Annotated in this window: 52 protein-coding genes (1 of these 52 only partly in view); 25 read left to right on the top strand and 27 right to left on the bottom strand. The window is 58.8% G+C overall.

Features of this window, described 5'->3' with window-relative positions:
• Positions 1-201 precede the first annotated feature (201 nt).
• Together M0D67_RS30690 and M0D67_RS30685 are read left to right on the top strand one after the other, a co-directional pair.
• Positions 202-1113, top strand: coding sequence for a DUF4365 domain-containing protein (locus M0D67_RS30690; RefSeq protein ID WP_266240854.1), 912 nt, complete (start codon positions 202-204; stop codon positions 1111-1113).
• A gap of 79 nt (positions 1114-1192) precedes the next feature.
• Positions 1193-1471, top strand: a complete 279-nt coding sequence (locus tag M0D67_RS30685; RefSeq protein WP_266240853.1) for a hypothetical protein — start codon at positions 1193-1195, stop codon at positions 1469-1471.
• Between the two features lie 191 nt (positions 1472-1662).
• Here the strand turns inward: M0D67_RS30685 and M0D67_RS30680 are convergent, their stop codons facing one another.
• The gene (locus tag M0D67_RS30680; protein WP_266240852.1) at positions 1663-2736 is read right to left on the bottom strand and encodes a hypothetical protein; all 1074 of its coding nucleotides are present in this window, start codon (positions 2734-2736) and stop codon (positions 1663-1665) included.
• Between the two features lie 434 nt (positions 2737-3170).
• Here M0D67_RS30680 and M0D67_RS30675 point away from each other — a divergent pair, with 434 nt between their 5' ends.
• The 4 genes from M0D67_RS30675 (at position 3171) to M0D67_RS30660 (ending at position 5078) form a co-directional block, all read left to right on the top strand.
• Complete coding sequence (locus M0D67_RS30675) at positions 3171-3500, top strand: hypothetical protein (protein ID WP_266240851.1); 330 nt, start codon at positions 3171-3173, stop codon at positions 3498-3500.
• A gap of 64 nt (positions 3501-3564) precedes the next feature.
• A complete protein-coding gene (locus tag M0D67_RS30670) occupies positions 3565-3765 on the top strand; it encodes a hypothetical protein (RefSeq protein ID WP_266240850.1) in 201 nt (66 codons plus the stop codon).
• A 292-nt stretch (positions 3766-4057) separates the two neighbouring features.
• Positions 4058-4765, top strand: coding sequence for a hypothetical protein (locus M0D67_RS30665; protein WP_266240849.1), 708 nt, complete (start codon positions 4058-4060; stop codon positions 4763-4765).
• Positions 4728-5078 (top strand): hypothetical protein, encoded by a 351-nt coding sequence (locus tag M0D67_RS30660; protein WP_266240848.1) that lies wholly within the window; start codon positions 4728-4730, stop codon positions 5076-5078. The genes M0D67_RS30665 and M0D67_RS30660 overlap by 38 nt, the downstream gene beginning before the upstream one ends.
• A 130-nt stretch (positions 5079-5208) precedes the next feature.
• Here M0D67_RS30660 and M0D67_RS30655 read toward each other — a convergent pair whose 3' ends face one another.
• The 10 genes from M0D67_RS30655 to M0D67_RS30610 form a co-directional block, all read right to left on the bottom strand.
• A complete protein-coding gene (locus M0D67_RS30655) occupies positions 5209-5487 on the bottom strand; it encodes a hypothetical protein (protein ID WP_266240847.1) in 279 nt (92 codons plus the stop codon).
• 1379 nt (positions 5488-6866) lie between these two features.
• Entirely contained in the window at positions 6867-8027 is a 1161-nt protein-coding gene (locus M0D67_RS30650) for a replication initiator protein A (RefSeq protein WP_266240846.1), read from the bottom strand.
• A gap of 20 nt (positions 8028-8047) precedes the next feature.
• Positions 8048-8467, bottom strand: coding sequence for a TrfB-related DNA-binding protein (locus M0D67_RS30645; RefSeq protein ID WP_266240845.1), 420 nt, complete (start codon positions 8465-8467; stop codon positions 8048-8050).
• A gap of 64 nt (positions 8468-8531) precedes the next feature.
• Entirely contained in the window at positions 8532-9878 is a 1347-nt protein-coding gene (locus M0D67_RS30640) for a ParB N-terminal domain-containing protein (RefSeq protein WP_266240844.1), read from the bottom strand.
• Between the two features lie 18 nt (positions 9879-9896).
• Entirely contained in the window at positions 9897-10661 is a 765-nt protein-coding gene (locus M0D67_RS30635; RefSeq protein WP_266240843.1) for a ParA family protein, read from the bottom strand.
• Positions 10662-10674: 13 nt separating this feature from the next.
• Positions 10675-11076 (bottom strand): hypothetical protein, encoded by a 402-nt coding sequence (locus M0D67_RS30630; protein ID WP_266240842.1) that lies wholly within the window; start codon positions 11074-11076, stop codon positions 10675-10677.
• Between the two features lie 1261 nt (positions 11077-12337).
• Positions 12338-13372 (bottom strand): autoinducer binding domain-containing protein, encoded by a 1035-nt coding sequence (locus M0D67_RS30625; RefSeq protein WP_266240841.1) that lies wholly within the window; start codon positions 13370-13372, stop codon positions 12338-12340.
• Positions 13373-13389: 17 nt separating this feature from the next.
• Positions 13390-15366, bottom strand: a complete 1977-nt coding sequence (locus M0D67_RS30620; RefSeq protein ID WP_266240840.1) for a diguanylate cyclase — start codon at positions 15364-15366, stop codon at positions 13390-13392.
• A gap of 75 nt (positions 15367-15441) precedes the next feature.
• Complete coding sequence (locus M0D67_RS30615; RefSeq protein WP_266240839.1) at positions 15442-15948, bottom strand: hypothetical protein; 507 nt, start codon at positions 15946-15948, stop codon at positions 15442-15444.
• A gap of 838 nt (positions 15949-16786) precedes the next feature.
• Positions 16787-18280, bottom strand: coding sequence for a replication initiation protein (locus M0D67_RS30610; protein WP_266240838.1), 1494 nt, complete (start codon positions 18278-18280; stop codon positions 16787-16789).
• Positions 18281-19510: 1230 nt separating this feature from the next.
• Between M0D67_RS30610 and M0D67_RS30605 the strand changes: the two genes are divergently transcribed.
• A complete protein-coding gene (locus M0D67_RS30605) occupies positions 19511-20728 on the top strand; it encodes a ParA family protein (protein WP_266240862.1) in 1218 nt (405 codons plus the stop codon).
• Entirely contained in the window at positions 20725-21699 is a 975-nt protein-coding gene (locus tag M0D67_RS30600; protein WP_266240837.1) for a ParB/RepB/Spo0J family partition protein, read from the top strand. Before M0D67_RS30605 ends, M0D67_RS30600 begins: the two co-directional genes overlap by 4 nt.
• Positions 21700-22152: 453 nt before the next feature.
• On the opposite strand, the gene M0D67_RS30595 is transcribed toward M0D67_RS30600, so the two are convergent.
• The 4 genes from M0D67_RS30595 to M0D67_RS30580 are packed head-to-tail and all read right to left on the bottom strand — an operon-like array spanning position 22153 to position 25167.
• Entirely contained in the window at positions 22153-23370 is a 1218-nt protein-coding gene (locus M0D67_RS30595) for a tyrosine-type recombinase/integrase (protein ID WP_266240836.1), read from the bottom strand.
• Complete coding sequence (locus M0D67_RS30590) at positions 23367-23846, bottom strand: hypothetical protein (RefSeq protein ID WP_266240835.1); 480 nt, start codon at positions 23844-23846, stop codon at positions 23367-23369. The genes M0D67_RS30595 and M0D67_RS30590 overlap by 4 nt, the downstream gene beginning before the upstream one ends.
• Positions 23847-23877: 31 nt before the next feature.
• Positions 23878-24471, bottom strand: coding sequence for a hypothetical protein (locus tag M0D67_RS30585; RefSeq protein WP_266240834.1), 594 nt, complete (start codon positions 24469-24471; stop codon positions 23878-23880).
• A gap of 36 nt (positions 24472-24507) precedes the next feature.
• Entirely contained in the window at positions 24508-25167 is a 660-nt protein-coding gene (locus M0D67_RS30580; RefSeq protein WP_266240833.1) for a hypothetical protein, read from the bottom strand.
• Positions 25168-25378: 211 nt separating this feature from the next.
• On the opposite strand from M0D67_RS30580, the gene M0D67_RS30575 reads away from it, so the two are divergent.
• From M0D67_RS30575 to M0D67_RS30510, 14 genes are all read left to right on the top strand, one after another.
• On the top strand, positions 25379-25786 hold the full coding sequence (locus M0D67_RS30575; protein ID WP_266240832.1) for a hypothetical protein: 408 nt from the start codon (positions 25379-25381) through the stop codon (positions 25784-25786).
• Between the two features lie 82 nt (positions 25787-25868).
• Positions 25869-26252, top strand: a complete 384-nt coding sequence (locus M0D67_RS30570; protein WP_266240831.1) for a hypothetical protein — start codon at positions 25869-25871, stop codon at positions 26250-26252.
• A 26-nt stretch (positions 26253-26278) separates the two neighbouring features.
• On the top strand, positions 26279-26734 hold the full coding sequence (locus M0D67_RS30565; protein ID WP_266240830.1) for a hypothetical protein: 456 nt from the start codon (positions 26279-26281) through the stop codon (positions 26732-26734).
• Complete coding sequence (locus M0D67_RS30560; RefSeq protein ID WP_266240829.1) at positions 26731-26985, top strand: hypothetical protein; 255 nt, start codon at positions 26731-26733, stop codon at positions 26983-26985. The genes M0D67_RS30565 and M0D67_RS30560 overlap by 4 nt, the downstream gene beginning before the upstream one ends.
• A 9-nt stretch (positions 26986-26994) precedes the next feature.
• Entirely contained in the window at positions 26995-27324 is a 330-nt protein-coding gene (locus M0D67_RS30555; RefSeq protein WP_266240828.1) for a hypothetical protein, read from the top strand.
• An 11-nt stretch (positions 27325-27335) separates the two neighbouring features.
• Positions 27336-27737: a hypothetical protein gene (locus M0D67_RS30550; protein WP_266240827.1), complete on the top strand. Its 402-nt coding sequence runs from the start codon at positions 27336-27338 to the stop codon at positions 27735-27737.
• On the top strand, positions 27734-28534 hold the full coding sequence (locus M0D67_RS30545) for a hypothetical protein (protein WP_266240826.1): 801 nt from the start codon (positions 27734-27736) through the stop codon (positions 28532-28534). The genes M0D67_RS30550 and M0D67_RS30545 overlap by 4 nt, the downstream gene beginning before the upstream one ends.
• Entirely contained in the window at positions 28531-28845 is a 315-nt protein-coding gene (locus M0D67_RS30540; RefSeq protein ID WP_266240825.1) for a hypothetical protein, read from the top strand. Before M0D67_RS30545 ends, M0D67_RS30540 begins: the two co-directional genes overlap by 4 nt.
• Before the next feature lie 6 nt (positions 28846-28851).
• On the top strand, positions 28852-29709 hold the full coding sequence (locus M0D67_RS30535; protein ID WP_266240824.1) for a hypothetical protein: 858 nt from the start codon (positions 28852-28854) through the stop codon (positions 29707-29709).
• An 808-nt stretch (positions 29710-30517) separates the two neighbouring features.
• On the top strand, positions 30518-33763 hold the full coding sequence (locus tag M0D67_RS30530; RefSeq protein ID WP_266240823.1) for a helicase-related protein: 3246 nt from the start codon (positions 30518-30520) through the stop codon (positions 33761-33763).
• Positions 33760-34575, top strand: a complete 816-nt coding sequence (locus M0D67_RS30525) for a DUF4391 domain-containing protein (protein WP_266240822.1) — start codon at positions 33760-33762, stop codon at positions 34573-34575. Before M0D67_RS30530 ends, M0D67_RS30525 begins: the two co-directional genes overlap by 4 nt.
• Positions 34572-36608 carry a site-specific DNA-methyltransferase gene (locus M0D67_RS30520; RefSeq protein ID WP_302273663.1) on the top strand — a complete coding sequence of 679 codons (2037 nt, stop codon included), beginning with the start codon at positions 34572-34574 and terminating at the stop codon, positions 36606-36608. The genes M0D67_RS30525 and M0D67_RS30520 overlap by 4 nt, the downstream gene beginning before the upstream one ends.
• Before the next feature lie 15 nt (positions 36609-36623).
• Positions 36624-39737: a type III restriction-modification system endonuclease gene (locus tag M0D67_RS30515; RefSeq protein ID WP_266240821.1), complete on the top strand. Its 3114-nt coding sequence runs from the start codon at positions 36624-36626 to the stop codon at positions 39735-39737.
• A 63-nt stretch (positions 39738-39800) separates the two neighbouring features.
• Positions 39801-40607, top strand: coding sequence for a hypothetical protein (locus M0D67_RS30510; RefSeq protein WP_266240820.1), 807 nt, complete (start codon positions 39801-39803; stop codon positions 40605-40607).
• Between the two features lie 321 nt (positions 40608-40928).
• Here the strand turns inward: M0D67_RS30510 and M0D67_RS30505 are convergent, their stop codons facing one another.
• The 7 genes from M0D67_RS30505 to M0D67_RS30475 all read right to left on the bottom strand — a co-directional run bounded on the left by M0D67_RS30505 (position 40929) and on the right by M0D67_RS30475 (position 46661).
• On the bottom strand, positions 40929-41324 hold the full coding sequence (locus tag M0D67_RS30505) for a DUF6527 family protein (protein ID WP_266240819.1): 396 nt from the start codon (positions 41322-41324) through the stop codon (positions 40929-40931).
• Positions 41321-42496 (bottom strand): ThiF family adenylyltransferase, encoded by a 1176-nt coding sequence (locus tag M0D67_RS30500; RefSeq protein ID WP_266240818.1) that lies wholly within the window; start codon positions 42494-42496, stop codon positions 41321-41323. The genes M0D67_RS30505 and M0D67_RS30500 overlap by 4 nt, the downstream gene beginning before the upstream one ends.
• Positions 42471-42755 (bottom strand): multiubiquitin domain-containing protein, encoded by a 285-nt coding sequence (locus M0D67_RS30495; RefSeq protein WP_266240817.1) that lies wholly within the window; start codon positions 42753-42755, stop codon positions 42471-42473. The genes M0D67_RS30500 and M0D67_RS30495 overlap by 26 nt, the downstream gene beginning before the upstream one ends.
• Before the next feature lie 124 nt (positions 42756-42879).
• Positions 42880-43431: a helix-turn-helix domain-containing protein gene (locus M0D67_RS30490; protein ID WP_266240816.1), complete on the bottom strand. Its 552-nt coding sequence runs from the start codon at positions 43429-43431 to the stop codon at positions 42880-42882.
• A 27-nt stretch (positions 43432-43458) separates the two neighbouring features.
• The gene (locus tag M0D67_RS30485; RefSeq protein ID WP_266240815.1) at positions 43459-44559 is read right to left on the bottom strand and encodes a hypothetical protein; all 1101 of its coding nucleotides are present in this window, start codon (positions 44557-44559) and stop codon (positions 43459-43461) included.
• A 142-nt stretch (positions 44560-44701) separates the two neighbouring features.
• Positions 44702-45322, bottom strand: a complete 621-nt coding sequence (locus M0D67_RS30480) for a DUF2971 domain-containing protein (protein WP_266240814.1) — start codon at positions 45320-45322, stop codon at positions 44702-44704.
• A gap of 529 nt (positions 45323-45851) precedes the next feature.
• Positions 45852-46661: a hypothetical protein gene (locus M0D67_RS30475; RefSeq protein WP_266240813.1), complete on the bottom strand. Its 810-nt coding sequence runs from the start codon at positions 46659-46661 to the stop codon at positions 45852-45854.
• A gap of 76 nt (positions 46662-46737) precedes the next feature.
• On the opposite strand from M0D67_RS30475, the gene M0D67_RS30470 reads away from it, so the two are divergent.
• Complete coding sequence (locus M0D67_RS30470; RefSeq protein WP_266240812.1) at positions 46738-48276, top strand: hypothetical protein; 1539 nt, start codon at positions 46738-46740, stop codon at positions 48274-48276.
• 249 nt (positions 48277-48525) lie between these two features.
• Here the strand turns inward: M0D67_RS30470 and M0D67_RS30465 are convergent, their stop codons facing one another.
• From M0D67_RS30465 to imuA, 4 genes are read right to left on the bottom strand one after another with little or no spacing between them, the layout of a single operon-like run.
• Positions 48526-49485 (bottom strand): SOS response-associated peptidase family protein, encoded by a 960-nt coding sequence (locus M0D67_RS30465; protein ID WP_266240811.1) that lies wholly within the window; start codon positions 49483-49485, stop codon positions 48526-48528.
• Between the two features lie 46 nt (positions 49486-49531).
• A complete protein-coding gene (locus tag M0D67_RS30460; RefSeq protein WP_266240810.1) occupies positions 49532-52675 on the bottom strand; it encodes an error-prone DNA polymerase in 3144 nt (1047 codons plus the stop codon).
• A 6-nt stretch (positions 52676-52681) separates the two neighbouring features.
• Positions 52682-54151, bottom strand: coding sequence for a DNA polymerase Y family protein (locus tag M0D67_RS30455; protein ID WP_266240809.1), 1470 nt, complete (start codon positions 54149-54151; stop codon positions 52682-52684).
• Positions 54072-54773 (bottom strand): translesion DNA synthesis-associated protein ImuA, encoded by a 702-nt coding sequence (imuA, locus tag M0D67_RS30450; RefSeq protein WP_266240808.1) that lies wholly within the window; start codon positions 54771-54773, stop codon positions 54072-54074. Before imuA ends, M0D67_RS30455 begins: the two co-directional genes overlap by 80 nt.
• A gap of 450 nt (positions 54774-55223) precedes the next feature.
• Between imuA and M0D67_RS30445 the strand changes: the two genes are divergently transcribed.
• Positions 55224-56429, top strand: coding sequence for a hypothetical protein (locus tag M0D67_RS30445; RefSeq protein ID WP_266240807.1), 1206 nt, complete (start codon positions 55224-55226; stop codon positions 56427-56429).
• 515 nt (positions 56430-56944) lie between these two features.
• On the top strand, positions 56945-57526 hold the full coding sequence (locus M0D67_RS30440) for a hypothetical protein (RefSeq protein WP_266240806.1): 582 nt from the start codon (positions 56945-56947) through the stop codon (positions 57524-57526).
• 10 nt (positions 57527-57536) lie between these two features.
• Here M0D67_RS30440 and M0D67_RS30435 read toward each other — a convergent pair whose 3' ends face one another.
• Positions 57537-57671: the final stretch of a hypothetical protein gene (locus M0D67_RS30435; RefSeq protein ID WP_266240805.1), read on the bottom strand. Its footprint extends 1515 nt past the window's final position; 135 of the gene's 1650 nt are visible here — the last part of the coding sequence; its start codon lies off the right edge, out of view — the gene reads right to left on this strand; its stop codon occupies positions 57537-57539.

The raw sequence follows: 57671 nt of genomic DNA, 5'->3' as shown, positions 1-57671 counted from the left end.
CTAGAGTCGATACTCGGTCGCTGCCCCGGCGGCCTGCTTGCCGCTGGTCAACGACGGGCAAGGACCGGCCAGTTGCGGACGGTCGGAAACGCCGCCAAAATCCCCGAGTAGCTAGTCGCCTATCTGTGAGACTTCCGGTCGGCAGCATGGTTGCCGTTCTACCTTGGCGCTACCATTACAAAAGCATAGGCGGGAGGGCGTATGGCGCGATTCAATGCAACTGAACAAATAGGCGTTAATGCTGTCCAGCAGATAGTTCTCAAAGAGCTTGAGTGGATCTTCCGCGAGCAGCCGGTGATCGACATGGGAATCGACGCCCATATCGAGTTGGTGGACAAGCAACCAACCGGCAAGCTGATTGCCGTCCAGATCAAAACCGGCCCAAGCCACTTTGCCGAAGCTGGCGACGCATACATTTTCCGCGGAAAGCTCACACACCTGGATTACTGGACGAATCATTCACTGCCGGTAATCCTCGTTGCCCATTTCATTGAGTCGGGCCAGACGTTTTGGGTGCAAGTCGACGAGAATCTGGTAAAACGCACCGGCAAATCGTGGACCATCCCGATTCCAAAGGCGAACAAGCTAGGGGCCGGGACTCGCGAGGCTTTGATGTCGGTTTTCGATGGATCACCCTCGCAGCAGCGCATGCGGAAACTCGCTATTGACGAACCGCTTATGCGGCACATCAGTGAGGGAGGAAAGGTTTCCGTCGAACTCGAAGACTGGATGCACAAGAGCTTGGGGCGTAGTACCGTACAGGTGTTTATCCACGATGAACACGGAAGAGAAATACTGAAACAGGAGTGGCTCCAGTACTTCACTGGTTACAACATGAAGGCCCTAGCAGAAGCGCTGTTTCCATGGTCCGTCGCCAGCGTTGATGAAGACTTTTACGAGGAGAACAATGAGTTTGACGAGGACCCACGTCTTGCGCTTATGCGCGCGACCGACGAAGACAACGGATATTTCGCCATTTCCAACGACCCCGACGAAGTCTACCCATACGCAAATTCCGGTGGAGAAGTCGACTGTTACCGCCTTAAACTCGAATTGAACGATCCCGGCAAAGCATTTTTGTTGGTGTCCGACTACACCGCCGGTGCGGAGTGATCCGCGATGTACAATCGACCCGCTCGTGTAGGCCGAAGAAATCGGGCAAAAAACGATACGAAAGCGATCGGGGGTAAAAATGAAAAAGCTCGTGGCGGTCTTCGCAGTTACGATTTTTGCGGGATGCGCTTCCGATTCCGGCGTTATTGACCAAGGCGGCGGTACGTACTTTGTTTCCAAGCAGGCCGCCACTGGTTTCCCTGGCCTCGGGAATCTGCGCGCTGACGTGACCACTGAAGCAAGACAGTTCTGCGCGCGCTCCGGCAAGGACCTACGGGTGCACAGGACAAACGAAACGCAGCCACCCTATATCCTCGGTAACTATCCTCGAGTCGAACTCGAATTCACCTGCTCGTAACTCTGTTGTTAGAGAGGCGGAGCGACTTGCGGCGGTGCGGTTTCCGAGTAACCCGCTGTTTCTGGCGCAGCTAGGCCGCGTCGTTCGCCTACCGCCTGCTGCCGGCCAACTTCGGACGCTCGACACTGTCTCAGAATTTCGCGACAATCAGGTGGGCGTTTCAAGCGGCCTTGCGTAATCTACTAAGCCCCCTACATCAGTGACGACTGAATGATTCGCTCTTCGCCCAAGCCGTATTTTGAGCATATACTAGAAATGACTTGGTGAAACCAAGTAGGTGTGTAGGGATTGATATACACCTTATGCACCAGTCGTTCTAAGTCGACTCCAACCTTAACAACGGATTTTTTAAAATCCCAAACAACACACCTGAGTTCGCGCTCATACGTGAATTCTCTTTTTTTATGCATTATCGGCCAAAAACCGTTATTCGCCGGGATAATATAATTATCCCAGTCAACATAACTAACTTCCCCGACGTACACCCTGTTCGTTTTACGGTAGAAGCCGTACTCTCCATCGTTGAAGCAATTGGTCAAGCTGTCGTAAGTTGACTGAATGCAGACCCCGAATGGCTCCGAGTATATTTTCCACATTGCGAAATTCTCGTGCTCGTTCATGTGCCAACAATTGACAAAATAGCGTTTCAACATCTCTTCCTGTGCGCGATCACTCTGCGTCAGCATGTTGAACATTTGAGCTACGGTAATGCCTGGTTGATTGGGGAAAGGTAATTCGCCGTTTATTGCCGCGATCTCTCCAAGTGCCTTGATAGCAGCGCGCCCTGCATTGGTGTGGCTAGTCCCTTCGGACTTATCGTCACCTCGCAGCAAATCCGCCCTAGTGAGGAAGAGGGCTTTACTGTGTAGAAGATCAATAAATTTCGGTAGCGTCAAATACCGCCAAATTTTTATATGGTCGTTGCTTGGCTCAGAGAAACATGGATGCGTGTAGTTCTCAAGCTGAACTTTCTGTTGCTTTATCAGATTTTTATATTTTTCGTAAATTTCTGAATCACCGCCATAAAAATCGCTATGCGACACAATGGTGATTTTTTCGGATTGTTCATCAATCCAATTTAAGGCTTCATCAAACAAGCTGCTTTCATGCAAAGGGCAATCTTCAAACCCGGAAATTACCTTTATTACGGTTAATCCGTTTTCGCGAGCGTATGCTCGAGACTGCTCCTTCCGCTTCTCCAGATTTGCCGCACCCGCTGCTGCGGGCGTCCTCACGAGTAGCACGGCCTTCGCTTCGTTTTCCATTTCGGATCGATCGTTAGTATGAGGGCATATATCTTACCGCCGCTAACGAGTCGTCGCGTATGCCTTTACCTTTCGTTTGCGCTGCACATTTTTATACATGCTCGGCTGCCTGAATGGCCGCTTCGGATGACGCCGACAGGCCGTTGAGGGTCGATCAGCGACAGTCGCGGACGGCCGAGCCCTCGCAAAAAGGGCGGCGCCGCCCGGGTTACTTCACTAACCGTGTCAGCAGTTTTTCACTTACTTGGCACGGTTTTCACTCTCTGTGTCAGTCGACACTTGGCACAGTTTTCACTTTCTGTGTCAGTCGACAGCCGGCCTTAAGAGCCCCTTAGAGCGCGCTAGTAAATTGCTTGCGCTGTCGCTACAGCCTACTTATAATGTCTTTACGCGCTTCTTGGAAGCGTTCGATCCGCTACGAAGGAGCTATCACCGTGCAGTCCCAAGACCTTGTTTTTCTCGAAAACGCCCTCTCGTCATTCATCGAGACGGCGATCCATCGCGTCGCACACTCCGGCGACATGCAGTACTCGTACCGCATCACCGCGGCGGAAGTGAAGGAAGCAACCGACCGTCAACGCCTGCATGAGGCAATCATCAGCGAATACCAACAGTTTTTCGCGAATCACCACGTCGGCGCAGCGTACGACGCGGGTTTCGCGTCTTTCAGCATCACCATCGACCTCAATCGCTGTGTCTTGTCGCCGGCCCAAGCAAAATTTTTGTCGACCGCGATGGAAACGTTCCGCGCAGAAAACACCTAACTGCGTGACGCCAGTGTCTGTTCAGCAGATGCTGGTCGATCCGCAAATTTTGAGCGAGCGAGTTATGACACTGGTACAAAAGGAAGCTGACGGCACCTACCGCGCGGTATCCGGCGCGCGACGACTCAGGACGATGCTTGACGTCAACGGATGGGCCTCAGTGACTGATGTGGAGTCGCGCGAAACGCTTATCGTGGCCGAGGTGAATGGGTGTCTGGTCCTGTCGCAGATCGCAGAACCTGTGAACCGTGACGGCGCCGTCTAGTTTTCACACTTTAGGTCCGTGCTCGCCACGCCTGCGTTGACCTGATCTTCGGAGGATAGCTGATGGCGAAGCGATTGTTTGTTGAGGCGTCGTACGAGGCAACCAAGGATGGATCGATAACGACGGGCAAGGTCGAATTCATTGCCCGTGTCACTAATCTGAACAAAGGAACCGACGTGGATAGTCGTGCGCAGTGCGCGGCTGCTCGGCGACTAGCGGTCCCTCTAAGGGATGTCAAGATCACCGGCGTCATGTCGACCTGACGCCTCCAGAAATTTTCAAAGGAACTGTTGTGAATATTCCTCGACGTCCAAAGACGGTTGAAGTGACCACGCATGTCCCCGAACATCTCGCCGAGGCATTCCGGCAGACAACTCTGGAGTTCTTTGCGAAGGCGCGGGGTGGTCTGACTAGCGGGCAGCGGGCGGCAGAGATCCGCGCGCAGGACCGCGATGCGGGCCTCGATTCGCTCGCGCACCTGTTCGGCGTCGCCGAGGCTGACACCGGGCAATCAGCCCGGGTCGCGCAGTTTCTCGCGGGCCTTTACAACGGCCCCCGCTACCGTTTCGACCTGACGGATCTGCGCGCGCTGGACGATGACCTGTTTGAGCATTGCATGGCGGTGTTGCGGATGGACCATCGTCCGGACGTCGAGGTCCACCGTTACTTCCCGGACGGCGGCAATCGCTGGGAAAAGATGATCGCGGACTGGAATCTCGACAAGCGTCCACCGCCCGAGCCAGAACCGGAGCCAAACGCCAGGTATCAAGCTGCCTACGTGACGTACGCGAACGCACCGGGATATCGCAGCGTGACGCTTAGCGTGGCGCTGAATGACGTCGATCGCACGCGCCCCGTGGATCTGCATTTTTCGGCCGATGACACTGAGAACATCGCGCGCGACCTGCTCGAAATCCTTCGCCATGCTTGGGAACCGCGCGAGCACCGTGACGTGCCGCTGGATGCGCGCGCTGGTGAACGCCGGCCGCGGTGGCTTTAAAGTCTCGCCGTTGGACCAGAGAGTCACGACAGTGATTGGGATTTTTGGCGGGTGGGCGTTGGGCGCACTGATCGCTTTTCAGTGGGGTGGTTATCCGGCTGACCTCTGCCTGGGAATGGCGTCCGCGCTTAGCAAGCGTTTGCATGTGGGCGATATCGAGGAACATGGTGTTTTAGCGTTTGCGAACGTCGCGGACATTTCCCTGGCGTTCCGTTACGTGCTAATGCCGATGATGTTTTGTGTGCTCGGGCATGACGCGGAGCCCGCAGTGGTCGTGGTTATGGCCGTCACTCACCAGATCTTCTCGGAATAGATCGTTGGTGGTACGGCTTTGCTCGTACTGTTCGGTGAAGCAGTCGTCGCGCTGCGTTATGTCCACGCTGACCTGCCGGCGGAACGCAATTGAACGTCGACGCGGTCGAATCTCCAAGGGGGATCAGACGTTACGCTGTGTGACAGAACCGCGCGGATAGCCTCGGCCTGATGAACTGGTACACCGCATTGGACTCGCCTGGGTTTAAACCAACCGTCAAAGCGTAGTCAATGCAGCGTTTTGCGAGCGCCCTCTCCCGTTCGTTCATCCCGTTCATCACGAACAGGTTGCAGACCATGTCCGGGTGAACAATCGAAGCGAGCAGGTCGAGCAGCAGCTCGCACGAGCGGGTCTTGTCCGTGAGGATCGCCTCGATAGCGTCAGTGAATGCGTATGGGAGCTCGGTCATAGATTCGCGCGGGGGTGTCCGCCGAGTATATCCGCCGATATCGCGGTCGTCACTCGTGGAAAATTGCAGCCCGGTGGTGCGATAGACACCTGGTGCGCGAGCATTTTTGCCCGTATTTCGCACAGTTCGCGACCGGTGGTCGGCCGCAGGCAAGCTACCAGGACGCGCTACCGGCCGCGCAGATCGGTTGCGGCCGAAAGTCAGCGTGAATCCCTCACGCATCAGAACCGGCCCGAAGCGCTTTGCCCCACTGCCCCCTCACCTTCACCACAAGAGGCCCACAGCGGCCCTGTACAGCGGCCGTATGCGCAAGATCAATGCCGGGCGACCCCCTTCCCTGCAAAACTCGGTTTTAAAACCCAGGTAGACCGACACGTTGTCACGGCAGTGGCGAGCACACGAGCGCGTTGATTTGCGGGTGCGACGCAGGCGCGCCCGTAAATCTTTTATCGCGCACTTAGGGGTGCGGCGGCCATCGGCCGTCGTAGCCCTTAGTGCCTGCCGGTCGACGAGGATTGCATTCGGGTGGTGTGTCGTCGCCTGCCCCGGAGGGGCCACGATATGTCTTTGGGGGTGTGGCCGGGTGGGTGGGGCCGGCTTTAGCCGGCGAACCCGGCCGGGGGCTTGCCCCCTCACTGAGGGTGGGGCGTGTTTTCAAGCCTAGTTAAAACCAAGTTAAAAAAATAAGTTAACCACCCGCGCGCGTTTACACGCCGGACAAAGCCTTACCAGCATTGGCTAAGGGGGCCGCTCGGTGGTCCGATCGACACAAGCCGGTGGCGGGATAGACGCACGCGCGGTGGTGCGATAGACGCGGTTGGTGGTCCGAAAGACGCGTCGATTGCCAACTTATCCACAGAATTTGCAGCGGTGGTGCGATAGACGCGCGGTTTCCTGGCTCCAGGTTTTCGACTCTAAAACGGTGTCTTCGGCTAAAGAATCCCGGATCCCCCGCGGGACAGGACTCCTCAGGGTGCCGCGTGAGAAGGTTGGTGGCGCGATAGACGCGCCGACGGTGGTCCGATAGACGCGTCGGACCGTTGAAAAATTTTGCGTTGGGTGGCGCGATAGACGCTGTGGTCTGGTGGTGCGATAGACGCGCGCTCTTGCTCGCTTCCCGGCCCGGTGCGGCCGGAATTGCCTAAGGACAATTTTTTTTGTCAAAGGGGCAATAAATTTGTCAAAAATAGCGCCTGTGGACAATTCTTCTTGTCAGAATCACTCACTCAAACCGGCGCCGTCGTGGCCGTGCGCGTGGCGCTGAAGAGCCGGGACGATAAAACGCCTGCGCCGGCGTTGGATCGACCTGCAGAGCAAATGCAACCGGGACACAAAAAAGCCCCTCGAGGGGGCTTCAGGTTGCATCGGGCGCCGCTGCGTCAGGCGGGCAGCAGCTCGTGTTGTGCCGGCGGCATGAGGTGCGAGTCCCAGCGCAGCAGCCCGTAGTACCAACGGGTCAATTTCTTGGCGACGATCTCACGATGAATGGCCGCGTGGAGGTGCCTGTCCTGCTTGACGTTGTCGCGGTCGCGGCGAAAGAAGACGACGATCGCCTTCTCAGTGTCGATCGCGATGTGGAATTCCGGAAGGGAGTCGGCCTTCATGACGTCGACAACGTCACGGCGAAAATATTTCAGGGCTTGTGCCGAGCCGCTTTTCGCGTGCAGATTATCCAGCCCGATCTTCCACCATAGCTTGTCGCCACAGTGCTTTTTTGCGAGGTCGTACAGTCGTCTCTGGATGCCCTGGTTGAGGTTGAAGTAGCCGTGATGAATCATCAGGACCCGGCGTTTTCGCAAGTCTTTGTAAAGCTGCCGTGACAGGATCAATTCCAGCTCGAGCGCCCCTTCCCCGCCGCTGGTGTAGGTGGTGACTTCATAGTCGGTGATCAGGCCGAAACCTTTGAGTTTTTTTTCTAGAGTCTGTCCAGCTTTTGGGGCTTCCGGGGGCGCGCCCTCTTCGTCTTCATCCTCATCTTCTGGTGAGATGAAGTTGGTTTCAATATTGGTGCCTTTGAGCCTGCGGCACGAGTCGACGATGGCGGTGTACGAGCGTCCGCCGGTGCTACGACCCGTATAGACGAGAAAATCCCGTACCTTGAAGCGGATCCGTCTTGAGATAGGCATCCCGGCGTCCGCCGCCTTGCTGATCAGGGTGGCCGCGTAGACCAGCAGGTCCTTGTCGAAGATATTGGCCGCGCCTACGACGCTTGGGATGATCTGCACGATCTTCTCACCATTACGGTAGATACGGAGGCGGGTGTCCTTACCTTTCTGAAGCGAAAACAGGGGAAATTCCAGCGAGAGAAGATCCTCGCGCGGTTTCCATGCGGTTGCGAGTCGCTCGCCCTGGAAGAGTTCGAACTGTGTGGGTTCGTCCTCGTCGATGCTGGTTCCGTCGGCCATGGATGGGCCGTCGTCAAGTTCCTGTCGAAGGTCGATCGCGTCGGGAAGCGTTCGAGGGAGTGCCTTCGTTGTTTTGCCCGGCGCAGCCAACGCTACCACGGGAATTTCCTGCGCCTGCTCTAAGATCGTAGCCATGTAACTCAACGAGAGATCGGCTACTCCAGTTTGTCTGACTGCGTCTCAATTGCTCGTATTACGGCAGACAGCGCTTTCTGGAGCGCCTTCGGGTCCTTGCACGATTTGGCAAGCGGAAGGAACCGGTCTAGTGGCGCCGCGAGTGCCGCTGGAATTTCCAGGGTTCGACGGATCCACGATTCAGAGTCCTTTGCGCCACTTGCCCCAGTCGTCAGGTAAAGCTTGTAATACTTTCCGACGATCTGGTTCACCCATTGCTTTGATACCTCATACTTCCTTGCTACCTCGGCCTGCGGCAACCCTTTGACGACCACTGCGCGTGCGATCGCCGACGTTCGCTTGTCGATCGGTTGGATCGGCTTGTTGACCGACTCACGATGTTCGCGGAAAGCCCTGTCGATGATTTCAAAGGTTTCTTCGGTGCAGCGGAAGGTTGCCAAGAGGGTGGATCCAGGTAAGTTTGGGCACGACGGGAGCGCACGTCCGACGCGCGCCCCGCGACGATCAAAGCGCCCATTGCACGGGCGGCTGGGGATGCATTTCCCGGCCGGTATCGTACCTGAAATCATCGGGAGCAACCCCCGCTCGCAGCGTTGGATGCAGGCTGTTCAGCAACTGAACGGGAGTCTGTGATTCCAGCTCCAGATTCAGGCGCTTCAGCAGCGCGTCCGCGCGTTCCTGCCCAACGCCGATCAGCATCGAGCAGGCCACGTCGGCAAATGCCACCCACAGATGCCAGTCAACGTCGGTTTCGTCGGCGTTGGCCTGAGTAAAGTCGGCCCGGAGCTGCCTCGCGCGCGGAATCGTTCCGGTGCTCGTTTCGTAGAGCTCGCGCATATGCGTCTGAATGCGCTGCCGTGACGCGCCCTCAGGCTTGCGACCATCGCGAACCCGGGTCGCCGGAAGGCTGGCCATCGTGTTGGCCGGCTTCGATGACATTTCACCTCCGGTTTCGGCCCCGGTTTCGTTCCCGGCATTCGCCTGCATGCCGGATGTCTCGGCTGCGGAATCAGCGGGGTTGTTCCGCGGGGGAACGGGGGGAAACCCGTGAATCGGTGGGATGGCATCGGTGGTTTGCGCCTCGAGGGGTGCCGATTGCACGCGGGGTTTCCCCGGAACCGGTGGTGGCGTGCGCAGTTCGGTGAGGCGGAGGTCGAGTGTCAGGCGGCTGACCTTCGTGCCGTTGCGCATCTGTGCGGCATATTCTTCCGCGATATCAGGCGAGATCAGTTCGAGATCGTGCAGTTTGTTTGCTGCCTCGATGTCATCGAACCGGCCTTCGTCGAAAAGCGCCCTCGTAACGGGGCCGAATTTCTGGAAGCGCAGGTGTTTCGAAATCCATGACTCGCTACGCTGCTTTCCACCCGGGCTGGTCCAGAGCATCGCGGCTTTTTCCCGGCCGTACGTGGCGACGTCCTTCGCGAGCCCGGTGGCAACTTCCCTGACGGTCAGGGACTTGCGATCGACGTTTTCCGACACCTGGTAAAGGCGCAGAATGAAATCTGGCGTGTCTTTCGGGAAGATCTTCGCCGGGATGGTTTCCCATCCGTTGATTTGCGACGCACGGGTACGTCGTTCGCCCGCGACGAGTTCATACTCGCCGTTGCCCAAATCGCGCACGAGAATTGGCGTGTGAACAGAACCGGCGATTTTCAGTCGCGCGGCAAAGTCCATCACGTCAATGAAGTCGGTGCGATCCTGCTCATGAATGATGAGCTGTTCGATGCGAAGGTCGCGGTGCTGGACCCCGGCTTCTTTCTCTTGCAGAACCCGATCCTTGCTTTGAGGCATTCTTGCAATGTGCGCAAGGCTCGTCAGTCGGCTGCTGATTGATGTTGCTGCTGCTTCCATTTTTTGGTCCCTTCTTGGTCAGAATCCGATCTTGGTAAAGATCGCCTCACAGACCGCGCGCATTTCTCGTGCTGCACGTCGATCGCTATCGCCCCGCGGGTTTCTCCAAACCGGAGCCTTCTTTGCCAGCTTGGTTGCTGATCGTTCTTGTAGTTCGGCGTCGAGAATCACGTCGCCCCATTGATTGCGCAGCGCGATCCGTTCAGCCTGGTCGTAGGCGCGCCGGCTATTAACCTTGTTCAGCAGCACCCCGACAAGCTGGAGTGCAGGGTTGAAATGTTCGCGAATTCTCTCGGCCTGATCTGCCAGGTCGAGCAGGCCCGTGGTCGCGTCCTCGTCGAGGTCGCACGGCATTGCAAGGTAATCGGCGCAGATCATTCCAGCGAAAAGCAGATTGCACATGGTCGGCGGCGTATCGATCAGGCAGATATCGAACTGGTCATCGAGCGACGCGAGGTGTGCCCTGGCGTGTTCGACACAGTCGATTGGCCACTCGAGAACAGCGGTGAGGTCGCGGTTCCCGGCGAACAGCGATAGGTTCTCGTTGATCTTCTGCGGGATCGGGGCGACTTTCGTCTGGAAAAGCAGATGCGCACCGGAGCGGTCCGCAGGCATTGACGGGTCCGGGAGGGTTGCTCGTACACTGCGCGTCAGATTTCCTTGGGGATCGAGATCGATAACAAGCGTGCGGAGACCTCTTTCGATCGCGCTGTGTGCGAGGTGCCGCACTACGGTGGTCTTCCCCACTCCACCTTTCTGATTGGCGACGCTGAACTTTTTCATATCAGCTTCGTCCTCACGCCTGAACCATCTGGTCGACAGGCTGGAACATCCGGCCAAGGCTGTTAAACACGGCCAGCCAGTTAGCGGCAAATACGTTCACTGTGTTGCGCGCGGCGTCGGTGCCGCGGCCTGCGACGCTGTATTGGACCCCATCGTAGTAATCGGTCACGTGAGCGACTGCATTGCCCGGATCGACGTCGAACGACAGCCATGAACAACGGCGTGCAGTCCCACGAGGCTGCTGGTCGTGCGCGATCTGTACGCGCAGATGGCCATCCGGCGTCTCGTCGACGGTGCAGTGGACTGCCATGTCACTGGCAAGTCGCGGTGCAGCGTAGTGAGTTCGGCCGTTTGCCATTTCAGGAATCAGATCGACAAGCATCACGTAGATGCGGGATTGAACGGTGGACGTCATGAAGCCCCCTTTTTCTGACTGTGCGTACAGGATCGGCCCGCGGCGCAGTGCCACGGTTTACCGAATCATATTTGCGCATCACTTGACGGTCAAGTGACCGTCAAGTGATCGCCAAAAAAAGAAGCGTCCGAGAAACCGGATAGCCATGAAATCAAGTTAACACGGCCATCGGAAAGTTAACAACCAGGGCGGCAGGTCAGACCGTGTTCTGTAACGTCATGCACGCGGTGTGAGCTTCATCTGCTGTGCGTCGCGCAAGGCCGACTACGGGATCTTCAAGACAAATCGGGGAGTAGCGGGGATTCATATCTGCTTTGCTTATTCCAGAACATTAGAAGCCAACCGCGAGACGGATTAAAAACGGGATCCGTGTCTGCTGTCGGGTTGCTGCGTCAAGCGATCTATAACCACGCAAAAAATTTTACGCAGTTATCGGACTGAGCACAATTTCGCATGCGAAATTTTAGGACGTGGCCACATAGAGCGCCACGGCGAACGTAGGACCCAGCTTGAGAGCGGGATATCTGGAATTCGGTGAGTACGAGAGGTGGTATTACGTGGCGATATTCAGCCAGCAATTACCGTCACGAAACTTACGGAAGGATTACTAATGAACTTGAACGCGTCTCGGCGTATCTGGAGAGACCCTGCTGCGGAGTTGCTTTAGTGGGCAACTGGTTTACGGCAGCAATGAGGACTTCTTTAGCTATTTTTGAGACTGAACTTCAACTTTAGTAGTCCTACAGGCGTGCTTACCCCATCGTTCCCGGATCGCTGTGTTGAACACTCGATCGCGAGGTGGAGGGTTATTGCGACGTTACTGGGCGAACTCGAAATTTCCGAAAGGGCGATGCTCGGCCGCTACGAAGTAACAGGTCTATCGCTTCAAAATGTGATGTGAGAGTTCCGCTGCGTTTGCAGGAATCGTCTCAGACAGATGAGTGCCAGGCGAGCGAGTGCGCTGGTCAAGCGACTGGTCAGCCGAAGTGTGTGCGGTCATGTTGTGAAGCCTTGTTTTTTGTTTTGCGGTCCTCGAATGTCGGCTTTCCGCACCAGGACTTGAAGGCCCTGCCCCACGAAATGCCAACTGCCGCTAGTGTTACTTTGCGCTATGCCGGGCGGCTAATTCAAGCACTGGCCCTGGATTGCCAAATTGGCAATCGTATGTTATGCGGAGTTTGCGGACACGGTGCGTCCCGACGGAATTCGACAGGGAGCGATGGAAAACGTGGGATGCGATGCGGGAAAGAGACGACTGTACCTAGTCGATCATTCCGCTCGTTGCGGCTTTCGCGACTGCGTCGGAAATTCGATTGACACCCATTTTTTCGTTGATGCGCTGGAATATCTTGTAGGCGACAGACTCCGATACCCCGATGCGATCGGCAATATCCCTGGCGCTGTCGCCCCATCGGCGCATCTGGAGCACGGTCGCCTCCTGATCATCTAGCCTGAATTGCTCCAACGCTTCCCGCCGCACGTGAGCAATGTGCCAGTCGAGCAACTCAGCGGATAGCGCACGAAAGAGTTGCCGGCGCTCCCAGAGCTTGTCCTCCCCTTCCCCATCAGGGGTCGCGGCAGTGACAAAGAGCAGTCCGACCAGTTCGTTGCCCCGGACGTGAGCCGGGATAACGAGCCCGTTGTAAAGTCCGTGGCCGCGCGCTTCGGTAAGAAGCCAATGGTCCTGCCGGTGCAGGCTGATTGCCGAACTGCGTGTCGGTGCCACATGAGTCCGCGCGTAGTGGATGAACGGATCACTGACGTACCACAGCTTCGCGACATACTGCTGGATCCAGCTCGCACGGCATCCAACCAGAAAGCGGGCGTCTGCGAGGTCCGCGCGATCTGGCTCGGGCTCTGTGAATCGAAGCCAGTTATAAGTGAACTCACGCCCGCCGAGAAGAGTCACGACGTTTCTGACCGACAGGAGCAACTCGCCTTCTGTGCGGCAGTTCTCAAGTTCTCCGATGGCCTGCTCGGCGTCTAACCCCGTCGCGCTAACGCGCTCGAAAGAGATTTCTCGAAGGGCCGTTTCGAATTTGCGTTGAATGGTCCGGTAGCTATGCGCGAGCTGCAGTCCGTACGGATCTGCTGTGGCGAAATCATGGAGCGTCGCCGTGTTGGGTACGTCGATAACCTGCGTCAGCGCGACGCCGTCCCTTCGAGTAAGCTCGCGCTCGAGCGTGAATACGCCGGGCGTGACCTCGAACAGCCGCATGCGCACGCGCTCACTGGCGACGAGGTCGCTGCTTTCGTGCAGTGTCGAGGGAGGTTCAGTTAGAACAATTTCGGCCACGGACGGTCACCCTGCACTCACTTTGGGTCCGGCGTTTGCGGCGCGAATCCAGACGGCAGGATTGCTCCTTCGAGGTCTAGCGTGGGGAATTGCTTGAGCCACCTTAGCTGGCTGCTGTTGTCGACGCCGTGGATCATGATCCCAAGTTCCAACTCCTCGCATGTCCCTATGACGCCTTTGAGCACCGCACAGGTGGGTCTGTCAAACGGAACGCGTGCGATCAGGCCCGAACCGAAGCACACGCCATCGATCAACCCCGCGGTGAAATCAGCGAAGCGGGCAGCATCGGTGATGTCGAGGAAGACCGGTGAGCCGCCGCTTCTGATGGCTTTGATTTTTTTTACTATCTCGCCCTCTTGGTTGCTGTCGGTCAGCGGGCCGATCTTCAGCCGGATGCGATCGGGTGCGATCCCGTGCCTGGTAAGACACTCTGCCAGGCTACCGGCCATGTCCAGCTCGGCCAACTGGGCAGTGGAGACGGCGAGCGATACGTACGGCAGCTGTGCACCTGTGGCCGGGTATTCGCCGAGGTAGCGACATGCGCTTTGGACCATGAACTCGCTCACGTGCACGCTCAATCCGGATCGCTCAGCGAGGGGCATGATCTCCGATGCTGTTAGCACGATCTCGTCGCCGCGGCGCCACGTTAAGCTGGTGTGAAAACCTACAGGTGCGGTTGTGCGCATGCTGAAAATCGGCACGAACTCCATATGAAGCTCACGTTGCAAGAGAGCCTGCTGGAACGCCTGAACCTGCTCGATATGTCGGTCTGCCCTGCCGGACAATTCGGGAGTGTGGACGCAGTAGTGACTGGCTCCGGCCGCTTTGCCGGTAGCCTTTGCGGTGTACATGGCGAGATCAGCCCTGCGGAGGATCTCGAACTCGGATTCGTCGGTAGCCGACATTGAAGCGATGCCGATGCTCACGTGCACGGAGTAGCTCCTCCCGTGCAACACAAAAACGACGTTCAGTTCTTCGATGATCCGCCTCGCAGCATCAATTGCCCGGGCTTCCCTGCTGTCATCCGTGATCAGCACCACAAATTCGTCGCCCCCAACGCGGATGAGCTGCTCCCCGCTCACGAGGACGCCGCGGAGACGGTTGGCCACCTTGCTGAGCAACTCGTCGCCTACCTGATGACCGAGTTGGTCATTGATCAGCTTGAAGTTGTCGATGTCTATGAAAAGTATCGATACGCGGTCGCGTGGACCCGATTTTTGTATCTCCGTCTTCAGGGTTTCTGTGAGGAAGTAGCGATTCGGCAGGTTGGTGAGCGGGTCCGTGTTCGCGATGGCGGTCAACCTGGCCGTTGCGCGGCGTTCGTCAGTGATATCAATGCCGGAACAGATGAGGAATCGCTCACTTGTCCACGCGGGATTCAGCGTGAAGTTGTTGCGAAAAAAAAAGAGTCGTGGCCCGCTTGCCGTATTGATGGTTCGTTCAACTTCATACGGTCGCCCGCTATTAAAAAAGTTGGCGATGTTCCCCTGAGATGCTGCGCTTTCCGGCGCCGACATGAAGAGCTGGTGCGCACTCAGGCCGATAACACTCGCCTCGCTCATACCCGTGTATTCTTCCGCCCGGCGGTTAAACCGCTGGATGATCCCGTTCTGATCGATGATGACGACTGCTGAGTTCACTTCCGACACTACTTGCTCGGCAAACGCGAGGGCGCGGGAAAGATTTTGAGAAACCGCCTCAGCGTCACAAAACGCGGCCGCGCTACCGGCCCACTCCGATACGTGCGACTTTTTCCCAATAAGATGCAGCCGCATTTGCCTGCCGAACGCGTGTGCGTCGAGTACTATGGCCGACGTGACGCCCGTGAGGTTTCGAATCTGTTCCGCCTGCGTTCCGTCCAGTTCAATTGCAACCACAGGATCGCCCGCTGTATTGCAGAGGGACAAGTCGTCGCTCTCGCGGGTCAGCTTCCATACCGGACTGGAGGTACCTAGGTGGCTGTACAGGACTGCCCCGTCATGTAGGTCTTTCATCTGATGGGCTCAAAGCGTGCAATGTTGGTTTCTAATCCCGGTCGCATTTCGCGCGGATGTGGAGACAGGCGTCATTCACGTCTGTTGGCGTCGAGTTGGGATAGGAACCACGTTTGTCGCCACGCGTCTTTCGCTGAGTTTTGCGACTGCCTGAACAGGCACGTACTCGGGTTTCGATGACGCTACACCGATCCATCTGAAATCGTTGTCCCTGCGACCGACGAGGTAGAGCTGCAGCGGCTCTCCCGACAGGTTGATTTCGAGGTAGATTGCGGACGGCGAATCGCCAAGGGCGCGTATGCGGGCGGTTTGCTCGCGGTCTAGCGCAATGGTGGCGGCCGGCGGGGCCGTGATCGCGGGTGAAAGTTGCAGTGCCTTGCTGTCTGCTGAAAAGAGCCAATGCAGGGTTGTGCTGCCGAAACGTTCGAACAGAAACGCTTCCAGGTGTTCGTGGTTCATTCGAATTTCTTTGCCTAGAGTCCGTATCCCGTCCAACGGGGTCGAACAATCAAATGTCGCGGGGCCACGAAAACCTGCCCCAAATTGTATTGCTCTGGATTGCAAAAAATTGGTCGTCAGCATACGCCGATGCCAAACAAAATAAAATGGCAATCAGTTCACATGATGAACAAAATTTCCACGCTGATAGCGACTGCGTCCAGGACCTAGCTTGGGCAAAATAGCCTGGCGCTGGGACCACTCTCCTGCCCTTTGCAGTCAGCAGGAAGTCGGTCAGGTTAAAGCGGTCGCAGGATACCTGATCTCCATCGCCGCCGGTTTACACCACGCTTTCAGCGTGAGAATTCGTGGCGATCGACTTCGTACTCTCTCTTCCGGGCCGGCGTGATGGGCCAACTATCTAACGGCAACTCGGGCGACTTCTTTAGGATTTTCGGCACCGGCTGGCGCCTATCAGCTCAAGACGACTCGGCCTATGCGAACCGAGTTGCCTCATTGGTCGCCTTCCGGGCCTGCTAAATGTGTGTACCTGAAGCAAGCCACTAGACTTGTCGCTGCAAAGCGGTTTGCCTTGTACCCTTGCGGCGAACACCTTTCGATTTCCCTGTGATCCAGCGTCCGTCTCGATGGGACGGTTGGGGCGTTCGGTACAGAGACAACCCGTTGTACGTTGTGGATTGACGATCATTCAGGCTGCGGTGTGCGCTCGCGGGAGTGGCCCCGCGAATCTTGCCACCTTCGACGGCGGCTCTGTCGTAAAAACGAACCGCTCCTCGTTCATCTAGTTCGCGAGGGCGGCTGCTTTCCGTTTGAATTGATCCGTGCCTGTCTCGAACAAGCCGTCCAGAACGGCGGTTGAGGGCGCGGCGATGTCCCGGTCTGATGGGTTTTTAAGGAAATGTGACAAGTTACTCGCTGTCGATGACTCACAGCTTTCGGAGCGGGTAGTGCGACTTTAAGTCTACTTTCGTGGCGCGCGTCCGGCCTTTCTCAGTTCGCCGGCAACAAAGGAGCCAAACGTATTGGCGATATCCGGAAAGGTCAGGATGTTCGCCTCTGTTACCTGGGCAGGTTTAAGCATCTGACGTTCAATCGCCCGGAGCCCCATTGTGCTCGATGCGACAAACTTGCGGACAAGGTCTTCCCGTTTCTTCTTGTCGGCCGTGTCAAAGTATTCGCGCGCAAGGCGAATCTCGTCGTGTCGACGCTGTTCGGCCGCGGCGTTAGCTGCCGCCAAGTTGTCCGCTACTGCTTTTTGGATGTCGGACTTTGACTCCTTTTGAACCGTCGTCGCGGCAACCAGCTGAGCCTGAATCAATTCAATCTGTTTATCGGCTTCGGACACCCGGTAGTTGTCCGAAAGAGCTTTCATCATGTACCCAGCAGCAGTTTTAATCTTGTCGCCCTGTCGGATTCTCCATCGGGTGTATTCAATGGCCTGTTGAATGCGTTCATCGGTCCACACGGCCCGGTTCTGCGCGATTGTTTCAAATTGTTTTTCGGACAGCGCGAAGTCATTCTGCAGTGTCATGAAAAGCGCTACAGAATTGAGCATATCCGCCTTCGAGGCCACAGATGCTTCCTTGCGCTTGAGCCTGAAACGAATCTGATCTTTCTTTCTCGAACCAGGTGTCCCCGCGCGCGTTTCGTACGTCAGCTCGATATCAGACAATTCGTTGATTTGGCTAACGGCTGGCTCTAGATAATCGCGCTTGAAGTATTTGAATTCAGCATTGTTTGCCCATGACTTTCCGGGCAGGTTTCTAACGAGGTCGAGCGGCAGCCACTCAGTTACCGCATTCGGAACGAATGGCAGGACATGGTCGTAGATTGCGCGGGCATAGATGAGCGTGAATCGCGAAGTGATTAGCAGGCTTGTCCAGTAGGAGTTCTCTGGGTCCTTGATGAGACGTTGCAGCTCGACCGGGACCCTGAATCGAATCCGACCATTTCTGACACTCACGCGACCTATGAGCTCAAGCCAGTCGCCGTCCTCAGTCTCAACCACCAAGTCCTTATCCGCCTCATCGTCGTCTGCCCTTCCCTTTTCGTCACCTCTTTCGACGGATTCTTCCACCATCCGTCCAGCCGAATCGACGGACACGACTGGGGCGCTTGTCACTTCGAGCATGGACGACTTGACGCTACGTATGACGCTTGAAAAATGCTTCTTGTTTTTACTGTCGTAGCGCATCAGCCATTTGAAAAAGCTTAGCGTGACATCGTAGGCTTCCTGGATCTCAGGGTCCTGCGCAACGATAAAGTAGGCGGCGTCGACGAAACGCCTAGCGGATAGACCGAGGCCAATAATGCGAGCAAAGACTCGGTTCTTTTGATAGCCGATATCCTTGTCAGAGACGGCCTCGTTGATAGACCCGCGTGCGGGCGCCATTTCGACGAAAAGGTCAAGCGCATATTGAAGCGGGGTCACTCGCCGTTCGACGCTGCTGGCCATTCCTGTTCCCTGAAAAATGCAGCTATTCTTAAGCCCAAATTTCAGCAAACTCTAAGCATATAAAGGTGAGATGTCAATGAGGACGTCTCACCTTTGGCGCCCGCGACGGACGCAGTACACCATCTCTCACCTTCGGTACAACAAGTCTCACCGCCAATTCAGACATGTGCGCTCCAAAGGTCTGTGCCAGCTGGTTTCCACCCGGTTATCCACAATCCTGCCGCCAAACCTCTCACCTCCGAGCGGGCCACGGCACCCACTCTCACCTTTTGGTCAATCGAGTCTCACTGTTTAGCCTTGAGACTCCTCACCTGAGGGGTACATTTTCTCTCACCTTTGGGACATCAACTCTCACCCTACGCGGCTTAACGTATTGATATTTAAAGATTTATGTTTCGCTTGTTAGTATGTATGTTCGTTTTTTTTTATAAGACAACTTACAAACGGAGTGGGCAGAGCATTGGCTTTATTGAAGGTTCTGTACGAGGATGCTCGCGTGCAAGCACAACGGCAACATTCACCCGGGGGATTGTCAACCGGCAATACTGAATGCTCGACCAGTAGAACTGGCGCCGTCACGGTGCTAGTGACCCCGAAGCAGCCGATGTAGATGAATGGCGGACCTTGCCGTAGTGCCACCACGAAAGGTGAGAGATTTTGTACGCGTGGTCTACCGTCGAGATTGCTCGCGGAACAAACAGGACAAGGTCTCCCAGGACTACAGTGAGGCGCCGATGCCCAACGGGCGCGAGGGTCCGTGGCTAGCCGTCGCTCAGTGGGACGGCGAGAGACTTCGTGCCCAATCTGCTCTTATACGAGCAGGCGGGCAAATTCGGTACACAATCTCTCACCTTTATCTCCGCTTCGTGCCTAGGGAGACGGAATTGTTATAGACACGCGGTGTTGAGCGGTGGTTCTAGTGACGCAGGCCAGTTTTCCTAGAACAGCATGTCTGATCTGTCCCAGCTGGGGCAGCAGACCGATCGCGTCGTTTCTTGCTGCTCGACCTAAATACCCTCAACGTGAACTCGTGTTGCTCTTCAAAGGTGAGAGATTTTGTACCGGTAACGGCGACCATTTATCGGCTGTCTGCTGCCGGTCTGCGCGCCCGACCATATAGAAAACAGTGGCTTACGCGTGACTCTTCAGGGTTCAGGCGATGAAAAAAGCATGTTTTTGTGTTTTTCCTGTATTCTCCGTTTAGCTTCAATTTTCAGGGAAAACTCAGAAATGGCCAATGTCAGTCAACCGATGCCGATAGACCGAACCGTGACGCTTGAGGAAATCTCCGATTTCGCCGACGTCGTCACCGATTACGCAACTGAGTTGCGAGACCAGATTCTGGCGCCGCGCCCGCGCAAGGAAGCACCGGTGTTCACTACGGGAGAAGTCGCTGACCTGTGTGGGTTGACGCGCCAGCAAGTGCAATACCTTGCAACGAAGGGAGACGGCGTCTTGCCCGAGGGGCAGTCCACGGGCACCGGGCGAAGCCGTAGTCGGCTATTCACATTGGTTGAGGCTCGAAACTGGGTGCAAAAGGTATCGGACATCTACCAGACACCACTGGTAGTTGGACCGAGTGACTTTGAGGGCAAAGTGATCGTTACTTCCCAACTCAAGGGCGGCTCGGCCAAGACTACGTCAGCCATGTGTATTGCCCAAGGGCTGACCTTGCGTGGAAGAAAGGTTGCCGTAGTTGACCTCGACCCCCAAGCTTCCCTTTCGGAGTTATGTGGCTTATATGCTGAGAAGGAAGTCTTCGCTGACGACACAGTGCTCCCATATATCTATGACCAAAATGTGGAGGGCGGCCTGCTGGCGAAAGTGCAGAAGACTTATTGGGATGGGATAGACATCATCCCTGCTCATACGGAGCTAGTCGGTGCCGAATATCACCTTCCAGCGATGCAGATGAAGATTCCCGGCTTCAAATTCTGGCAGGTGCTGCGAGACGGGCTTGCGCCTTTACGCAAGCACTACGACTACATCATCCTAGACACGTCGCCTTCCCTTTCGTACCTGAATTTGAACGCCCTTTTAGCCGCGGATGCGATGGTCATGCCCATGGTTCCGGAGAATCTCGACTTTTTCAGTTCACTATCGTTTTGGCGGCTTTTCTCCGACGTTGCCAAGTCCTTTATCAAATACGAATCTAATAAGAAGTATGACTTCGTGTCCGTCTTGCTGACGCGGGTGAATTACAGTACCACTTCCGCGGCGCCTGTCGTGCGGACGTGGGCTCAAGGCGCTTACCGGCACTGGCTGTCCCAGTTCGAGGTTCCAGCTAGTTCCGTGATGAGTTCGGGGGCGCTTGCGTTCACAACCGTATTCGATATCAGCAGCTCGCACAGCCAAGCCAAGTCCTTGGCGCGGGTAAAACAGCCGCTCGTCGACTACTGCCGATGGGTCGATGACATGTTCGTCCAACAATGGAGGCCAGCACAATGAGCAATGGCAATATTCGTGACCAGATGCTGGCAAAGACCGCGGGTCTTCGCTCGACAGCGGAAAGAACTCCTGACGCCGGCCGGCGCGCGAGTCGTACAGAGACCGCGCCGGGTATGGCCGGGGCGTTGGCGGCCGCGCAATTGAGGGTCCAGGAACTCGAGTCGACGGGCACCTCGTCGCAATTGCCTGTTTCCGCGATCGTGCCGAATCCGTGGCAGCCGCGGCGGGTATTCAATGAAGCCAAACTCTCTGAGCTGGCGGAATCGATTCGCGAAGTGGGACTTATGCAGCCCATCGTTGTTCGGCGCGTCGAGTCGGCGTACCAGATTGTCGCGGGGGAACGCCGCTGGCGGTCACATAAGATGCTCGGGCTTGAGAACATCAAGACAGTAGTGATCGAGTGCTCCGACCAAGAAATGATTGTCTTGGCGCTTGTCGAGAATCTGGGACGGGACGACCTTTCTGACTATGAGGTGGCCATCTCCATCCGCCGGTCTGAGACTGAGTTTCCAAGCCGCAAGCGGTTGGCGGAGTCACTGGGCCTATCGCGCACGGGCCTATACCAGTTTCTCGCGTTTCAAAATTTGCCTGACTTCATCAAGAAGGATCTAGATCTGCAGCCTGCTCTTCTCGGGTGCAACGCCGCTGAGGAAGTTGTTTCTGCTCTGAAAAGGCACGGTGCGGAGGCTGAAGGCGCTGCGCAGGAGCTGTGGCCCGACGTGGTCAAAGGCGAGCTGGCGCAAGGCAAATTCGCTCCCGCCATTGTCGCGATGGTTACACGTCGCGCGACTGGGACTGCGGCGCGGGAGCGCCTCATTGAGAAGTTTTTCGCCGGCAAGGATCAGGCCGGAAGCATTACCAAGGATGTCAACAATTTCACGGTCAAGATCAAGACCGGGTCATTAACCGAGGCGCAGGAGACTCGAATAAGACAGCTCATTAGTGAACTGTACAAGGGTGAACCGCGCTGAGCATCAGGCGTGCCCCCTATGGAAGAGCCCGCCGCGAGCGGGCATTTTTGTCTTCAGTCGAGGCTACCCTCGGTGTCAGTAATACTGACACTCTAAGTGGTCGCCAGAGGTGTCCGAGTCTTACAGAATTGCGGTGTCAGTATTACTGACACACCGAAACTACTCTCGGCGCGACAATTAAACTACTTCGAGCGTTGGCGCGCGATCGGCGAGGGGCGCCGCGGCAATGATGGTTCGTGGCTACCGCCCCGCTACGCGCCCCATTTCGACGGATCACGGGCGAGTGGCGTTCCTGAGCGCGTGCGTGCCGGCAGAAGATCCGGAACGCCAGTCGGGCCGGTGATGGCCTTCATGGCATGGCGGCCACCCATAGTCGTGTCCTTTCTAGTGTTATCTCGACCGTTGTCGAGGTTCGGTCCGCGGAAGTATTTGGAGGCCGACGAAACGCCCGCCTCAACGGGCGTTTCGTCGGGCGTGGGATGTAGCCAGCGCTCTCTTCATTGGCTCGTCGTCGACGTACTGATTGAAGGTCCGCATATCGGCATGGCCCATGTTCTCCAACGCGGCGCGCGCGTCGAGCCCGTTGCCAACCGCGGTTGCCAACCCTTTCGCATAGGAGTGGCGGAGCCAGTGGGTGGAGGCGGCTTCAAACCGCTCCGCATCGACGCGACGTAGGTGGGCGCGCGCGTAGACCAACGCTTCTGCACACAGGCCCGTAATCAGGTTCCAGACTGTCGTCCGGCTGCGCAGTCCTTTCCAGTTCCCGAAGCGCGTGCGACGTAGCGAAAGCAGCAGGGGCAAGGTTTCGTCCGGCGCTGGCACGGGCGGCAGTCCATAGGCCATGCGGTAGGCCTGAAGTGACAGCGCGATCTCATCGCAGGGCACCCAGCGCGCCTTGCCGCCCTTACCGCGCTCGACGCGCAGCAACCACTGGAATGGCGGAGCGTCGGGAAACTCGCGCCGCAGTTCGGGGGAGACAGTTTCGATGCGCACGTGACCCATGACACAGCGAACCGCCTCGGTGGTGCGCAGGCCTGTGCGTTCGAACAGATCGACCGCGAACAGGTCGCGCGCTTTCGCCAGACGGGCTTCACGGGACAGTTCTGGCCGTGCGGCGATCACCTCGCGGATCAGGGCTGTGTCGTCCGGCGCCAGAAAGCGCGCCTGTTTTTCCGGCTGACGACGGCCCACGGTCGGCATCCCGGTCGCCGGATTCAACTGCAGGTAGCCAACGTCGCGCATCCAGTCGAATAGAGACGTGACGATCTTCTGGGTCTGTCCAGCGGACCGGTCGCTGAGCGGTTTGAGGAATGGCCGCCAATCTGATGATCCGCGGCGAACCCCCGGCCGGCGGATCGCCCATGAAGCAGGGGCTTGCAGGAACGCGAGATACGACGCGAATTCGTCCATTGTCCAGCTGGAGACTGTGGCGCCGGTCTGCCGCGCGTACCAGAACAGCCGCTCGGCCTCGGTGCGGTACTGTTCGAGCGTCGTGGGAGAGAGGCGGCCGCGCCCGGTTGCCTTGGCCCGAAGCCACCGAGCAACGACGTCCTCGTCCGATAGGTCCGGCGGCAGGATCGGGCTTTGCACGCGATTCGGTGTGTCCGGCACGCGCCCGACAGAGGAGCGCGTGCCGTCGGGGGGCGGGAGGGGCGGGACGCGATCGTTCAAGGAGCGTCCCCGGACGGCGTGCCGCCGGCGCCAATGCTGATCGCGGGCGGGGCGACGAAAACCTCCAGCACGCTGGCCAGCGGCGGGCTGACCAGAATCCCGAAGAACCCGCAAACGTCGTACGGATGCGCGAGAAAACGCCGCGATCGCTCAGAATCCGGCAGCGTCACGTCGACCATCTCGCCGCGCGCCGTCAGCACGACCGAGTGGGCGACGAAACGGTAGGGCGCGTGCGTGGCCGGATCGCCCTGGGCGTCGAGCAGCCAGCCGCGCAGCACGACGTCGCCCGGGTGTGCGCCGGCCCAGCGGTCGGCCAGGTCATGACAGAACGTCCTGTCCGGGCGGCCTGCCGGCGACGCCGGGCCGTGCAGCTGCGCAAAATCCGGCTGTTCGCTCTCCAGCTTCGCCAGCAGTGCGGCGCCGAGCGCGACGAACGGATTGCCGGGTGGCTGGCTGTGTGTGACCAGGTTGTTCATCGGGGCGACCTCCTGCGGCGCGGCCGGGCGCCTAGCGTGGCGTGATGGTGACAGGCTGGCCCTGCGTGGCCGCCCAGGCGGCAAGCGCCGCATGCGGATCGGCGTCGACCTGAAACGCCTTCACTCTCGATACCCGGTGGGCCGCGGTGGCCGGCAGCGCTTCTGCGACCCACCAGCTGTTATCCGGCCGGACGAAGGCCGTGAACGCCTGGTCGCCTGCCGTGACCAGCCAGTAACCGGTCATTGCGTCGCGGGCGAGCTGCAGCGAGGCCGTCAGCGCGTCAGCCGCCGCTTCCAGCGCTGCGTCGACGGCAGCCTGGTCGGTCGGGCCGTTTACGGTCAGGTTGACGCGCACGTCGTCCAGATAGGCGATCCAGTCGCGCCGGAGCCCGTCCATGTTGGTCGCGTTGACGGGTTTCCAGTCCACCCCGGCGAGGCCGGGCAGCAGCGTGTACAGCTCGCTGCTCGACACCATCTGGCCGTCGCGCAGGGGGCGCAGGACCGCCGGGGCCGGGCCGAGATCCTTGTCCCGGAACGAGAGCGAGGCGGGGGTTCCGGGGATCGCCAGACTGAAGGAAGAGACGTGGAGGCCGGTTTCAACGGGGCCAAAGGCAGTAATCGTCATGGTGTGGGCAGGTGGTTGGAAAGGTGGGAAATGACTTCACCGCGCGTCGGCGGCCGTCGGCGCTGCCGCCGACGTGAGCAGGGCCGTCACGTCGGGTTGACGCAGCGCGGCGCCGAGTTCGGCGTACTGCGGATCGTCCCCTTCGTCGGAAAACCCCCAGCGGCCGTCGTGCAGCATCACGGCGTACTTCATCGCGTCTGCGGGAGGGTAACCGTTCAGCACGTCACGCGCGGCGATCGCCACCAGCGCCGACCGTTCGTGTGGCAGCAACGTCGTCCACCCGTACTCCGGCAGCGTCCGGCCCAGGTGCGGCTCGACGGCCGTGCGCAGGGCCGCAGCCAGGTGCGTGACACGCTCGACGCGCGGCAGCTCGGTCTCGAGGAAGGCACGCATGCCGGGTTCCAGCGTGACCACGAAGCCTGGCCGGTACGCCGGCGTGTCGGCGTGCGGCGCGCACAGGCAGCGCAGCTCGTCGCCGGCGACCGTTTCGAGCAGCTCGACGTCGCCAGCGGCAAACTCGTGCGGCACGTCGGACGTCAGTCGCGCCCAACCTTCCCAGCGGGGCGAGATCGCGTCGACGCCGATCGACAGCGTCGCGTCACCGGGCTCGCGCCAGTCGGACAGCGGGTGAATCCAGACTGCATATTGATTGCCCTCGATGCGCACGCCGTCGAACTCACGGTGAACGGTGATCATACACACTCCGGAAAAATAAGGGTAAACCCTATGTTAGCTTTGAGTCGGGGCTGTATAAACCCCCATGCAAGTTACTGAACATTATGGCGGTAATGTCCACTAGAGACAATCTGAAGGATTAAAACAGGTACAAAAATACCGCAGAATGTGGCAGGATTCCGTCGACGGTCATCGCAGGGGCGGTGGCCACCGACGCGGGATCTGCCAGCCTATGCCATTCATCGCCATCGACACCATCCGCACCGACCAGAACCGGCCGGATGGCCTCTCCCATGTGAATCCTGATCATGTCAGCGCCGTCGCCCAGCCGCGCGAGAATCCGCAGGGCTGGACTCATATCTTTCTCGATGCACTCGACGATAGCGGCGGCGCCCGGTCGTTGACGACCGCCCGCGAACTGCAGCACGTGCTCGCGCGGTTCGGCCCGTTCGTCGAGATCCGGCGCCTCGAGATCCAGACCGGCGACAACTGGCCGGTGTGGCATGTGCGCGTCGCCGCGATTGTCGCGCTGGTGCCTGCAGGGGAGGGGCGCGGGCGTCTCTTCCTGAAAAACAGAGCAGACCTGTGGGTCAACTACGCCGACGTCGCGACGTCGCTGGCCAAAAGCAGCGCGACGTAAGAACAGACCGCACACGCGATGCGCGACGGACGCCCGTCGCATCGCATGAACGTCATGGCGTCCTACACAATGGAGCAGGTGCATGTCAGATCATGAAAACAATGGGAATCCCGAGGCGCTCGACTGGATCAGCGCCAACACCGGACTGGACCTTGTTTCCCGCGGTCAACTCGACAACCGCGACGAATTCACGGGCGCGCGTGTCGCGCGGGTGATCGAACGTCTGCTCGATCAGCTCGCAGAGCGGGGCAGGGCGGCCTACGACGGCGAGGACACCTTCCTGCGTCGCGCGATCGCCTGCTATGGCGAAGGAGATGACGAGTCGGCCGTCGATAATGCCTCGCGGGCGGCGGCCATGGGCAATGGTGTGCTTTTCTCGGGCTTTGATGACCCCGACCGGTCGGTCCCGCTGCGCGATGCATTGAGCGAGGCACGCGCCGCGCGTGCGTCCGACCTTGCCTCCTGAACCTGTGCCTGCGCGAGGAGTCTGTCATGACCGGATCTACATACCGAAAAACTTTTCAGTTCCAGACGTCTCCCGGCCTTAACGCCGGCGTGCGGACCTTTACCGTCGCGATCACGTCGACGCTGCACGAATACCGCGCGCGCGTCACCGAGATGACGTCCCGCGAGGGGCCCGTTCCCGTGATGATTTCCCACGCGGCCGGTCATCGCAATGATCTGAGTCCACCCGCTTTTCACCGGATGCGCCGGCACCACCGCGGTGAGCTTTATGGCACCGTCCTCGCGGCATTGCGCAATGGTCATGTTGAGCGGATCGACCGGCAGCCGCACGTGCCGAACATTGCGGTGTTTGACTGTTTCATTCGCGTCAGTCCGGAGCAGCTGGAGATCATGCATCCGCCGTTTGGCGATGCGGTCGAGGACGACATGAGCGACTGGCCTGGGGCGCTGAAGGTCTTTCCGGAGACGGGGGAAAGTGAATGAGCCCGATCGCGGCAACGGCAGCGTTCACGCGCGCGGCCTACCTGCGTGCAAAGGTGCTCGACAGTCTTTCAGGGCAGGGCCACGACCAGGCGCTGCTGTTCGGTTCGCTGAACAACGACGAGAGGGCTGACGCGTACAGCGAGGCACAGACCGCGCTCGCCAACGAGGCACGCAAACTTCTTCAACTCTACCCGCATCCGGACTTCATGGCTGGCCGGGGGTGGGCGAACGCAAACGGATTTGACGAGTGAGGGAACACGATGGCTGACGTGCTCGAGCTGGTGTCGTTTGGACTGCCTCCGACCTTCCCGCCAGAAGCGATGCCCGACGCCGGCGCGCAGTTTGTGAAGGCGTGCTGGGCCGGCATGACGAAGGGCCAACTGCTCACGCGTGCGCGCAAGCTCGGCTGGCGCCCGAGTTGGGAACGGCAGGCGCACATGGTCGCGGAGGAGGGTATCGAGGTGTATGGGTTCGCGCTGGTGATCGACGGCTGCGTGGTGCCGCTCATGGCGCGTATGCGACGTGTGGCCGGCGTCACGAAACCGGCACGGCCGCCGGAACGTGACACGCGGCAGCAGACACTTTTCTGAACGGGACTTCGATGACGACACTCAGTGACGACTGCCGTTCACACCTTTACCGCATCGTCTGGGAAACCCGTGAGGGCGTCAGCGTGCTCGCCTATACGCTGGCATTCACGCGCGAGGGGGCACGCCAGCTGTTTCACCAGCTGATCGCTCCGATCGCACGCGAGCCGGTCGACGAGCTGGTGCTGTACAACCTGGACTCCTACCGGGACCTGACCGACAAGGGCGTGAGCGAGGATGAGGATCTGCGCGTGTTCGAATCGGGGTGGCAGGGCGACACGGTGATTTTGTGGGCCGAGCGGCCGCTTTTCCTGACGGCCGATCCGACACTGGTGGGCAAATGGGCCGAACTGCAGGCCGATCTGGCTGCGCTGCACACGGCTGATGCAATCAGTCGCATCGGGAGAAAACCGTGAGCGGCACCCTTTACCAGATTACGCAGACGGCTGCACATGTGTGTAGCGCGTTGCCACTTCCAGCGCCTGGTCCTGTCGAGCGGTTGGTCCGCTGGGGCGACCACTGGCAGACACTGGTGGGCGCCGTCATTGGTGGACTCCTGGGCGTAGTTGCCGCGCTAGTTGTCGCGGCGACGGTTGCGCGTCGTGAACGACGGATCGCCGCGGCAATGGTCCTGCCCGAAGTCCAGCAGCTCACAGCGGCCCAGCAAGGATGGACAAGTTATCTGGAGAAATGGGCGGTGACAGAACCGGCAGAACGGCAAAAGCTCCTATGCCGGCACCTCGTCGAGGATAGGCCAGGCGTTTCCGCGCTTTATACGCCGATGATCGCTCAGGTTTCCGACATAGACCGCCGTCTATACAGCCATCTGTTCCAGTGTCAGATGACCCATCGGTCCTTTGAAGCCGCGCTCGCGCCGTTCGCGGAGAACGACAGAATTTTTCACGCACAACAGAAGGTGCGTGCTCAGTCCATTCGATCGGGCGTGCCGTTGACCCAGGCGTTCCAGGAGGAGAGTGCGCATATGGAAGCGATTCTTCAGTTTCACGCGATGCGCGCCATTCGAGCATGGACGTACTGCACCGAACACGCCGAACTGGCGAACTACTTTCTTGATCGGCTGATTTTTAACCGCTGGCCGCGTCCGTTGGCGAGGCTACGGATGCGCTGGTGGCCGAACGACGTCGACCGACGTTCGGCGCAGTTCCTGAAGATGGGCAAACTGCCCAGCGAGATGACGGAAACGAATCAATGACGCAGCGCACACTCAAGACGGCGATTGGTAATCGCGATGTGACCGTTCAGATGGGATGGGACCGACCCCTGCAGTATCTGTACATGGTGATCGACTACGTCGACAGCGAGGACGACGAACCGCTGTACAGCAACCTCAGTGTTGATGAAGCAGGCCTGCGTGGAAAACTGGCCTATTTCACGAAAAAGACCCGGCCTTTCGGCATCGAGGTCCCGTCGACCATGCTCGCAAGAATCCAGTCCGACGAGGCACTGAACCTTGCGAACGGAACATCGACCTTCGACACCGCCGGTGTCGATACACAGGAGTAAGGTGGAGTGGCACGTCCCCGCATCGAATGGCGTGACGCAGCGCTGCGTTTGATCATGAGCGGTATATCACGCTATGACCAGCAGTTCCCGCAGGACAACGCACAGTTTCTGGACGCCGTGATCGACGAGGTCCGCACGGTCACCGGCAAACTGTACGGTGCGGGCACGTACGCACGGCTACTACGAGACACGGCCGTATCAACCGGTGTCACGCGTCGCCCCGGCAACAGTACGATCCAGAAGGCGATTGACCGTGCGCAGGCGCTTGCGCCGGCGCACGTGTCGGGCGACGTCTCAGGTGAGGCGCCGGCGATCGACGTGCATACGTTGCGCCGCGTGGTCGAGCCCGTTATCAGGGATGCTTTGGCGCCGCTTCATACACTGCTTGCCCAGTTACTCGAGACTTCGCCGCCAGTCGCGACACGAGGCGGTATGGTGTCCACGGGTGAATCCGATCTGCAGTTGCAGATCACGCAAGCCTCGCTGGAAGATGCGTATGTGCGCATGCGTCGAATGGAAGAAGAAGGTAGCCAACTGCGAAGGGAGCTGGGGCGCGCAGAGACGCAGGCAGCGGTTGCTGAAACCCGGATTGCGCAGCTGCTGGACGATCTGAACAGGTCGATCGCGGCCTCTGCCGCCGGCGCCGATGCCCTTGCGAAAGCGGCGAAGCGCCTGGAAGGCACCGAACAGTTCCTGAAAGCGCAGAACGATGCGGTGCGCCAGCAGGCGACCGCCGAAGTCGACCAGCTACGGCGGCAGGCGCAGCAGCTGCGGGAACGGATCGATCACCTGACAATCGACAACGACCAGTACCGCCGCGCGCTCGTGAAGCAACGGAGTGGGGGCGCTTCGGAGAACAGCTGAGCGGTTTATCTGCGACGCTCCAGGGCAGTCGGTCGCCGGGAAACCGACGCGCAGAAAATCGGCTTTACACTCCGTGGCAGGGCGGTTTCAGACGGGTTGCGTTCGATTCCCGCCGTACGCATGAAGTTGAAGACTTTCTCGGCGGTCTGATCGTCGTTGTTCCTGCTAATGGAGCCAGAGCCCGCTCGCTTGCCAGTGGGTGATGTCATGGGACCTAGTTTTTCCAGGAGGAACAGCATGTCCGCCTCGGTCCCGCCGTCCAGTGGATCGAAGTCTTGGAACTCCCATTCGGGGTGCCTTCAGCCCCCAGAATGGCGCACTCTCAACCCCCCCCCCGCACGGCGCTCGATCAGGCTCTGCCCGTCGCAACGGAAGAGGAAATCCCTGGACGGTCGGCCTTTAGACTTTCGTCGCCCCTGCCGTTATCTCAATAGCAGGTGACGCGGCTTCAACGATCGCAATTGGAAAGCAAGGGACAAGACGATTTTTCGTTAAAATCGCAGCATCTTGGGGGAGAGGCCAAGCGTCAAATAAATTAGAGGGGAGCGGAAGTAATGCCTGGACTGAACCTTCTCGAACGATTTCGGGGAAAGTGTTTAAAAGGGACAGCGAGTGAGCGTCACGCCAACTACCATGCCCACGAGATCTCCCACCGGCACAGCGCTGGCGGCGTTGATCGCCTGTCGCAAACATTGCTCGACGCCTGCGTCAATCTGAACCCGCACCGGATCGACGCCGTGCCGGCGCTCTGCCAATACTGGGCTGAGCGTTCCCGGCTGCGCTCCGCGTCAGTGAAGAAGGGACCCCAATGAAGTTTGTCAGCAACGCTGGAACCGACCGCGTATTGGACCTCGTACGCCCATGGCTGAAGCCCGGTCACCAGCTCGACGCCGTGTCACCGTCGTTCTCGCTGTTTGCCTTTGCCGAGGTCCTGGCCGATGCGGTCAAGCTGTCGCAGGCGCGCTTGGTCCTTCCCGCCGTCGACTCCGCCAACGCCTCGGACCTTCGATTGCTCGGCAACGCCGCTGACCGGCCCGCTCGCAACCAACTGCAGGCTCCGTGGCTTGCGCGAAAGTTCGCAGCTTGGGTGGAGGGCAAAGCCCACGTGCGGCAGGCCAGCGGGGCGATCCCTCAGGGTACCTTGGTGATGCGCGATGCGGCAGGGCAGGCACAGCAAGCCGTGCTGGGTTCTTTCGCCTTCAGCACGGAGGGGCTAGGCCTGACCCCCGGCAATCCGTTGAGCCTGGTTCAGGCCTCCGAGAACTCTGCCGAAGCCGCGATGCTCAGCCAGTGGTTCGACGCGCAGTGGGCCAGCCTGAAGGACCAGCCGGAAACCAAGGCGGCGCTGATCGACGCCATCAAGAAGCTCTCCGCCCACCGCGACCCGACTAGCATCTACACCTTGATGCTGCACCATCTCTTTTCCGGCACAGGCGAAGGGATGGACGAGGACCGCATCGTCAAGTCCGCAACGGGAATTCGCAACACGGTTGTATGGAAGAAACTCTACAAGTTCCAGCGCGACGGCGTGGTGGGCGCGCTCGACAAGCTGGAACGTTTCGGCGGCTGCATCATTGCCGACAGTGTGGGCCTGGGCAAGACCTTCGAGGCTCTGGCCATCATCAAGTACCACGAGCTGCGCAACGATCGGGTGCTGGTACTCTGCCCCAAACGTCTGCGCGACAACTGGACGCTGTACAAGGCCAACGACCGGCGCAACGTGCTCTCGCCCGACCGGCTCAACTACGACGTGCTGAACCATACCGACCTATCGCGGGATGGTGGGCACTCTGGCGACATCGACCTGTCGCATGTGAACTGGGGCAACTACGACCTGGTGGTGATCGACGAATCCCACAACTTCCGCAACAAGAAGACGCCACGCCAGGGCAACGAAACCCGCTATGACCGCTTGATGCGCAAGATCATCCGCGAAGGCGTGAAGACGCGTGTACTGATGCTCTCGGCAACTCCGGTCAACAACCGGCTGGCCGACCTGCGCAACCAGATCGCGTTCGTCACCGAGGGTGACGATACGGCACTGGTCGACCATGGCATCGCCAGCATCGACAGCACCACCCGCCGTGCGCAAAAGGCCTTCAACCGTTGGCTGGAGCTGCCCGAAGACGAGAAGACACCCTCGCTGCTGGTGGAGATGCTCGGCTTCGACTACTTCGCGTTGCTTGACCACCTGACAATCGCCCGTTCGCGTCGCCACATCGAGAAGTACTACGGCACGGCCGAAACCGGCCGTTTCCCTGACCGGTTACCGCCTATCAACATCAAGGCCGACGTCGACCGCGCAGGAGAGTTCCGCTCCATCCGCGACATCAACCTCGAGATCCGCCGCCTCAACCTGGCCGCCTACGCTCCACTGCGTTACGTGCTGCCCCACAAGCAGGCCGCCTACGACGCGAAGTACAGCACTGAGATCCGTGGCGGCGAAGGCTTTTTCCGCCAGGTGGACCGTGAAGAGAGCTTGATCCACCTGTTGCGCGTCAACGTGCTCAAGCGCATGGAAAGCGCCGTGTCGTCGTTCGCGCTCACCGTGCACCGCCAGCTCACGGACGTGGAGGCCACGCTTGCGCGCATCGAGGCGCACGACCACGAAATCGAAGAGTTCGACATCGCCGATGTGGACATCGACGATCCAGCGTTCGAGGCCTTGCTGGTCGGCCGCAAGGTGAAGGTGCTGCTGGGCGATGTGGACCTCATCCGCTGGAAGCAGGACCTTGCCGAAGACCGCAACCGCCTGGCCACGCTCTACGCCGCTGCCGAGCAGGTCACCGCTGCACGCGATGACAAGCTGTGCAAACTGCGCGATCTCATCGCCGAGAAATGCAAGAATCCCAGCAATGCCGGTAACCACAAGGTCATCGTCTTCACCGCTTTTGCTGACACGGCCACCTACCTGTTCGAACACCTGGCTGGCTGGGCCAAGTCCGAGCTCGGCATCGAGTCGGCGTTGGTCACTGGCTCCGGCCGCAACCGGTCGACCTTGCCCGGCCAACGCAGGGATTTGACCAGTATCCTCACCGCCTTCTCGCCGCGCTCAAAGGAGCGGCCGGAGGAGCTTGCCCACGAGGGGGAACTGGACTTGTTGATCGCCACCGACTGCATTTCTGAAGGCCAAAACCTGCAAGACTGCGACTGGCTGGTCAACTACGACATCCACTGGAACCCGGTGCGCATCATCCAGCGCTTCGGGCGTATCGACCGCATCGGCTCGCCCAACGAGCGCATCCAACTCGTGAACTTCTGGCCCAACATGGAGCTGGAGGAGTACATCAACCTGGAGCAGCGCGTCAGTGGTCGCATGGTGCTGCTGGACATCTCTGCCACCGGAGAAGAGAACCTGATCGAGCAACAATCGGGTAACCAGATGAACGATCTGGAATATCGCCGCAAGCAGTTGCTCAAGCTGCAGGACGCAGTCATCGATCTCGAAGACCTGTCCACGGGTGTCGCCATCACCGACCTGACCTTGACCGATTTCCGCATCGACCTGGCTCAGCACCTCAAGGCGCACCCTGGCAAGCTCGAATGCATGCCGCTGGGGGCCTCTGCCGTAACCACCAGCATCGACGCCGACATTCCGCCCGGCGTTGTGTTTTGCCTGCGAGCCGAGGGACCCGCGGCTGAAAAGACCATTGACCCGAGTTACCCGCTCGCACCGCACTACCTCGTACATGCAGGAGATGACGGCACGGTGCTGCTGCCGTATACCCAGGCCAAACGCATTCTCGACCGGCTCAAGCGGCTGAGCTTGGGGCGTGACCTCCCCGACGCCACCGCCTGTGCGAGGCACGACACATCAACCAAGCAGGGCGAAGACATGCGCCGCGTCCAGCGACTGCTCGCGGCGGCCGTGGCCTCGGTTGTCGGCAAAAGCGAAGAGCGGGCCGTGGCCAGCCTCTTCTCACCGGGCGGTACACACGCTAGGTCCGGAGAGTTTGCAGGCTCAAACGATTTCGAGGTGGTGGCGTATCTGGTGGTTCTCGCTGGCAACGGGCAGGACAACATCGATCAGGGCAGCATGGAGTCGGCCACATGACGGTTCCAGGGATTGCCCCCCCATCTTTGGTCCTCACCAGCCGTGATTTGATCGCCGCGCTCGATCTGCCGGGACCAACACTGGTCAACCAACGCGTGCCCAAAAAGCTCCTGGTGGAGAACGGCTCGCCTACTGCCGCCGACAAGAAGCTCATTCAAGACGGCATCGAACAGATCACCTGGGTGGCCGCGCTCAAGCCTGCCAACATCGGCGTTCCCGAATTTCGGGACGAACTGCGAGCCTACCTGGAACTGGCCGTACTGTGCATCACCTTGCGCCAGCCAGCCAAGACCTCGCGCATTGCCGAGCTGGTGCACCGCGCCATCCCTTACCCGCTTGTGCTGATCCTTGAAGACGGCACCGACGTGCTCGTGTCGATGGTGCACATCCGCTGGGCACAACGGGAGGCCGACAAGACTGTTCTGGATGACGGGCGAGCCGAGATTCGCTTCCGCGATCACGTCACCGGCGACACAGCAAGTCTGAAGGCCTTCCTGCAAGCGCTGTCCCTGAGCCGCCAGCCGCGAGCCGATCTGTACGCGCTGTACCAGGGTTGGATTGACAGCACTACCGCGCTGGAAACGGCTGGCATCACGGGTCGGTTCGTTGCCAGCACGTCACCCGAACAGGCCGCTGCTCGGCGAGCCGCCTTGCATCGCTGTCGCGAAATCGACAGTCAGGTGGCGAACCTGCGTCTCGGAGCGGCGAAAGAGAAGCAGATCGCCCGACAAGTGGCCATCAATCTGGATATCAAACGACTTGAGCAGGAACGTGCCTTGGCGATTTCCGAACTGACCGAAGGCAATTCATGAACGTCGCCACGCACCTGCCCCAAAAAGGAAACAGCAACATGATCGAAAAATTGGAGGCCACAAGTGCCGAAGCACAGAGTGCCGACCTCGTGGCCGACAACATCGCCAAACTCAAGGCCCTGTTCCCAGAGCTGCTTACTGAGAGCGTCAATGGCGCCGCAATCAACGTGGACGTGCTCAGGGCATTGGTCGGCGATAAGACGGCGAGCGACCTTGAAGAGAAATACGGCCTCAATTGGCACGGCAAGCGCCGCGCGCGGCAGCTGGCGCTGACGCCCAGCACCGGCACGCTGCGACCCTGCCCGGAGGAAAGCGTGGACTGGAACACCACGCAGAACCTCATGATCGAGGGCGACAACCTCGAGGTGCTGAAGCTAATGCAAAAGAGTTACGCTGGCAAGGTAAAGCTGATCTACATCGATCCGCCATACAACACCGGGAAGGACTTTGTGTATCCGGATAATTATCAGGACAACATCAAAAACTATCTGGAGCTGACCGGGCAAGTGGAAGGTGGCAAGAAGATCAGTAGCAGCAGCGAAGCTAACGGACGCTTTCATACCGACTGGTTGAATATGATGTATCCGCGGTTAAAATTGGCAAGGAATCTGTTGCGAGATGATGGGGCAATTTTTTGTTCCATAGATGATATTGAAGTCCCTCGCCTGAGAGGCCTCCTCGACGAAATATTTGGCGAAGAAAATTTTTTGGCTCAGTTCAGTTGGAGAAGTGACGGGAATTTTGATAACCAGGCAAAAGTAAAGATTTGCCACGAATACATTCTGCTTTATGCGAAGTCTGTGGACAATTTTCCGCATCCTCCCGTAGTGGACCCGAGCACGCCCACCGACAGCAAACTTTTTCGACCAGAAATCCGAAACACTATTGTAAAGAATGGGCCCAAAAACCCCGTTAGTAAAATCACACTCCCGAGTGGGTTCCCTGCCGACTTTGAAAGCGGTCGCATACCGTCAAGAACGGCACCGTGGCCAGTTTATCTAAGCGACGCGCTTGTCGAAAATGGAAAGTTGGTGAACTCGGTGGTGGTCGAGAGTGGTTGGAGTTCCAAGGATTTGGCACTTGAGTTCATCAAGAACAATTGCACACCAATTCAAGATAGCAAAGGGCAAGAGACATCATTTGTGATCTCAAAATCAGGTGCGATCGAAGTAGTAAAGCGGCGCTCCGATTATCAAAGTCATGTCATTTCCGTACTTAACGGTTTCGGCGGGACGCAAAAGGCAACGGCACAACTGACAGAGATCGGAGCGTTCTTCAATGGCTACCCTAAGCCTGTTGATCTGATTCGTTACATCGTCCAGATGACCGATGGTAACGATGCCGTGATCCTTGATTTCTTTGCTGGATCAGGTCCGAGCGCTCATGCCGTTATGGAACAGAATGCTCTGGACTCGGGAACTCGTAGATACATTCTGGTGCAGATTCCAGAGCCACTTGACCCATCGGACGAGAAGCAAAAAGCCGCCACGAATTATTGCGACAAACTCGGCAAACCGCACAGCATCGCCGAACTGACCAAGGAGCGCCTACGCCGAGCAGGTGCAAAGGTCAAAGCTGACAACCCCATGTTTGCTGGTGACACTGGCTTCAGGGTGTTCAAGCTCGACAACTCCAATATCCGCGCCTGGAACCCCAATCGCAACGATCTCGCGCAAACACTGCTCGATCATGAGGAACATCTCCTGCCGGGACGCACCGAGGCAGATATCCTCTATGAGCTGTTCCTCAAGCTTGGCCTCGATCTTTGCGTGGTCACAGAGATGCGCCCGATTGCCGGCAAGCAGGTGCAGGCCATCGGCGGTGGTGTCTTGCTCGCCTGTCTGGCCGAGAAGATCGCTCGCGAAGACGTCGAGCCGCTGGCGCAAGGCATCGTCGCCTGGCACGAAGAACTTGCGCCCGCCGGTGACACCACCTGCGTGTTCCGCGACAGCGCCTTTTCCGACGACGTGGCCAAGAGCAATCTTGCCGCCATCCTGCAACAGCACGGCATAGCCAAAGTGCGCTGTCTCTGAGAACCGGTGCCGATAATGAAACTGCATTTCGAAGCCGATCTGCCCTACCAAGGCGACGCAATCGAGGCTGTGTGCGATCTGTTCCGCGGCCAGGAAGTGTGCCGGTCCGAATTCACCGTGACTATGCGGGCGCCGAGCACCGAAGCGACAGCCGCCGGAGGCCCGCTGCAAGCGACGCTGGAAGGCATGCAAGAGACCGAACAGGGGGGCGTCGGCAACCGCCTAACCCTGCTGGATGATGAGATCGAAGGCAACCTGCGAGCCATTCAGCTGCGCAACGGCCTCGCGCCTTCCACCAAGCTCTCGGGCGACTTCACAGTAGAGATGGAAACCGGTACCGGTAAGACCTATGTCTACCTGCGCACGGTGTTCGAATTGAACAAGCGCTACGGCTTCACCAAATTCGTAATCGTGGTGCCTTCAGTCGCCATCAAGGAAGGCGTCAACAAGACGCTGCAGATTACTCGCGAGCACTTCGACGCGCTTTATCCCAGCGCGAAGGGCTACGAGTTCTTCCAGTACGACTCGGCCAAGCTCGGCGACGTGCGCACCTTCGCCACCAGCCCGAACGTACAAATCATGGTGATCACCGTTGGAGCGATCAACAAGTTCGGCGATGAAGAAGAGGCGGCGGCCGAAGAGTCTGACGAAGTGCATCGCCGCGAGAAGTCAAAGAACGTAATGTATCGTGCCAGCGAGAAGACGGGGTACGAGAAGCCTATCGATCTCGTTCGCAACACGCGTCCGATTGTTATCGTGGACGAGCCGCAGAGCGTGGATGGTGGCATCGACGGCCGCGGCAAGAAGGCGCTGGACCGCATGAACCCTCTGTGCAGTCTGCGCTATTCGGCCACCCATGTGGACAAGCACAACATGGTCTATCGGTTGGATGCGGTGGACGCCTACGAACAGAAGCTTGTCAAACAGATTGAGGTGGCGGCAGCGACGGTGGAAGCCGCCAACAACAAGCCCTTCGTGAAGCTGGTGTCGGTGAGCAACAAGCACGGTGCCATCACGGCCAAGGTGGAACTGGACGTCGAGAACCGTGCCGGTGCGGTGCAACGCAAGCAGGTCCCAGTGCAAGATGGTGACGATCTTCAACAGACCACGCGGCGCGTGATGTATGCAAACATGCGCATCGGCACGATTCGTACCGCCAAAGGCGATGAGTTCGTCGAACTTCATGTCCCCGGCGATCAGATTTACCTGCGACCGGGGGACGCCTGGGGCGACGTGGATGCTACCGCCGTGCAACGCGAGATGATCCGTCGCACGATCAAGGAGCATTTGGACAAGGAGAAGCTCCTCGGCCCGAAAGGCGTTAAGGTGTTGAGCCTGTTCTTCATCGACGCGGTGGACAAGTACCGGCAGTACGACGAGGACGGCAACGCGTTGAAGGGCGAGTATGCGCGTATCTTCGAGGAGGAATACAAGCGCTGGGCCAAACACCCGGATTATCAGAGTCTGTTCGGCGAGATCGACCTGAACAGCGCTGCCGACGAAGTGCACAACGGCTATTTCTCGATCGACAGGAAGAAGATCGGCAGCAAGACGGTGGAGGTGTTCAAGGACACAAGCGGCGAAACTAAGGCCGACGACGACACCTACAACCTGATCATGCGCGACAAGGAGAAGCTGCTGAGTTTCAGCTCGCCGCTCAAGTTCATCTTCAGTCACTCGGCGTTGAAGGAGGGCTGGGACAACCCCAACGTCTTCCAGATTTGCAACTTCTCCACCCGTGAGACCGAGCGCTGGCGCCGACAGACAATCGGGCGCGGGCTGCGCCTGTGCGTCAACCAGGACGGCCAGCGCGTGCGCGGCTTCGAGGTCAACACGCTCACGGTAATCGCCACCGAGAGCTACCAGCAGTTCGCCGAAAATCTACAGAAGGACATCGAGAAAGAAACAGGCATCCAATTCGGCGTGGTTCCGGACCACCTATTCGCAGTAGTTGCCGTGACGCAGGCCGATGGCAAACAGGCGCCGCTCGGCTTCGAGCCATCCAAAGCGCTGGCCGATCATCTGAAGGCGCAGGGATATATCGATGCCAAAGGGAAAGTGCAGGATTCCCTAAAGAAGGCGCTAAAGGACAGCACGCTGGTGCTGCCTATCGAGTTCGAGGCGCAGCGCGCGCAGATTACCGAGCTACTGCGCAAGGCCTCCGGCAAGCTGGAGATCAAGAACGCCGATGAGCGCCGCAGTGTGCCGGTGCGCCGCGCAGTGCTGGACAGTCCCGAGTTCAAAGCGCTGTGGGACCGCATCAAGCAGAAGACGACCTACCGCGTGCAATTCGACAACAGCAAGCTGATCGGCGACTGCATCAAGGCGTTCGCCGATGCACCGCCGATCACGAGGACGCGGCTGCAATGGCGCAAAGCTGGGATGGCCATCGGCAAAGCTGGAGTTGAAGCCACGGAGCGGGGTGGGGCGGACATTGTCAACCTCAACGAGGCTGACATCGAGCTGCCCGACGTGCTGACCGAGCTGCAGGACCGCACGCAGCTGACCCGGCGCAGCATTGGGCGCATCCTGACTGAGAGCAACCGACTCGGCGACTTCAAACGAAACCCCCAGCAGTTCATTGAGATATCGGCCGACGTCATCAACCGATGCAAGCGCAACGCGCTGGTGGATGGCATCAGGTACCAACGTTTGGGCGATGCCGCGTTCTATGCGCAGGAGCTATTTGAACAGGAGGAGCTGACCGGATACCTGAAGAACATGCTGAAGGACACGGAGAAATCGGTGTATCAGCACGTGGTCTACGACTCGGATGTCGAGAAGGACTTCGCCGATCAACTGGAGAAAAACACGGCCATTAAGGTCTACGCGAAGCTACCCGGATGGTTCACGGTGCCGACACCGCTGGGCACCTACAACCCGGACTGGGCCGTGCTCGTGACCACGCCCGACGGCGACAAGCTGTACTTTGTTGCGGAAACCAAGGGCAGTCTGTTTGCCGACGATCTGCGCGACCGCGAAAGCGCGAAGATTGAATGCGGTCGGGCGCACTTCCATGCGCTGGCGGTGGGAGAGAACCCGGCAAGGTACGGCAAGTTCAAGGACGTGGCGGGGCTGTTGAACGAGGTTGCGGATCAGGACAAGGCCGTCAAGGAATGCCTGAAATAGTCGTTCTGCTCTCGTCGGTCAACTACGATCGCGACAATCGTCGGTAGCGGAAGTGGAGGGGCTGTGTTGACTTTGCATGAGGCGATAGCCGAAGTACTCTCGATCGCCGGTGAGGCGATGACTGCGCCTGCTATAGCGGCAGAAGTCAACCAGCTCGGGCACTACTCCCGCCGCGACGGGTTGCCCGTGCCCGCGAATCAGATCAATGCGCGCGTGAACAAGTATTCGCACCTCTTCACGCGCAGCGACGGATTGCTCGGTCTGCAAAGCGGAGCACAAACGAGCCCGGCGCTGGTGAGACCGACACGCCAAGTCCCTAATATGCCCGTGTCAGCCGAGCCCCTCCGGATTGATGGCGAGTCGAGGCAGTTGGCGCCCGTCGCCGACCTCCGCTTCCGTGACGTGGGAGTCATTGGTGAACTCCTTACAACCGGGCTACCACGGTGCGACTGGCTGGATCATTGTGGTGTCTACGCTCTGATTCTGCCGCCGGAGTGCGAGGTTTTCTTCTTGGATGCGGACCGTACGCGCGAAGCGGGCAATGTAATCTCGCCGTGGGAGGTCGATCGGCTGACGAGAAAGTGGGTTGACGGTACGCGCGTCGTATACATCGGGCTCGCGGGAGGTCGTTCGCCGCGTTCGCTCCGTAAGCGCCTCAGGGACCTCCTAAACCATTGCGCCGGAAAGACGTCGGGTAACGGTCCGCACAAGGGCGGGGAGATCATCTGGCAATTTGCGGCGTACAACTTGCTGTTGTTGCGCGCGATGCCCACGGGTAGTCCGCCCGAACCTCGCGACACCGAGCGTCAGCTTCTGGCATCGTTCCACAAGTTACATGGCACTCTTCCGTTCGCGAACCGGAAGGGATAGTACGAGGCATCGCTGGCTAATTCGGGCGTGGACCCGACCGCTCACTGCGCTCGCGGCGGGTAATACCGAGGGCCGTTGGACGTGTCCACGATGGCCCGCTTTCCGAAGCAGGCATTACGCCTTCGGGGCGGCGGATCAGCGACATTCGAAACGCCCGCCTCGGCGCCTAGCGTACGAAAGAGTCCGAATGTCGCTGATCGACCCCGTCGCAGACTGTCACAGAAATACTGCGAACGTCTGTTGAGCGTAAGAAGGCGGTCAGCCCTGTATTTCCGGTCATTTCGCGCAGGTAATTCCGGATGGGCTAACGTCGCCTTCATCTCATTTGAACCAGCGTTTGAACGCATCTGCCAGCCGGGCGACCAGGCTTTTACTAGGTGCATGCCGCTTGACATCAATGCGGTCTCGCCGCTGTACAGCAGCAATCTGCCGATGATTAAGTTGCCCCGCCCAGTGAACCTGATTGCGGATAATCAGGTAATGGGAGCGGCAGGGGTAGCCCCAGTTTCCAACAGATGGCGATAGCGAGACGCTGGCGCCATGATCAGCCAGGCTCCACTTCGCCGGATTCAGCGGCGTAACCACCTTCAATCCGCAACCACAACAACAGAGATGAGAAGCGGTTCGAAATCGTTCTGAAATGTACAATATCCCCGGCTTCAGTTGCTCGGGGATGTACTCCACATACTCGTGCCTCACGTTAAGCAGGCGGGTCATGCGGCACCCTCTTCATCGTTCGCCATTTCATTCGCAGCGATGGAGTAGCTAAACGATTTCGCCCGCGACGAGTCGCGATAGATTCGATAGAGTTTTTTCCACTGAAGGACCGCCAACGCCGCGTTTAGCGCGTTCAGCTCCGCAATCTGAATGTTCGTGGAATACTCGTTTTCCGGCAGATCCCCGTCTGAATAGTCGATCCGCCCGAGTACCGCCGTTTCTGCGCCTGGCACGAAACACGTTACACGCATGAGGCCGCTCAGACTGTCCTGCGCACGCAGTATACCCATCCCCATGTCGACGAAAGGGATCCCCCACTCAACCAAGGATTTGACGATCGCCTTTTTGGCCGTGCCGCGGTCAAGGCACAGGAACACGAAATCCATCTCTCGGAGTGCGGCCGTCTCACCATCCGCGAACACTGCACGGACATGAATTCCTCGGCGCATCTTGCTGTAGATCTCCGCCAGGTAGTTGACCTTTAGAGGCTTGGACTGCAACTCTTCAATTGAGGCTGCGCCCGGGGAGCGGAAGGCATTGTGTTGGGAGAAAACGTCGCGGTCGAACAGATGAATTTCCTTGACGCACGACTTCGCGACGAGATCCAGCACGTATGACCCTGTTCCACCGAGACCAACGATGGCGATTTTCTGGCTGGAAAGCCGCTCGTTGAGCGCGCCAATGCCGACCCGACTGGTTGCCGTATCGAGGTATCGGAACACCGACTCGTCTTCCTCGGCGGCGATGACTGGAAATGTGTTGGCCGTTACAGTCGGATCGATCACCTGGGCCTCACCGGTGATGCGCCCGATATAGGTCGTCATTTTGTGATGGTAGTCCCGATAGGCAGCCTTCGCGGAGAAGGTGAAGTCAGCCCGTATATCGTTGCCGAGATCCTGGCCTTGGCTCGGATTGGTGATAGCCGCAATGATGCGGCCATCGTGGTGGCATGGGTGCTCACCAGTCCACATTGCCACGTGGCTGGTGGGCCGCGCAGTCTGATCACCATTCAACTCCAGTGTCGAGATCAGAATCCCGCGCTTAATTTCACGGGCCGAACTGACATAGGGGACATCCTTGATCAGCAGATATCCACCCCGGACTTCGAGGTCATACCCTTCATTCCGGAGATGCTGCAGGTCTGGGCTACGAGCGATTAGTAGGCGTGACATCGAATTCCATCCCCTCTTTCACTTGAACAGATTGCCCCTCGACCAAGCTCCCCTTCGAGCCGGACTGGCCGCGCGAGTATTGAACGGTGAACTGGACGCCATCGCCGGTCGGCGGGCTGTCGAAGGCCAACGCGACGATTTCGTCGAAGGTCAGGCGTTCCTTCTGGACCACCTTCGGCGTACCGTTGATATAGATCGTGACCTGATTGTCCGGATGAAGGGGCGCAGAATCAGCATGCGCTTGATCACTGGTGCTCATTGGAATAACTCCTATCACATAATCTGGTTAAATTATCCTGTTTAACGAGGGCCGGGCCAACGCTTAGCAGGAACAATTGCAGTATATGCTAGATGTTCTGGTTAAAGCAAGCTGTTTAACGAGATTATTTCATGGCCGAGTAGCGGTACTCGATGCCGCCGGAGTCGGCTACGTCTTCAGTGCGACGGATGAAGCCTTGCGAAACAAGGTTCTTCAGGCGAGTGCTGGCGTTGGGCACTGACAGCCCGAGGTCGCTAGCGACCTGAGAGGCCAAGACTGCCCCCTTGGAGAGAACATACTCAACAAGGTCTCGTGTGGACTTGTTCAGTTCGGGTCCAATGATCTCGAAGTCGCCGTCGTTCCAGATAACCAACGGCTGGTCCTTGGCCTGCGCAGCATAGCTCCAGTTGTCGATCAGATCCCGGTTGGATAGATCAGTTAGATAGAAGCCTTTCTCGCCTCTAAGCTGCTTCGCTACCGAGATGACACTTTCGCGCGGAAATGACGCATCCGTAGCTTCGATGCCATCAAGGGAGATACCGAACACCTCGGTCCCTGGCCTTTGCTCAACCAAGTCCAGCAGCTTCCGGAAGACCTCTTTTCCTTCGCTGTTGCCGAAGGGATGGGTATTCTTCGTCAGGTCTCGCAGCCTCACGACGACAGATTTCTGATTCATTCTGTTAATTTAACCAGACTTATCAACTCAGTCAAGGAGGAAATCGAAGCAGATGTGAGTGCCTGCAATCCTGACCAAGCCCAGGCGGTGGGAAAACCGTATGTCGTCTCCAACGTGCTCGATCTTCAACTCAAAAGTCTCTTGTCGCACGGAGACGAGCGCATTGTATTTGTTTGCACACTGACCAGATCGCCTGAGCCCAAGGCCTCGACCCGATGCGTCGACTTGACTGATGCCCCCTTGCGAAAACACTTCCTGAAGCAGCGCAACACGGGGATCAATCGACGACTTGGCGATCTTGCGGGCCACAACCGGAAATCGGTCTTTCAAGATGGGCATCAGCGTTCCAATGATCCCTCGTCCACCATCGGAAATCACTGTCTGTATGTGCCGCCTTTTGCCGCCGGCATAGTACTGAAGGCCGGCAAATCCAGCAGACGTTGCTCCGGAATGCTCTGTAACATTGCCATAGAGTTCCGCTATCACCGTGTGGGCTGCTACGTCGTATTGATCCCCGGCGCATGCCACGAAGCTCTTTCTCAGAAGACCCGGAATGTCGTCATCGGGATCTTCGTGATCAATTGCTCTCAGTTCAACAACGGCGTCGCTGTTGCCCTCGTAAGCAACTGCTGCCGAAACCCGGGGGCGTTTGGGCAAGATCTTTACGTCTTTTCGCACGAGGTCAATGAAACCTATGCGATTCAAGTAACTCAGCGTCGACCGCGACGCGCTGAAATCTAGCGAAACGACTTTGCCCAAAGACGCCAATTGGTTGCAAATCGCAAGCAGGCGGGCCAAGGCCTCAAGCAAAATCTTGCAGTCCTCGCCAACAACAAATGTGACGCGACCAGTAGTTGACGAGTCAAGTAGTGAACCAGCCGCCAGTAGCGCGTTCTCGAACGATTCAGCGTCAAGCCAGCAGTGGTTCCCGAGGTCAATGCGTAACGCTGCTAACGACCATGTGTACGTTTCCGGATCTTGAACAAAAATGTCTTTATGAGCGTGCAGGATCCGGTTGACTTCTGGTGTGTCCGTTCGAAGCTGAGCAGCGATTGCCTTGGCTTTCTGACCAGGCTTCTGCTCAAGGATGGCTTGTATTTTTCCGTGCATTTGTTCTGTACCGAGCATCGTCACGTACAGTGTAAATACTCAGACTAGATATTGGGAGACTACCTTCGGGCGTGATCGCCGTATCCGGCCGCGCCGAAGAACCACAACTAGTCGTTCGACCGCGCTGCGTTCGCCGGTTCACTTACGTTGACCATCCTGTTCAGCCTAGCGTCCCGGCCGCCAGGCCCGCGATGACCACGCGCTTGCGTTTCTGCTCCACGATCCTGAAGTCGTTAAACGCGAGGCGCGCCTTGCGGATTTCCACGCCGTGTCCCATCGCGCCGACCCACGTAGCCACCTCCTGTTGCGTGGCCGTGCAGCGCACGCCAATGATGACCTCACGCAGCATCAGCGATGGACCGAAGTCCGAATAATAGAGACCGTCCTTGCCCCTGTCCGTTAGGTCACTCATGACCCGGTGCTCGTTTTCATAACGCCACGCCTCGAACTTTGTGAGGAGCATGGCCTTGATCATCTCGGGCGTAACCCCGGCATTGTGTTTGGAAGGATCAATATCGAACTTGAGGCGGGTAGGCTCGTAGCTCACTCGCATCACCAGGTCGTCCGGCACGTCGAACCCGAGACAAAGGCCGTAGTGCTTCTCACCGTAGTGCGCCCACATGACCGGACTGCTCCAGTCCGTCGAGAAGCAGATCACGCCGCGCTGCTTGGAGAGGTGTTCCCGAAGAACATCTGCCACGATGCGGTGCTTCCTGCTCGGGAGGACGTGTGGCAATAGCTCGAACGGGTCGTTCAGATCGTCAAAAAGGGAGATCTTCACACGGCGCTCCTCGATTATCTTCCTCGCCCACTTTTCCGCAGTCAGATAATAGAGTCGCATTAGCATCGAGCACGAATCCCAAATGGAGAGGGGCATTGTATCGAAGTTGATTCAGTCAGACTGACTCAATTGTGTCTCGAGTCGCGGCTGACTTATAGTGACTGGCGCGGCGGTGGGGCGCTGCGATGCGTCGGCGCCCTGATCTGTGGTATGTTTTTTGGAGTGTGTCGTGAGGACCGAGATAACCCACGCCTCTGCAGTCCTTCGACCCGTTTAAGTAACTCAGTCAGCATCGGCGCCGGTCCGCTGTCACGCCAATATGAGACATTCGTACGCAGTGTTGCGGTCACCAGCATGTGTTCGTCCCATGCCGCAGGATAGAGCGATCTGGTAGTTGGTTGGACTCATAACCCGAAGTCACAGGTTCAAATCCTGTCCCCGCAACTATCGATAGGTGGCGCCGTTTAAACTCGGACACGGCTTCAGAGGCTTTATACACCAAAGCTATTGGCATTTCCGCTGCCGCCTGTTATCGACGCTCGATCCCAAACTTCGCCAGTTCGGTTTCCAGCCACGCTTCGTCGCAATCGGGTCCGAGATCAAACGAGATGATGCCGCCTTCTGCGAGTGCGGCGGGAAAGTCAATCGCCATATGAAGACTATGCGGCAAGTCCTGCATGACTTGAGCACCTATGGCCAGCTTGCCCATACCGATCGCACTTAACGTGATGCGTAGTTCGTGCTCCGCACGGAAACGCTTCTCCTTGGTGTAGCTGTATAGAATCGGATTAGGCAGGTATTCGGCATTGAGGCGATGTTCATCCCAATCCACGTAGTCAACGATACCGTAATTAATCGAGAAAATCTGCCGGCACACCACACCCTCCCAGTCGAGCTTCGCACCTGGTGCCAACTGGGCGTTGAGATGCTGGCGCAACCATGCGAAATCGAAGACCACCGCAACGCGACCGTGCCTGCCACCTGAGCCATAGGTTTGCCAGAGATGTTCGTCGTTCTCCAGCACGAAGGAGCAGGCATAAGTCCGGGCACGACACTGGTCATAGTAGTGCGCCGCCGTGAAATCCGGCGTCCTCTCGAACCCGACGACTGCGTTGACCTCCCGGTCAGCGGGCAGTTGCGCACCATCATGCGAGTCGGCCGTGTCGAAATCACGGTAACGATCGACGCGATTGAAGTGCAGGTAGGACCCGGCAATCGGACTGACCAGGTGCTCGGTCTGCATTACCTTGTAAAGCCGCTGACCGTCCGCCGGTTGTCGAAGAAGCGCTGCATGCGGCTCGATAAGGCCTTCCGGTGCAGGCATTGCATCTGCTGTCATGGACGCTCCTGATTGTCTCTCTAGCATGGCTTGTATGATAGGAGGCTATCACCAATTTCGGGGTCGTTCTCGCACGATGAAGATCTACGATCTGTACAAGCCATTCAGGAATCAACTCCGAAAAATGGCGTTACGGCCAGCGTTGGAGTGCATATGGCAATGCCAGTTGCACGTGGATGTATCGGGGATGCTAAAACTTCGGACGAGAGCGGGCGGCCCAGTCTTCGAGATCCATGTGTGGGAGCTTCATCTTCTGTCCCGTGAAATATTGCTGCACGCGGCAGGCGACGAAAATACACTCGCTACGCCGCAGGGTCTCTTTCAGATGATCAACCACATTCGGCGGATCAGTGAAGGGATTTCGGAGCGCATGATCAGCTCTGGTGACGACGCGATGCGCGCGTTGCATACGTTGATCCACCAGCAGGCTCGCTGGCAATATCCGCAAGACGAGGCCCGTATGTTCCGAGCCTTTCATATCTACAGCGACCCCGAGTTGGCGCCTATCTTTGAGCGGGTAACGGATCTCTCAGTGAGAGAGATATTTTTTCTAGCGATGGGCATCGCTGGCGCGGGGAAGAAAAAGGTGGTTACCAGCACGGCACAGGATTACTCGGCGTTCGGCGTAACCGACGAGGCGCGCGACAAATTCTTCAAGATGGCTGGTACAACGCTGACAGAGATTCGTCGAAATATCGAAGTATTGCAGCGCGACGATGAGGGCTGGGCATTCACATGGAACCCGATGGAAGCCACTCCCCTGATCAACCTGGACGATCATCAGACACCTATCCACTGGCATCCCTTCCCTGAATTTCTGCTTCGGCGCGTTACCGAAGGACTCTTCTATGATCTCGGCAAGGGGAAAAGCCAACTCGGGATCGAGTTTGGCAATGAATACGGACGAGCTTTCGAGCGTTACGTACTGCGTGTCCTATTTGAGATCTTCGATTTGGAGCGGTTTTCCGTCACGGGCGAGCAGCCTTACGAAGTTTCCGGAAATATGCGACATGGCGTGGATGCGATCGTAAGCGACACCACGGGAAACATATTTATCGAGTCCAAGACGCGCCGGATGAAGCAAGGTGCCAAGGAAACGGCGGAGGGATCAACGCTTGAGATATCGCTCGACGAGCTTGCTGAAGCAGTCGTCCAGTTATACGAAAACATCGATGATGCGATCAATGGGCTCTCGAAATGGACCCCCAACGGGCGACCTATTTATCCCTTCGTCGTAACCTACGAGGACTGGTATTTGTTCGCTCCACAGGTATTCGATCTCCTCAACGAGTGCGTGAGGCGGCGGCTCGAAGAAGCTCAACTTCCCTCAAACCTAACTGAGACGATGCCGTTTTTCGTCACGTCTATTGGCGAGTTTGAAATGGCCGGCCAGGATATTGCCCGTCTGGGTGTCGAGCGTTTCTGCGGCGCCGGCATGCTCAGTGAGCATCGACATTTTAAACTCAGTATGCTGGCACAGACAGCCTTCCCGGACGAAAACATCATCCGCAGACGTTTGCTCGAAAACAGTTGGAACGAGATTTTCCCCGAGATGCAAGCCTGGGCTGGCATGGCTGGGCAGACGGAGGGTTGGTGGACTGCACCCGCAGGCTAGATTGGATAACAGGTGTGTTGGGTCTCGCTCCCACCCGCTTTGTTTCAGGCAGTCGCAAGTTCGAAAGTGAGATCGCGAACGAAATGGTGAGCGTCCGTTTACTGAACGAAGCCGCCATCTGAACGGCCGGACCATTGGTCCGGACGAATGACGCTTGATGGCCGCACTGGGACTTTCGTTATTGGGCGACGGTCCGACCTACTTAAGTGCACCGAGGCTTGGCCCGATGTCGTTCACGACTCGCGCTGCTCAGGCCGCCATCCGATGTTCGTAGTACGGCCTATGGCGGTCGTCCAGAATCGCGTACTGTGCCGCGAGATTGTTGGGGTCGGGGCAAAGCCAAGCGTCGATATTCTCCGGCTTGATCGGGATGATGCAGCGGTCATGGCCTGCAGCGGCAATCTCCGGCGGCGGCTCATCGGTGATCGCAGCAAAGGAGAGCAGATCAGGCTCGCCGGGGCTTTGCCAGTGCGACCACAGGCAGGCGATAAGCATGTCCTTAGCGGGCTTTGGCTTGAACTCCAAGACCACGTTTTCCTCCAGTTCGCCTTCAGCGAGCTCGCGCCCTTCAAGGCGATGTCGTTTCACGTTTTCATAGAATGCATTCGCGACGATAAGTCCGTGCGAATACCCAAAAACGCCCTTCCAGAAGCCTTCGAGGTTGTCAAGCCTGGCATTGTAGAGTCCGGGATATTTCTTGTCGTAGAACGCAGGCTTGCCAGCCGGGCGACAGTGATATCGCATCGGCTTGATGACGCGCTTGCCGTTTTCCATGACCATCACCGGAGCATAGTTACCGGGGAAAATTCGCGAATCGCGGTCTTTCAGTTCGGTGCGCCGGAGATCGTCGAGTCCGCGCAGCGTCGACTCGATCTTGCTGGTTGCGATCCGTTTGCTTTCGGTGGCCGCCTTCGTCGTTTTGTCCTGAAGGGTGCGTTCCGCGTCGGCGAGTCGCGCGCGCTGTTTGAACAGTTCCTGTTCCAGCCTGGTTGCCTGCTCGCTGTTGAACCGGTCGATCGCCTCCCTGATCCGACGTTCCTCGTCGGTCTGGGGAGCCGAGAACGCGGCGTCCATCGCCTTCGGAAGCTTGACGTTGCTGCCCTCGGCGCGTTCCCAGTACAGCTGCGCGAACTCCCGGATGCTCATGTGCGCGCCAAACATCCTGACGTACTTGCGGTAGTCCGCCTGGATCTGGGCTGAATAGCACACGGTGGCTCTCCTTGAAGGAAGGTGCGCGAATATGGTACGCCGGTTCTCAATGGAAGTTTCGTGTCGACGTGACGAGCGAGCCGAGCAGACGGGAGGCATCGACCAGTCGATGCGCGACGAGATGACGAACCTCACCCTCCCGCTGCCAGACGCCGTACACGGCAAGCAGTGATGAGCCGAGCGCTTCGCGCCGCTGCTTTTCCAGCAGCGACGGCCAGATGATGACGTTGACCTGCCCGGTCTCGTCTTCCAGGGTGACGAACATCACCCCCTTGGCCGTGCCGGGACGCTGCCGGACTGTCACTATGCCGCAGGCACGCGCGAGTTGCCCGTTCCGGAAGCCCGCCAGTGTCGACGCCGGCAGCCATCGCTGGGCGAGCAGGCGAGGGCGCAGCAGTTCCAGCGGGTGCCTGCCGAGCGTCAGACCCAGTGTCCGGTAATCGCTCACGATCTGCTGGCCCTCCGTCATCGGCGCGAGGACCGGCGTCACGTCGTCATCGGTGGCCCCGCGCAGCAGATCCCGGTCGGGTACCGCAGCCACCGCCTGCCAGAGTGCGGCGCGCCGGTCGCCGGCCAGCGAGCGCAAAGTGTCGGCCGCTGCGAGCGCCTGCAGATCCTTGCGATCGAGCTGTGCGCGTCGCGCCAGATCGGAGACATCGGCGAAGGGCCGCACGGCACGCGCGAGCTCGATGCGTGCAGCGGCTTCTTCCTTCAGGCCGCGCACCAGCGACATGCCGAGGCGCACCGGCGCGTGCGTCGAGTCGCCCTCGACCGTCGAATCCCAGTTGCTGAGCGTCACGTCGACGGGCAGCACTTCCACACCATGGCGCCTGGCATCCTGCACGAGCTGTGACGGTGAATAGAAACCCATCGGCTGGCTGTTGAGCATTGCGACGAGAAACGCGACCGGTTCATGATGCTTCAGCCATGCACTCGCGTAGACGAGCAGGGCGAAGCTCGCTGCGTGACTCTCCGGAAAGCCGTACTCGCCGAAGCCCTGGATCTGCGCAAAGATCGCCTCGGCAAACTCGCGGTCGTAGCCGCGCTCGAGCATCCCGTTCACGATGCGCTCGTAGTAGGCTTCGAGTCCACCCTTGCGGCGCCATGCGGCCATCGCGCGACGCAGCTGGTCGGCCTCGCCGGCGGTGAATCCGGCCGCAAGCATCGCGACCTGCATCACCTGCTCCTGGAAGATCGGCACGCCGAGCGTGCGCGAGAGCGCCTGCTCCATCTGGGGGCTCGGATAGGTGACGGGCTCCTGCCCCTGCCGCCGGCGCAGGTAGGGATGCACCATGCCGCCCTGCACCGGGCCCGGACGTACGATCGCTACCTCGATCACCAGATCGTAAAAGCAGCGCGGCTGCAGGCGGGGCAGCATGCTCATCTGCGCGCGTGACTCGATCTGGAATACGCCGGCCGTATCGGCGCGACAGATCATCTCGTAGGTGTCGGGATCCTCGGCAGGAATGTCCTGCAACTCGAACGGCTCGCCGGACTTTTCTGAAATGATGTCGAGCGCGCGGCGAATGGCTGACAGCATGCCGAGTGCGAGCACGTCGATCTTCAGCAGGCCAAGCGCCTCGATATCGTCCTTGTCCCACTGGATGATCGAGCGGTCGGCCATCGCGGCGTTCTCGATCGGCACCAGCCTCGACAGCTTGCCGCGGCTGATCACGAAGCCACCGCTGTGCTGCGACAGATGTCGTGGAAAGCCCACCAGCAGTGCGGCGAACGTCGCCCACTGCGCGATCAGCGGCGACGCGGGATCGAGCCCGGCTTCGGCGAAGCGGTTCAGCAGATCGCCGCTCGAATCGAACCATTGATGGGCCTTCGCCACGCGGTCGACGATGGCCGGATCCACGCCGAGCGCCTTGCCCGATTCGCGCAGCGCGCTGCGCGGGCGGTATGTCGTAACCGCAGCCGTCAGCGCGGCGCGATCGCGCCCGTACTTGCGGTAGATGTACTGGACGACTTCCTCGCGGCGCTGGTGCTCGAAATCCACGTCGATATCAGGCGGCTCGCCGCGCTCTTTCGAGATGAACCGCTCGAACAGCATCGAGGAGCGCGCGGGATCCACTTCGGTTACACCCAGGGCGAAGCAGACGGCCGAGTTGGCCGCCGACCCGCGCCCCTGGCAAAGGATGCCCTCGCTGCGCGCGAACCGGACGATGTCGTAGACCGTGAGGAAGTATGGCTCGTAGCGCAGATCCCCGATCAGCGCGAGTTCATGCTCGATCTGCCGTTGCACCTGATGGGGGACGCCTTCCGGCCAGCGGCGATGCGCACCAATGTAGGTCTCCTGCCTCAGATAGGTCGTCGGCGTATGGCCGGCCGGCACCAGCTCGTCGGGATATTCATAGCGCAGCTCGTCGAGCGAAAACGTGCACAGGTGCGCGATCCGCAGCGTCTCCTCAAGCATGCGCTGCGGGTACAGGTTGGCGAGTCGCAGGCGCGATCGCAGATGCTGCTCTGCGTTGGGCGCGAGATCATAGCCGCACTCGGCGACCGGTTTGCCAATCCGGATCGCAGTGAGGACATCCTGCAGCGGTTTGCGCGAGCGCACATGCATGACAGGTGCGCCGGTCGCCACGACGGGAATGCCGTGGCGCGCAGCGACGTGTTCGACGGTACCTCGGTGAATATCATCCATTGCCCGGGCATGCAGCGTGAGGGCGATCCACGCGCGATCGCCGAAGGTCTGGGCGAACCACTCGACCTGCGTATCCAGCCTCTCTTCATCGGCCGGGTAGTCCGGTGACAGGATCGCGACGCAGTCCGGCAGTCCCCGCAGGTGCCCGAAGGGCTTCTCAGGGTGCGCGAGATCCAGGGGGGCAATCCGGTAGCTGCCCTTGTGTGCGCGCATGCGGCCGAGCGTGATCAGCTCGGACAGGTTGCCATAGCCTTCGCGTGTCATCGCCAGCGCGGTGAATGACAGGGCCGGCGAGCCGTCGGCGTTGGTCAGGTGGAAGTGCGACCCGACGATGAAAGGCAGCCCGGCCTTCTTCGCCTCGACGTGGGCACGAACAACGCCGGCCAGCGAGCATTCATCCGTGATGGCCAGTGCGGCATACCCGAGCTGTGCGGCACGTACAGCGACTTCTTCGGCGTGGGATGCGCCGTGCAGAAAGGAGAAGTTGGACGCGCACTGCAGCTCCGCATAGTCGGGCAGTGCGCCGTAGGTCGGCGCCATGGACGATCACCCGAACAGGCCGTGCAGGAACCAGCGCGGCTCGCGATCGTCGCGCGCGCCCGTGCGTTCACGGAACACCCAGTAGTGCACCGCATCGCCGGATTCGGCGACAAAGTAGTCCCGCGTCACCAGGTGTCCGTCCTGCCAGCCGCCCTCGATACGTTCGGCCGGCGACACCATACGCAGCGGGGTGCCGTAGAACGGACGGTGGCCGCGCATGATGAGCTGCACCGGACTGTCGAGCAGCCACGCCGGCCGCGGAAGGCTGGACGGTGGCGGCATGGACCTGACGGTCTCACCGATGGGTATCCAGCGCGCGGCGACCTCGGGGCGGTGATCGGGGACGGGCGCCGCCCGGGTGACATTCTGGGCGCCGAGCCGGGCGACGAGCAGTTCCATCAGGCGTGCATGATCCTGTGGCGAACCGCCAGGCTCAGGAAACAGCGATTCGCTGGGTGCGTCCGCTTCGCGCACGTCCTTCGCGTCGAGACGAACGGCGATGACCGGCGCGGCCAGCTCGACGCGGCCCAGCCGTTCTTTCAGAAGACGCACGAGGTGGTCCTCGCGCGAGGTCGGTTCCGCGAGGGCAACTTCGATTGCCGTCGGCGGCACCGCCGCGCGGCCGCGCTCATGCTCGAGCTCAAGTACAAACCGCGCGATCGCCAGCTGTCGCGCCGACAGCCAGCCGGTCATCTGCAGGATCAGCCGCCGCGCCGCGAACAGCACGGCTTCCGCATGCTCGATCCGGTCGGGCAGCTCGAGCCGCGCGCTGAAGGCGGGGGGCAACTCCAGCCATTCGTACACTTCCGGCGCCGCGCCCGTCGCGCGATCGAGCGCATCCAGCAGCGCCGTGCCGCAGCGCTTCTTGAGGCCTGCGCGAGGCAGGCGCCGGACGTCGTCCACCGTTTCGCATCCCAGGCCGTCGAACCATTCAGCGTAGGGGCGCGCCGGCGGCAGGGCAGATAACGGCACGCGACGCAGTGCGCGGTCGACGGATCGCAACGTGAGGGCAATGCCACCCGAGGACCGGGCGAAGAGCCACGCGGCCTGCCCTGTTGGCGCAACAGCAAGCGTTGCCGTTACGCCGAACGCGATCACCGTTTCGCGCGCGAGTCGGCGCAGCGGGCGAATACCGCCAAAGAGCCGCAGGCTCGCCGAGACGTCGGCAAGTACGATGGCTTCTTCAGCCAGCACCACGTGGGGGGTGAAATGCAGCAGGGCGAACGCCACGCCACGAACCAGCTCTGCTTCACGGGTGAGATCACGCTCCCGGATGACCGCGTCGGGCGCGAGCGTCAGCACACCACCGCGGCGCATGCCGGCCACGATCCCGGCGGAATGCGCCGCGCGGTCGAGCGCGACAACGCGGTCCTTTTCCAGCACGACGAATCCGGCCTCATGGCGTGGCGTCGACCAGCGCGGGAGAAACGACTCGAGGGCGAGGTGCGGCAGATGTACGCCGATCCAGAGTTGCATATCGGCTCAACAGGGCAGGTGAAGGTACGAGAGGAACGAAAACGGGTTCGTCGCGCTGCGGTCCGCGGCGCTTGACGAACGTCACTTCAATACCGCCCCTGGCGGCTCGCAGCGCGAGCCGCAGCGGCGCTGGCGACGTCGCGTGGGCGGCCGCGAGTGGGCGAAACAGGAACAGCAGCGTGTCCGAGGCCTGCGCGGCCAGATGCAGGCGCCGGAGCGCCTCCTGCCGCACTTCGGCCTGCCAGAAGAGCAGGGCGCCGCAGGTGCCGGCACGCAGGATCTGCTCGGCGGCCCACAGCGCGTCTGCCGTACGTGGTGCGCGCAACACGCAGGCCTGTGCTGCGGGAACGCCCAGCCACGCCAGTCCGGCGGGTTGCAGCCGGTGCGGCGGCTGCAGCAGGAGCAAGGGGCGGGATCCGACGGTCGCCAGTGCGGGCTGCAGCAGACGCAGCTCCCCGCAGCCGGGCTGCGGTGTGAGCAGTTCGGTGAGCGCGCCCGCGGGCCAGCCGCCGCCCGGCAGTTCGGCGGCCAGCGTGGCGTGGCCGCACGACACCACCCGATCGAAGCCGGCGGCCAGCTGCGAAGCGCGCCACAGGGTTATTCCCCCCAAGGCGGGATACATAGTTGAGTCGAGTAGAGCGTCTATCGAACGTGCGCGTTCGTCCGGAGGAGGTGTCTGCGTGTAAAGGGTGGCAGCGGGGATCATCGGAATCGCTCACGTAGATACTGTATAAATATACAGTGATTCTAGCGCAAGAATCCTAGGTTGCCAGCGGAAAGTCAACGAAGCCGACTCCGAGTTAGAGTCGGGCCCGCCTAGTTTTCCCAAAGTCGGAGATCGACCCATTACTGCAGTTACACCCCCGAACGGACGAACGACTGCTTCTGAGTTCCAGGCGACGCCAGGTCCTTGCTGAGTCTTGAGTTAACGCAGTAGATGGGGCCTCCTGTCTCGGCTAACCTCTTTGCATACACGTAAGACTGCCGTTCACCCTCCGACACCGGCACAGGAAAATGTGGGGTGCCTGCGGAGGTTCACCCTGAAGCAGGGGCGGGCTAGGGAGCCGATGCCGTGAGATTGCAGAAAATGACTGAAACCAGATATCCTGAAACAGCAGAGTTCACGGATTTTGTTTTTGTGAAGGCTTGCTGGGCGCAGTTCGTTTCGGTTCCCCTGGCTCGCGCTGGGTCGACTTACCTGGCTTGGGGGGAAATGGGTATGGCTAGCAACCAACTGGAACATCCATACAAACGTATCTTGATTGGATCGTCGCTTGTGGTGGCGCTCCTGCTGATTTTTTGTACAGCGACGGTCGAATTTCTGCCGGAGAAAAGCGACGCTATCGGATTGTCGTTCAAGGCGACAAAGGCACTTCTCAACGCGGTGTCAGCCGTTACAAGTTCTATCCTAGCCGCCATGCTCGCTACACTTGCTATCAATTGGTACAGCGATCTTCGACGTCAGGAAACCAAGGCGAAATTTATGCGGTTTTTTTCGATTTCGGTCGGTGGCGAAGTGATCATCGTCTTGCCGAAATTTAAGGTCGAGGTTGCGGAGCAAAATGACGAAGACCGCGGAGCCAATGAATTATGCTTAAAAGAGCTGACGGAGGTGGACCGTGCCTGCGTGTCTTGGAACGATCTTATAGCGGCCCGTCATATATCAGCCATGTTTGCAGAATATGGAACCTCCGTTCCAAAAATATATTTTGACGACGATGTATGGAAAACTTTTTACGATAAGACATATTTTGACGATAGGGGAAATGACGATATCCGAAAATGCACGTCATTTATTGTGATAGGACTATTTTCTAATGCAATCGTGACAGAACTCAGCCGGTCACTCGAGGCGAATAGGTCGTTTAAAATCTCGAGCCGAGAAGAGGCAAAAAACAGCGAGAGGTGGGTGGAAATCGCGCCAATGCAGCGTGAGTCGCCTGAGTCGCTCCATGCGTGGTATCAGGAGACGGCCAATACGCAGTCAAAATCCGGAAACTTTGGACTACTTTCGCGAGTATCTATGCCCGGTGATCGTAGAGTACTCATAGTCGGCGGAGGTAGGGCACGCTCCACACGTAAAATGGCATCTTATTTGCGTAGACATTGGATAAAGCTTCACGATCTATCAGAACCAGAACGGAACCAACCCTTGCAGGACAAGTTCTTTTCTATCGGATTTATCGTGCCTCCAAAGTTTGAGGGAAAGGAGAATTTGGGTGGGCATAGAAGAAAAGAAAAAGTCGATCCGATTCGCGGAGCAACGTATTATTCTTAGAGAACGATATCGATCTCTTCTGGGAGATTTGGTAACACAGTATCGTTAAAAGATAAAACGACGGCTGTTTCTGATCCCCCGATATTTCCATTTTTTGCCAGTGACGGCTGCGGAACAAAGATTAAACCCACGGACCAAATTTCCTACAAGGGGCGGCAACGGAAATCGGCCATCCCCGAAGGCGCGCACTCCGATCCCGCGCAAAGGTGGCCCGTGCAACGAGCGCGTAGGCCGAAAGTTAGGCAATGCTATTTGTGCCGCGAACGTCTGCTGCCCAGTGCGGACTCGCTGTCGACTGCGCCGCACCTCATAGACCTTCGCATTGATACGCCGTCGAGCAGAGCCAATCTCGCGCGTTGCCGTCGCCGCCTCGATGTCCTCTTCATCTGTTCCTTGTGGGTCGATCCGGTGCTCCAGCGCCACGGCAGTGGGCGAACCGGGATTGAACGCCGTGGGCATTCTTGGTAGCGTATGGTGACTCGCGGGACGCAAGTGCCGCCCGGGGAGGCATCGCCATGCTACGTCCAAGTCAGTTCCGCCCGCTTATAGCAGTAGTTGCGCACGGCTGTTTAGCGTTGACCGTCCTGCTTGGAACTTCTGTAGAGGCTCAGTGCATCAACCAGCAAACGCCAAGTTGCGGCGTGTACAAGCAGTGTTTTGCCAAGTACTGTCCATGCTCCGGAGACAAGGACGAGTACTTTGAATCCTACGGCCTCAAGTACTGCCAGCGCTTCCTGAACAACACCAACTTAACGGCAGAAGGAAAGCGATGGCGCGATAAAACGCTAGTGTGTCTTCAAGAGGCCATCGTTCCTAAGTTGGACATTTCCGCCAACCCTTCTTGCAACTGTGAAGAGATGAAGGGCTATGCGTTCAAAGTCCACGTAACCTGCTACACGCAGCCCGGCAGTTCGATTTGCGCATTACCAATCGCAGACCTAAACGAGATGAGGAAAACCATCGATGTGGCGGACGCCTTTGCGTCGGAAGGTTGGTTGCAGATGAAGGAGGTGGCGAACATTTGTGTCGACAGCGCGCCGGACGATGGGCGGCGCGCTCTTTGGATCGGAATTCGCGCCGTCCTCTCGGCCAGATAGAAATTGCTGCTTAAAGGGCACTGCTTTGTAGCGGACAATCACCACCGTAGGGAGGGCCGACTGTATTCTGGGTGAACATGCCGTTCTTGGCCTGAATCCCGATTCCATAAACCGAGGCAAGTAGGTTCTGGCGCTGGATAGTCAT

Source organism: Paraburkholderia sp. SECH4, from assembly GCF_030511745.1.
GTDB lineage: Bacteria > Pseudomonadota > Gammaproteobacteria > Burkholderiales > Burkholderiaceae > Paraburkholderia > Paraburkholderia madseniana.
The sequence above is the reverse complement of the archived record's forward strand: the minus strand, read 5'-3'. Positions and strand labels throughout refer to the sequence as shown.

Excerpts from the sequence above, each read along its gene's own strand:
- M0D67_RS30575 (WP_266240832.1), top strand. The coding sequence starts at position 25,379 with ATGCCATTCATCGCCATCGACACCATCCGCACCGACCAGAACCGGCCG.
- M0D67_RS30475 (WP_266240813.1), bottom strand. The coding sequence starts at position 46,661 with ATGACAGCAGATGCAATGCCTGCACCGGAAGGCCTTATCGAGCCGCAT.
- M0D67_RS30565 (WP_266240830.1), top strand. The coding sequence starts at position 26,279 with ATGACCGGATCTACATACCGAAAAACTTTTCAGTTCCAGACGTCTCCC.
- M0D67_RS30440 (WP_266240806.1), top strand. The coding sequence starts at position 56,945 with ATGCTACGTCCAAGTCAGTTCCGCCCGCTTATAGCAGTAGTTGCGCAC.
- M0D67_RS30610 (WP_266240838.1), bottom strand. The coding sequence starts at position 18,280 with ATGGCCAGCAGCGTCGAACGGCGAGTGACCCCGCTTCAATATGCGCTT.
- M0D67_RS30650 (WP_266240846.1), bottom strand. The coding sequence starts at position 8,027 with ATGGCTACGATCTTAGAGCAGGCGCAGGAAATTCCCGTGGTAGCGTTG.
- M0D67_RS30530 (WP_266240823.1), top strand. The coding sequence starts at position 30,518 with ATGAAGTTTGTCAGCAACGCTGGAACCGACCGCGTATTGGACCTCGTA.
- M0D67_RS30590 (WP_266240835.1), bottom strand. The coding sequence starts at position 23,846 with ATGAACAACCTGGTCACACACAGCCAGCCACCCGGCAATCCGTTCGTC.
- M0D67_RS30615 (WP_266240839.1), bottom strand. The coding sequence starts at position 15,948 with ATGCTGACGACCAATTTTTTGCAATCCAGAGCAATACAATTTGGGGCA.
- M0D67_RS30495 (WP_266240817.1), bottom strand. The coding sequence starts at position 42,755 with ATGAGCACCAGTGATCAAGCGCATGCTGATTCTGCGCCCCTTCATCCG.
- M0D67_RS30670 (WP_266240850.1), top strand. The coding sequence starts at position 3,565 with ATGACACTGGTACAAAAGGAAGCTGACGGCACCTACCGCGCGGTATCC.
- M0D67_RS30640 (WP_266240844.1), bottom strand. The coding sequence starts at position 9,878 with ATGGAAGCAGCAGCAACATCAATCAGCAGCCGACTGACGAGCCTTGCG.
- M0D67_RS30605 (WP_266240862.1), top strand. The coding sequence starts at position 19,511 with ATGGCCAATGTCAGTCAACCGATGCCGATAGACCGAACCGTGACGCTT.
- M0D67_RS30570 (WP_266240831.1), top strand. The coding sequence starts at position 25,869 with ATGTCAGATCATGAAAACAATGGGAATCCCGAGGCGCTCGACTGGATC.
- M0D67_RS30660 (WP_266240848.1), top strand. The coding sequence starts at position 4,728 with ATGCGCGCGCTGGTGAACGCCGGCCGCGGTGGCTTTAAAGTCTCGCCG.
- M0D67_RS30550 (WP_266240827.1), top strand. The coding sequence starts at position 27,336 with ATGACGACACTCAGTGACGACTGCCGTTCACACCTTTACCGCATCGTC.
- M0D67_RS30655 (WP_266240847.1), bottom strand. The coding sequence starts at position 5,487 with ATGACCGAGCTCCCATACGCATTCACTGACGCTATCGAGGCGATCCTC.
- M0D67_RS30485 (WP_266240815.1), bottom strand. The coding sequence starts at position 44,559 with ATGCTCGGTACAGAACAAATGCACGGAAAAATACAAGCCATCCTTGAG.
- M0D67_RS30680 (WP_266240852.1), bottom strand. The coding sequence starts at position 2,736 with ATGGAAAACGAAGCGAAGGCCGTGCTACTCGTGAGGACGCCCGCAGCA.
- M0D67_RS30540 (WP_266240825.1), top strand. The coding sequence starts at position 28,531 with ATGACGCAGCGCACACTCAAGACGGCGATTGGTAATCGCGATGTGACC.
- M0D67_RS30555 (WP_266240828.1), top strand. The coding sequence starts at position 26,995 with ATGGCTGACGTGCTCGAGCTGGTGTCGTTTGGACTGCCTCCGACCTTC.
- M0D67_RS30585 (WP_266240834.1), bottom strand. The coding sequence starts at position 24,471 with ATGACGATTACTGCCTTTGGCCCCGTTGAAACCGGCCTCCACGTCTCT.
- M0D67_RS30580 (WP_266240833.1), bottom strand. The coding sequence starts at position 25,167 with ATGATCACCGTTCACCGTGAGTTCGACGGCGTGCGCATCGAGGGCAAT.
- M0D67_RS30620 (WP_266240840.1), bottom strand. The coding sequence starts at position 15,366 with ATGAAAGACCTACATGACGGGGCAGTCCTGTACAGCCACCTAGGTACC.
- M0D67_RS30460 (WP_266240810.1), bottom strand. The coding sequence starts at position 52,675 with ATGGCGCCGACCTACGGCGCACTGCCCGACTATGCGGAGCTGCAGTGC.
- M0D67_RS30685 (WP_266240853.1), top strand. The coding sequence starts at position 1,193 with ATGAAAAAGCTCGTGGCGGTCTTCGCAGTTACGATTTTTGCGGGATGC.
- M0D67_RS30470 (WP_266240812.1), top strand. The coding sequence starts at position 46,738 with ATGAAGATCTACGATCTGTACAAGCCATTCAGGAATCAACTCCGAAAA.
- M0D67_RS30515 (WP_266240821.1), top strand. The coding sequence starts at position 36,624 with ATGAAACTGCATTTCGAAGCCGATCTGCCCTACCAAGGCGACGCAATC.
- M0D67_RS30455 (WP_266240809.1), bottom strand. The coding sequence starts at position 54,151 with ATGCAACTCTGGATCGGCGTACATCTGCCGCACCTCGCCCTCGAGTCG.
- M0D67_RS30490 (WP_266240816.1), bottom strand. The coding sequence starts at position 43,431 with ATGAATCAGAAATCTGTCGTCGTGAGGCTGCGAGACCTGACGAAGAAT.
- M0D67_RS30690 (WP_266240854.1), top strand. The coding sequence starts at position 202 with ATGGCGCGATTCAATGCAACTGAACAAATAGGCGTTAATGCTGTCCAG.
- imuA (WP_266240808.1), bottom strand. The coding sequence starts at position 54,773 with ATGTATCCCGCCTTGGGGGGAATAACCCTGTGGCGCGCTTCGCAGCTG.
- M0D67_RS30520 (WP_302273663.1), top strand. The coding sequence starts at position 34,572 with ATGAACGTCGCCACGCACCTGCCCCAAAAAGGAAACAGCAACATGATC.
- M0D67_RS30525 (WP_266240822.1), top strand. The coding sequence starts at position 33,760 with ATGACGGTTCCAGGGATTGCCCCCCCATCTTTGGTCCTCACCAGCCGT.
- M0D67_RS30500 (WP_266240818.1), bottom strand. The coding sequence starts at position 42,496 with ATGTCACGCCTACTAATCGCTCGTAGCCCAGACCTGCAGCATCTCCGG.
- M0D67_RS30600 (WP_266240837.1), top strand. The coding sequence starts at position 20,725 with ATGAGCAATGGCAATATTCGTGACCAGATGCTGGCAAAGACCGCGGGT.
- M0D67_RS30630 (WP_266240842.1), bottom strand. The coding sequence starts at position 11,076 with ATGACGTCCACCGTTCAATCCCGCATCTACGTGATGCTTGTCGATCTG.
- M0D67_RS30505 (WP_266240819.1), bottom strand. The coding sequence starts at position 41,324 with ATGACCCGCCTGCTTAACGTGAGGCACGAGTATGTGGAGTACATCCCC.
- M0D67_RS30560 (WP_266240829.1), top strand. The coding sequence starts at position 26,731 with ATGAGCCCGATCGCGGCAACGGCAGCGTTCACGCGCGCGGCCTACCTG.
- M0D67_RS30635 (WP_266240843.1), bottom strand. The coding sequence starts at position 10,661 with ATGAAAAAGTTCAGCGTCGCCAATCAGAAAGGTGGAGTGGGGAAGACC.